Genomic DNA, 56,699 nt, shown 5'->3' on the forward strand with positions numbered 1-56,699 from the left:
TTTACCATGGCTCAGGCCCACCATGCCCGTGATGTCCTTAAGCTGCACCATGAAACGGTGCGGCTTGTTTATCATGGCGATGCCTACTTTGCGGATGCCTATGTTAACGGCAGCAGCTTCGAGGCAAAGGTTCTGGAGGCCGATCCAAGGGAGCGTGAGCTGCCGGTGGATGTTACGCTTGCCATGGCATTGATCCGGCGCGAAAAGTTTGAGCTTGTTCTGCAGAAGGCGGCGGAGCTTGGTGTGAACCGGATCGTTCCCTTTGAAAGCAGCCGCTGCGTCGTTCATGCAAAAAAGGAAAAGACGGACCGCTGGCAAGCAATACTTCAGGAAGCCAGCGAGCAGTGCAAGCGCAACCGGATTCCGGATATCGCAATGCCGGTTTCTTTTTCACAGCTGGATTTCAGTGCCTTCGACTGTGTCATGATTCCCTATGAAAAGGAAGCCGGAGCCGGCAAAGGCATTCTTTCAACAGTTCACGGCAGAAAGATTGTGGTGATCATCGGGCCGGAAGGCGGTTTTTCGGAAACTGAGGTACAACAGGTAATGGACAAAGGCGCCGTACCGGTCAGTCTCGGGCCGCGGATTCTTCGCGCCGAGACGGCAGCGATGTATTGTCTCAGTGCGATCGGAGCCTGGAGTGAAGAGCGTTCATGAAAACATTTCTGATTCATAATCTTGGCTGCAAGGTGAATCACTATGAAGCGCAGGCAGTTGCCGGCATGCTGGAACAAAGAGGCTGGCAGCGGGCAGAAGAGGGGCAGTGCTGCAGCGCTGTCATCATTTTTACCTGCGCCGTCACCAATACGGCGGCCCAGAAAAGCAGGCAGATGATGCACCGGCTGAAGCGTCTGTATCCGGATGCGGCGCTGGTCATGGTCGGCTGCTATGTGCAGGTTGCGCCAGATGCGTTAAGTGACGCGGACATTCTTGTCGGCAGCGCTGCGAAGGATCAGATCCCGGATCTTCTGGAACAGTGGCTGAGCAGTCATGAAAAGGAAACGGCAGTAGCGGATGCCGAACAAATACACACCTTTACGGATCTTCCGCTGGATGTCTTTGAGGATACGACGCGTGCCTTTCTGAAGGTGCAGGATGGATGCAATCAGTTCTGCACCTATTGCATCATTCCCTATGCCCGCGGAAGGCAGCGTTCGCTGGATCCGGATATCGCCGTTGATCGGGCCAGGCAGCTCAGTGTACACCATCATGAACTTGTTCTGGCCGGCATTCATACGGGCCGGTACGGACAGGAGTACGGCGTGAGTCTTGCCGATCTGATTGAACGGCTGTTGAATGAGACGTCGTTTCAGCGCATCCGCATTTCTTCGATTGAGATCTCTGAGATCGACGATCATTTGATTTCACTTTTATCCAGTCCAAGAGTGGCACGCCATCTGCACATCCCGCTGCAGTCCGGCAGCGATGGGGTGCTTGCACGAATGGGGCGTCCTTATACGGCCGAAGATTATCATGCTAAAATTAGTCTGCTGCATCAGGAAGTACCTGATCTTGCGATTTCGACGGATCTGATGGTTGGATTTCCTGAGGAAAGTGAACAGGAGTTTCAGGAGTCACGTGACTTTGTGAAGCGCTGCGGGTTCAGCTTCCTTCATGTCTTCCCTTATTCCCTGCGTCAGGGGACACGGGCTGCTTCGATGAAGCAGGTGGCAGAAGCGGTTAAGAAAGAACGAGCGGAGACGATGCTCGCGCTTTCAGAAGAAATGTATGACGCTTATAAGCGCAGCTGGATCGGAAGAGACGCAGATGTTCTGATGGAAAAGGATCACGGAAGCTATACACCGGGACATGCGTCGCAGTACTTTGAGGTTCGGGTTCCCGGAAGAATTGCGAGGGGATCGATGCACCGTGTGAGGATTCAGCGGTTCGAGGATCATGTTCTGTTTGGAGAAATAGACGATGAAGCTGAGTGAATTGTTTGAAAATGTTCCGGATATTGAGATCAAGAGTCTGATGGCTGATTCCCGCAAGAAGCGGCCGGATTCCATTTTCTTCTGCGAAAAAGGCATGATGTTTGACGGCCATCGCTTTGTGGATCAGGCCATTGCCAACGGTGCAAAGGTCATTGTTCATTCGGAGACAATTGAAAACAAGAATCCGGATGTGATCTATATCAAGGTCAAGGATGTCAATGCGGTATTCAACCAGGTGGCGGATGCGTTCTACGGTCATCCGAGCCACAAGATGAAGATGTTCGGGGTTACCGGCACCAATGGCAAGAGTTCGATTGCCTGCATCATCCGCGACATCATGAACCCCTATGCGCCGACCGGCTATATCGGAACGATTTCGATTGAATACGGGCAGGTGAAGCTGCCGCCGCTGCTGACGACGCCGGATATCGATGATCTGCACGGCATTCTGCATGAAATGGTGGAAGCCGGAATCCAGTGCTGTGCTCTGGAGGCCAGCTCCATCGGCATTGATCAGGGCCGCATTGATTCGATTGACTTTGACTACGGCATCTTTACGAATCTGACTCATGATCATCTGGACTATCACGGGACGATGGAAAACTATTTCCAGGCCAAGAAGAAGTTCTTCGATCATCTGAAGCCTTCGGCGGTAGCCATCACCAATGTGGATGATCCGGTTGGAATGCGGATTGTGCAGGACTGCAAGTGCCGGGTCGTGACGTATGGCATTGATCACGATGCGGACTATCAGGTTGTAAAGTACCAGCTGCTCAAGGATAAGACTCTGTTTGTACTTCAGGTTGGCGGAATGGAGTATGAGATGGAAACCAACCTCGTAGCGCTGTTCAACATCTACAACGTCGTAGCCGCGATCGCAGCTTTGCATGAGAGCGGGCTGGCGATGGAACAGATCATGCCGGGTCTCAAGCATATCCGGCAGATTGAGGGACGAATGGAACGGATTGAGTGCGGTCAGCCGTTCAATGTGCTGGTGGATTTTGCCCATACGCCGGACGGCATTGAGCAGGTGTGCCACTTTGCGACGGCCATTACGCCGAAGGACCGCCGGATCATTGCGATCACCGGCAGCGCCGGCAAGCGTGATACGGCGAAGCGTCCGATCTTCGGTCAGCTGCTGGACCGCTATGCGGACATGATCATTTTGACGGAAGATGATCCCCGCAATGAGAAGGCGGTTGATATTGCGCAGCAGATCGCTTCGGGAATTCATACGAAGCCATATGTGATCATTGAGGATCGTTACGACGCGATCCGTTCGGCGGTGGAAATTGCCTCGGAAGGGGATACAATCATTATTATGGGAAAGGGAGATGAAAAGTTCATCTACCGCGAATACGGCCGTGAGCCGTATGAGGGAGATGACGCCATTGCCCGTGAAGTGATTCAGAAATACTGGATGAATAATGGGGAAGGAGAAGATTCATGAAACTGTCCAAGTATATCGATCATACGCTTTTGAAGCCGGAAACCGGAAAGGATGCCGTTCAGAAAATCGTCGACGAGGCAAAGAAATACGACTTTGCCAGCGTGATGGTAAATCCGTGCTGGATTCCCTTTGTGAAGCCGCAGCTTGCCGGGACAACCGTCAAGGCAGCGTGCGTGATCGGCTTTCCGCTGGGCGCCAATACGACAGCGACGAAGGTTTTCGAAACGAAGGATGCCATTGCCAACGGTGCCGATGAAGTGGATATGGTTTTGAACATTGGCCGTCTGAAGGATGGAGATGATGCTTATGTTACCTCCGAGATCAAGGCGGTCAAGGAAGCGGCTGGCGACCATGTTCTGAAGGTCATTATTGAAACCTGCCTGCTGACGGATGAAGAAAAGGTGCGGGCATGCAGAGATGCGGCAGCGGCCGGAGCTGACTTTGTCAAGACAAGCACCGGTTTCTCGACCGGCGGAGCTACGGTGGCCGATGTGAAGCTGATGAAGGAAGCCGTCGCCGGTACACCTGTCAAGGTGAAGGCATCGGGCGGCGTGCGTACGAAGGAAGAGCTGAAGGAAATGATTGACGCCGGTGCTGAGCGTATTGGAACCAGCCATGGTGTTGATCTGATGTAATCGTGTGGTCCGGCGGCTGCCGGGCCTTTTGCATGTGATCGGGGGAAGGGGATGCGTAGACTCAGAAAGAAAGCCAAATATGTGCTGACGGCCATGGGAGCGGCTGCGGCGCTTGCCATCGTGATGGGCGTTGATCATTCGGCTGTGAAGAATCAGCTGAAAAAGGAAGCGGCAGCGAGCAGTGTACAGGTCGAATACGGGGAAGCGATCGGTGATCTGAAGAGCCTTTTCAGTGACACTGCGGGTCTTGTGTCGGTCAGCGGCAATATTGATACGATGACGGTTGGCAGCTACCCGGTGGAGCTGACGCTGAAGCGCAGGGATCACTTTGGCTTGTCTTCCACAGTTCAGAGTGAGGCTGATGTGAGCGTCGTCGATACGTCGGATCCTTTGATTGAGCTGGCGCAGTCGGAGGTCGTTGTTCTGCCCGATGAGGATGATTCCACCATTGCGGAACACGTTCTTTCGGTAACAGATCCAATCGACGGTGCGCTGGAGAAGTCAGACACCCTGGCTCCCGGCACCTGGACCATCGATACGCAAAACGATTCCTCACAGGCGATCGTTGAGGCAATGGATCGCAACGGGAATGTGAAAACCGAGACGTTTCCTGTGAAGCGCATCGAAGTTCCGGATGTGGCTGTTCCGTATTCGATCCGGATCAATCGGGCCGCCAATACGGTGACGGTATATCTGATGGATGAGAATCAGGAATATTCGATTCCCATTAAAGCCATGGTATGTTCGACGGGGACGGCGACGCCGCTGGGCAGTTATTCGATTACAGAGAAGTACCGGTGGCGGTCGCTGTTCGGTGGTGTGTACGGGCAGTATGCGTGCCGTATTGTCGGGAATATCCTGTTTCATTCGGTTCCTTATTTTTCACCGGATCCCGGAAATCTGGAATATCTGGAGTACAACAAGCTCGGTACCAAGGCATCCATGGGCTGTATCCGGCTGTGCGTGGAAGATGAGAAGTGGATCTATGACAATTGTCCGATCGGTACGCCGGTGGAGCTTTACGATGATGAAGAGAATCCGGGGCCGCTGGGCAAGCCGACGCCGGTTACGATTGATGTCAATGATGAGCGGCGAGGCTGGGATCCGACGGATCCGGATGAAAACAATCCGTGGCATCTTGATTGATGAAAATGATTTTGATAGAATAGCTTGGCTTTGAGGGGAGGTGATCAGGGATGACAAGAATCGTTCTTCATGAAAATGAGAGTCTTGATGATGCGATGCGCCGTTTCAAGCGTTCCGTATCCCGCGCCGGTACCCTTGCTGAGGTGCGGAAGCGGGAGTTCTACGTTAAGCCGGGTGTGAAGCGCCGGCTGAAGTCGGAAGAAGCCCGTAAGAACGCGCGTAAGAACCGCAAGCACTGAAAATCCGGACTGCGCTGATGCGCAGTCTCTTTTTTTCGGCACGATGCGTTAGAATAAACGTATTAGTGGAAAGGGGATCATTCCTTGGAAGAGACAAAATCCATTCGCCTGGAGTCCATGACTTCGTCGCAGGCGATGAGCCTGGTCGGTACCTCCGACAGCAATCTTGAAACTCTGTGCGACTGTTTCGGAAAGGAAATTTCGTTCCGGGATAATACATTTACAATCAGGGACTGCAGCGATGCGGTATACGAGCAGATTCACGATGTTCTTCTGGCGTTGTATGAGATTGCTCGAAAGAATCAGCCGGTGTCCCGGCAGGATGTGATCTATGCCTGCCGTTTGGTGACAAAGAACGAAAAGGTGAGTTTCAATGAGTTCGGCAATGAAATCATTGGCCGCACCCTGACGGGACGTGCCATTGCGCCTAAGACGAAGGGGCAGTATGCCTTTGTGAAGGCGATGGACTCCCACAGCATTACCTTTGCGATCGGACCGGCCGGTACCGGAAAGACGTTCCTGGCGGTGATCAAGGCGGTAACGGCACTGAAAAAAGGCGATGTGAAACGGATTGTTCTGACGCGGCCGGCGGTAGAGGCAGGTGAATCTCTCGGTTTTCTGCCGGGAGACATGAAGGAGAAGGTGGATCCCTATCTGACGCCGCTCTATGATGCGCTGCATGATATGCTCGGCGTGGAGAAGACGGAGAATCTGATTGAGCGCGGTGTGATTGAGATTGCGCCGCTTGCCTATATGCGCGGACGGACGTTGGATGATTCGTTTGTAATTCTCGATGAGGCACAGAATACGACGCCGGCGCAGATGAAGATGTTTCTGACCCGGCTTGGCTTTAATTCGCGGATGGTCATTACGGGCGACATTACGCAGATCGATCTCGATTCCCGTACGCCAAGCGGCCTGATCCAGGCGGCCGGCATTCTCAAGGGCATCGATGATATTGCCATTCTGGAGCTGACAAGTGACGATGTGGTCCGTCATCCTCTGGTGCAGAAGATCATTGAGCGCTACAGTGAAGAGGCGGAAAAGAATACACAGAACCGCAGGGGCTGAGCAATCAGCTCCTTTTTTCTTTTTCTCTATCTTTCATATTAGAAAAGCGCTGCCGGAACAACGGTCCGGCAGCGTGTGTTGCGATTGTATTATTTGGATTACATCAGCTGGCGGAACATGGCAATGACCTGTTCCTTGGTCGCTTCGCGGGGATTGCCCGGATAGCAGGCATCGTTCAGTGCATCTTCGGCGAGCTGATCGAGATCTTCTTCACGGATCTTTTCGTTCTTTTCGGGGATGCCGACATCTTTGGAGAGCTGCTTAACCGCGTTGATGGCGGCGTCGCGATACTCTTCCTGGCTCATTTCATCGACGCCCTTGACGCCCATGGCTCTTGCGATTTCACGATACTTTTCTCCCGTATATTCGCGGTTGAATTCCATTGTGATCGGCAGGAACATGGCGCAGGCGACACCGTGCGGCGTATCGTAATGGGCGCTGAGCGTATGAGCCATGGAATGATCAATGCCTAGGCCGACGTTGGAGAAGCCCATGCCGGCAATGTACTGGCCAAGTGCCATTCCTTCGCGGCCCTTCGGATCGTTGGCAACGGCGGCACGCAGATTTTCCGAAATCAGACGGATGGCTTCGAGGTGGAACATGTCGGTCATCTCCCAGGCGGCTTTTGTCGTATAGCCTTCAATTGCATGCGTCAAGGCGTCCATGCCGGTGGAAGCAGTCAGGCCTTTGGGCATCGAAGACATCATGTCCGGATCGACGACGGCAATGATTGGCATATCATGCGTATCGACGCAGACGAACTTGCGCTGCTTTTCAACATCGGTGATGACGTAGTTGATCGTTACTTCGGCAGCCGTTCCGGCGGTCGTAGGTACGGCGATGATCGGGACGCTCGGATTGTTGGTAGGTGCTACACCCTCCAGGGAACGTACGTCTGCGAATTCGGGGTTGGCAATGATGATGCCGATGGCCTTGGACGTATCCATGGAAGAGCCGCCGCCAATGGCAAGAATGTAGTCGGCGCCGGAGTCCTTGAATGCCTGTACACCATGCTGGACATTTTCGATGGTCGGATTCGGTTTGATATCGGAATAGATTTCATAGGGCAGGCCGGATTCGTCGAGAAGCTTTGTGACCTTTTCCGTGACATGGAACTTGATCAGATCCGGATCGGAGGCGATGAAAGCCTTGTGGAAGCCTCTGCTTTTGACTTCGGGTATGATCTCCTTGATGGCGCCGAAGCCATGATACGAAGTTCCGTTAAGTGAAATGCGATTAGCCATTTGATGATCTCCTTTTCGTGAATTACTTCACATCTGTTTAAAGACTATCAGATGGCAGAAACAAAAAGGTGTTACACAAGAGGACAACTGTAACACTTTCACAAGCAGATCAGTCAATGACGTGGAGACGTTCAAAGAGGGCGTAGAGTTTTGGCGGCATGGCATCGATCATGAGATTGGCAAGGTCATTGGGCGCAGTTTCCATTCCGGAAAGGATCCACTGGCCCGTCTTGTATATGCTTGCCTGACAGTACATTTCCAGCAGGTTCTGAATTTCCGGATCCGGATCGTGATGCGTTTTTTCGCGGATCAGATTGTCATAGAAGGCGGTGATCATCTCAAAGTCGTGCTGTTTCAGATTGTTTTGCGTATCGGTGCGGAAGGCATTGGTGAAGAAGATGCGTTCGCTGCGGATGTATTCGAATTTGCGGACCAGGCTTTCGTGAAGTGTCTTTCCGCTGCCCATTTCGGCAAAGGAAAGATTCAGCAGCTGATCAAAGTACTGATTGGCCAGGTCATACTTGTCGAGGTAGCTGCGATAGAAGGTCTGCCTTGATACGCCGGCGGCTTCGACGATTTCACGTACGGTGATGTCTTCGAGCTGCTTGCGGCGCATGCATTCCTTGAGACCTTCGATAAGGAGCTGTTTGGTTTCAGAGCTTTTCATTTCTTCTATATCGTAACAGAAAAGGCAGCCGCAGAAGGATTCCTACAGCTGCCGGTTCAGGGAGGGTCTCCAAAATCCTTGGGGGAGTGAAGTTTGGGGGACCACTTTGGGGGACCTCCTGAATTCAACTTTGGGGGACCGGGATTCATTTGAATTTTATTGACATATTTCAAGAATAAAAGGAAAGAGTGACCAGCGGGGATATACCTTGCCAGCCACTCTTTTTCGCTCCTATCATGGTGATTGCTGAGTCAACGACGAAGGAGCGATGATTAACAAAGAAAGTATAACAAGGATTTTGAGACTTGGTGATGATTCTGCAGACGTCACCGATGTTCAGATAAGCAGCGACACTATTGAGGTCACTCTGCAGAAGAAAGATCAGGTGATGTTCTGCCCTGAATGCGGATGCCGGATGGAATCTAAAGGTATTCGTGTGCGAAAGGTAAACCACCCTGTCATGCAGGACGGCTATAAGCTGATTCTGCACGTCAAAGAACGCAAGTGGCACTGCCGAAACTGTAATTTCTATACGCACGACCGATTCAATTTTCTGGAGGACTACAAGCAGAACACCTCGCTGGTCCCGATCATGATCGTAAATGAGATGAAAGACCTGCATGTCACGGCCAGGCAGGTTGCTGTACGCTTCAATGTATCAGATACCTATGTTATGACAACATTTATGCAGTACGTGAATATGCCCCGCCTGAAATTCACGGAGGCGATCTGTGTGGATGAGGTTCACATGGTATATGACCGTAGAGATCTGTACAGCCTGGTAATCATGGATTTCAAGAGCGGTCAGGTGATTGATATGCTGCCAAACAGCTATGAGAGCACTTCACAGGAATACTTCCTCAATATCCCGAGGGAAGAGCGTGCAGGCGTCAAGTATCTGATCTGCGATATGTACAAGCCATATATCAATTACGTGCAGAGATACTTCTACAATGCCATTGCGATCGTTGATAGTTTTCATGTGATTCAGCTGATCATCAACCGGATCAGGCAGTATATTCGCATGGTCATGAAGAAATATCAGGAGCTCGACAGAAAGGAACTGAAAGAAAAGAATTACAGAAATAACGCAAGCCATAAGACGATGCGTGAATCACGCGAGGTCACTTATCTGAGACGTTATGACTACTTCCTTCTGAAAAATCATGATGACATCGACTTCACGGCTGGCTGGCGTACTTCAAAACGCGGAAATGAATATTACTTTGATCCCTACGTTTATGAGAAGAATTTCTTGGGACTGGACAAGAACTTTTCGAAGATTCGTGACCTCAAAGAATTGTATGTCCAATTCAATAAGAGACACGTCAACGATCCCGAAGGAGCTTCGGAAGATCTGAATAAGATCATTGATACTTATCAGAACAGTGATCTCTCCATGTTCAGGGAGATTGCTGTCACTCTGAAGACGTATCATGACAACATCGTCAACTCTTTTACCTACATCTCCGGAGCTGACAGAAAGAACTCTAACGAGATGATGACACGACTGTCCAACGGCCCCATGGAGGGATTTAACGTCCTGCCAAAGGATCTCAAAAGACAATCCAGAGGCGTCAGTAATTTCGAATACACCCGCAACAGAATCCTTTGGGCAACACGTGAGCAGAAACCAATGCTTGCGATACCTCGCAGCCGCGAAGACGTTCATACTTCTACCGGAAAGAAGCGCGGCCCATACAGTAAACAAAGCGGCAAGCAGGATACCTCATTAGATAAATAATACGGAGGAAAGTCGTTGACGCAGCACTCCTGCCAGATCGATGACAGAGGATCATCTCTTCTGTCATACTGCCCCACAAGAAAATCCGGAAGCCAAAGGTCACATCACTGTGAACCCGGCAGCTTCCGGACCTTTTTCATTTCAGAGTCATTTCAGGGCCTCTCCCCCAAAGTCTCCCCCAAACTCAACACGCTTTCTCCCCCAAAGTCTCCCCCAAGGTTTTGGGCTTCTCCCCCAACCTTTTTGGAGAGCCTTCAGGGATTGTGTCAGTTCCGTCTGGCATCGTCCTGGGAACTTTGTATTGTTTCCTGATTATGCTTGAGCTTATCGGGATCATTGGCTGCGGAGAGAGCCGAGGTCGCGATATTGACGCAATGGTCACCCATACGTTCCAGCGTCGCCAGAATATCCGTGAAGACGGAACCGGCGACGGCACTGTTGCATTCGCCTTTTTCCATGCGTACAAAATGGGCGTTGCGGGCCGATACTTCCAGGGCATCCATCTTCGCCTCCATCACCATCAGGGCAGGGAAGAGGCTGTCATCACGGCTCTGATGAATCTTCCATGCCTGATCCAGCATTTCGGAAAGATAGTCATACATGGAATTGATGTCCTTCATGGCATTTGCAGAGAAGCTGCCGTTATCTTCATTGACCATGAGGTAGAACTCTTCCAGGTTCATGGCAAGGTCGCCGATTCTTTCCAGGTTCTTCACCGTTTCCAGGTTGATCCGGATATCTTCCTTGTCGGAAGGTGGAATCGACGCTCGCATCGAGACGCTGATCAGAAAGTCGGTGATGCGCTTGTCGCAGTTGTTGATGAGGGATTCTTCCTGATCCAGCATCTGCTTATCGTCGGCGGTTCCTTTGGAATTGAAGAACTGCCGCGTTTCCTTGATGTCTTCATGGACGATCTTAACCATCTGTTCCATCGCTTTTTCAGCTTCGAAGATAGCGGCTGCCGGCAGCTGCAGAGCAAGTGATGCATCGAGACTGTTGATGTCGATCTGCGGACGCTGCGGTTCTTCGCCCGGAATAATCCGGCAGATAAGAGCGACAAACTGCTTCAGGAACGGGAACAGAATCAGGGCTGCCGCCGAATTGAAGGTGATGTTGGTAAACGCGATTTCCATCATCGGCGAAAGGGAGAAGTGATTCGTCATCGCCACAATCAATGCCGTATAGGGCTTTCTGAGCAGCATTCCTCCGATGCAGGCGAAGATATTGAATACCGTATGCATGCACGCGGTCCGTCTTGCGCTGAGCGATCCGCCCATGGCGGCAAGAATGCCGGTGATTGTCGTACCGATGTTTGCACCGAAGATGAAGGGCAGCGCTGCTGACAGGGTAATGGCGCCGGCATCAAACAGCTTCTGAATGACGCCGATCGTCGCTGCAGAAGACTGTACGATCATCGTCATGACGATGCCGGTTCCAAGGCTCAGAGCAGGGCTGTTGCTCATTTTAAGAGCGAAGGCGCTGAACTCCGGCAAATCCTTGAGTGCCGTCAGGCTGTCGCCCATGGCACTCAGGCCATAGAAGATCAGGCCGAAGCCGAGCAGCACATTGCCCATATACTGTATTTTTCGCTTCTTGGAGAAACATATGAGCATACAGCCGGCAAAGACGATGTAGAGACTTGCCTTACCAATGTTGAGAGAGATCAGAAGAGCCGTAAAGGTGGAGCCGATGTTGGCGCCGAGAATAATGCCGGCCGCCTGTGAGAGCGTCATGAGCCCGGCCCGTACAAGACCAATGGTAATTGCCGTGGATGCGGATGATGACTGCATCAGGACGGTAATGACAAATCCTATTAGCATCGCGCTCCATGGTTTGGAAGTGTAGCGGTCAATATACGTGCGCATGCGGTCGCCCGCCACGGATTTGAGACCGCTTCCCATGAACTCAATGCCGAACATGAAAAGGCCGAACCCGCCAAGAATCATGTCCCATTGAATGGATGACAGCTCCATTAATTTCCCCCGAACGTAAAGATCATGTAAAACTGTTTTCATTTTAGCGTATCCGCTGACATGGTCAATAAGGGATTCGAGAGTTCAGGTGCTATACTGAAAGGCAGACAGGAGCACGCAAAGCCCATGGAAATAACGCTGATCAACCGGACCAATCAGCCCGTTGAAATGTACCGGAAGGATTTTGAAAAGATCGCTGCCAATGCTAAAAAAAAGCTTCATCTGGCTCCGACCTGCACCATTTCTGTCACCTTTGTGCGTTCGCGTACGATTCACGTGATCAACCGTGACTATCGGGGAATCGACAGGCCGACGGACGTGATCAGCTTTGCGGCGCGCGATTATTCCTTTGCCAATGAACTGGAAGAAGAGGAGGAGGATCTGGGGGATCTTTTCATCAATATCGACTATGCCAGACGTCAGGCCGCTCTGTACGGTCACAGCGTGGAGCGTGAAATCTGCTTTCTTTTTACCCATGGTCTGCTGCACTGCTGCGGGTATGATCATATGAAGCCGGAAGATGAAAAGGTGATGTTTGCGCTGCAGGACGAGATTCTTGATCCGGTGATGCCGCGGAAATGAAGGGCCTGAAGAAAAAATTTCTGCCGGCGTTTGCTGGTCTTGCAGACGGGTTCAGAGACAGCGGCATCCGTGTGCAGTACATTCTGGCTCTGTGTGCAGTGATGGCAGGATTTGTTCTGAAGCTTTCTGCTGGGGAATGGATTGCGGTCATTGTGTGCATCGGAATGGTGGTCGCATCCGAGATGCTCAATACATGCATCGAAAAGCTGTGCGACCTGTATACGATGGAAGAAGATGCGCGGATCAAAATGATCAAGGATCTGGCGGCAGGAGCGGTGCTGGTGGCGGGAGTTGCGTCACTTGCCTGTGCCATCATCATTCTGATCAGGCATATTTCATAAAAATAAAGAAATTGAAAGGAGCGGAAAAAAGATGAAAAAGGAAGAACTGATTGCCGAGGCCTGGAAGGCACAGAAAAACAGCTATGCGCCGTATTCGAAATACCATGTCGGAGCGGCGATTGAAACAGCGGACGGAAAAGTGTTCTGGGGTGCCAATATTGAAAATGCCTCTTTCGGGGCGACGAGCTGTGCCGAGCGCAATGCAGTGTTTGCGGCGTATTCCAACGGCTATCGCAAGAAGGATCTGGTGGCGCTGGCGATTGTCAGCGATGGTCCGCGGATTGCGGCACCGTGCGGCATCTGCCGGCAGGTGTTTGCGGAGCTGACCGATGAACATATGCCGATCTATCTGACCAACGGCAGGGAAGAAGTGGATACGGATATTGAGGCGCTTCTGCCGATGCAGTTTCTGGAAGAGGATGTGCTTCGATGAGGAGCGGATTTGTTGCGCTGGCGGGACGTCCCAATGCCGGTAAAAGTACGCTGATCAATGCTCTGGTGAAACAGAAGATCGCCATCGTATCCGAAAAGGCACAGACGACGCGCAGTGAGATCCGCGGCATTGTCAACCGTCCGGATGCGCAGATCGTCTTCACCGATACGCCGGGCGTACATAAAAGTACGAACCGTCTTGAGGAGCGGATGTTCCAGGAGACGGGCAATGTCCTTGCCGGAACCGATCTGATCTATCTTGTGGTTGACGGGACGAAATCGTTCGGGCGCGGGGATGAGTTTGTGCTGCGCATGGTTCAGAATGCCGGTGTTCCGGTGTTTCTGATTTTCAATAAGATCGACCGGATGACGAAGGAAGAGGTTCTGGAAAACCTGCTGAGCTGGCAGAAACGGTTCCGGTTTGCGGAATTCTTCCCGATCTCGGCTCTGGAAGGAAATGATTTCAGAGAATTGATTGATACGACGATCAGCTATCTGCCGGAGGGTGAGGCTCTCTATCCGGCGGATGAGATTACGGATTCTTCGGAAGACTTCCAGATTGCGGAAATCGTTCGGGAGAAGATCCTTTACTGTGCGCAGCAGGAAGTGCCGCATGCCAGCGGTGTTCTTGTGGAGCGCAGAGAAACGGAAGAGGACGGCGTCGAGCATATCGATGCGCTGGTGCTGGTGGAAAAGGATGGCCAGAAGGGCATCCTGATCGGCAAGCACGGTGCAATGCTCGGCCGGATTACGCAGGAAGCGCAGCGTGATATTGAGAAGCTTCTCGGGCACAAGGTTCATCTCACGCTTTTTATCCGGGTTGAAAATGAGTGGCGCAACAAGGACCGCGCGATTGAGACCTTCGGATACGGAAATATTGACGATTGATGAATGATCGGGTTACGGGACTGATTCTGAATCAGACGGATTATCGGGAAAACGGGGCGCTTGTGACGGTGCTTACGCGGCAGTACGGACGGATCACGCTGAGTGCGCGCGGCATCCGCAAGCTGACAAGCAAAAATGCGGCGTCTCTTTTTCCGTATACGAAGGGTGAATTTCTGTTTGACTATAAGCCGGGCAGGACGATCTTTGCGCTGCGTACCGCGGAAACAAAACAGTTCTATTCGCATATTCATACCGATCTGAAGGCACAGTGTACGGCGGCTGTGATCGCAGAAATCGCTGATAATCTGAGCAGTGAGCAGGCCGTCGGCGTGAATCCGGAAACAATCTATGATCTTTGTGAACAGGCATTTACCCTGGTAGATCAGGATGAGCGCAGCGATCTGGTGCTTGCTGTCTATATGGCGCGGAGTCTGGATCTTTTCGGCATCGGTCCGCAGGTGGATGGCTGTGCAATTGACGGAGATGTGCATGTGCAGTCAATCTCGGCGGCAGCAGGCGGCTTTCTCTGTCCTGCCTGTACGTTGAAGGAGCATGCGCTGGTCCGTACGCCGCAAGAGCTTCGCCAGTTCCGACTGGTGAACAAGGCGCAGCTGGAGCATCTTGAAATTCTCAAGCCTCTGGTAGCAAAGGCGGACTGGATTAATGACATTCTGGAGTCCTTCTTCGAAATCCATGGCAGCATGTATCTGAAGTCATGGAACCTGTACCGTCAGGTGCGCTGATACCTTTGGGCAGGGTCTTCCTTCTACGGGTCATTTTTTTCACAGATTCCGGCGTGGAAAAAGCTTCTTTTTCTTCGGCATGTGGAGCCTGTTTCATCGCTGAAACCCTTTGTTGTAGAGGCCGCGTGGCGTTGAAGGGGCTTTGGCGTGGTGGTATACTGCATACGGCTTAATATATATTCGGGGGTTATCAGTTTCGATATGGAAAAGACGTTCGATAAAATTGTTTCGCATGCAAAGAATACCGGTTTTGTTTTCCCGGGGTCTGAAATATACGGCGGCCTGAGCAATGCCTGGGACTTTGGTCCTTACGGTGTTCTTTTGAAGGATAACATCAAGCGGGCATGGCAGAAGAAGTTCATTCAGGAAGATCCGAACAATGTGGAGCTGCAGGCGGCGATTCTGATGAATCCGCGTGTCTGGGAGGCTTCGGGTCATCTGAAGGGATTCTCGGATCCGATGATGGACTGCCGCAAATGCCATACGCGTCATCGGGCGGATCAGCTGATTGAGAACTGGTCGCAGGGCAAAGTGTCCTGTGAAGGATGGACCAATGAGCAGATGGAGCAGTTCATCAAGGACAACAACATTCCGTGCCCCGACTGCGGTGGACACGATTTTACGCCGATCCGTCAGTTCAACCTGATGTTCAAGACGTTCCAGGGAACGCTGGAAGATGCCAAGAGCACGGTTTATCTGCGTCCGGAAACGGCCCAGGGCATGTTCGTAGATTTCCGCAGCATTCAGCGTGCGTACCGCAAGAAGCTGCCGTTTGGCGTCGGTCAGATCGGCAAGAGCTTCCGCAATGAGATTACGCCGGGCAACTTCATTTTCCGTACCCGTGAGTTTGAGCAGATGGAAATGGAGTTCTTCTGCAAGCCGGGTGAGGATGATAAGTGGTTCCCGTACTGGCGGCAGTTCTGCATGAACTGGATTCTGTCGCTTGGCGGCAAGAAGGAGAATCTGCGCTTCCGTGATCATTCGAAGGAAGAGCTTTCCTTCTATTCCAAGGCTACGACAGATATTGAATATGCATTCCCGTGGGGCTGGGGTGAGCTCTGGGGTATCGCTGATCGTACCGACTACGATCTGACAAATCATATGAAGGCTTCCGGTGAAGATCTGCGCTATCTCGATCCGCAGACCAATGAGAAGTATCTGCCGTATGTCGTGGAGCCGGCGGTCGGTGTAGAACGCCTGTTCCTGATGTTCTTTACGGATGCCTATGATGAGGAACAGCTTGAGAACGGAGATACGCGTATCGTAATGCATTTCCATCCGGTCATTGCACCGGTGAAGTGTGCTGTTCTGCCGTTGCGCAAGAAGGTACACGGTGATAAGGCAATGGAGATCCGCCAGTCGCTGAGCTTTGACTTTGCGACGGAATATGATGATTCCGGTTCGATCGGCAAGCGCTACCGCCGTCAGGATGAGATCGGTACTCCGTATTGCGTGACAGTTGATGATCAGACGCTGGAAGACGGCACGGTGACGCTGCGTGATCGTGACACGATGGAACAGAAGCGTCTGTCGGTGGAAGATCTGCGCTCCTATATCCTTGCTCAGATCCGGTTCTAATAAAGAAAGGATTTAACTTTGCGAATTCCTGAGGAAGAAGTGGATGCTGTACGGCAGAAAGCGGATATCGTTCAGGTCGTCAGCAAATATCTGAAGGTGCAGCGCTCCGGCAATGATTATCGGGCGCTGTGCCCGTTTCATGATGATCATTCTCCTTCAATGCATATTTCCCCCTCCCGGCAGATATTCAAGTGTTTTGTCTGTGGGGCCGGTGGAAATGTTTTTACATTTGTGCAGCGCTATGAGAACGTTTCGTTTCCGGAAGCGGTACAGGAGGTGGCGTCCATTGTCGGCGTCCCGCTGTCGGTCCACGGTGATGAACGGCAGATTGATCCGCACAAAGAAACGCTCTACAAGATTCTGAAGGAAACGATCCGCTACAGCATGTTTCAGATCAATACCCCTGAGGCAAAGGCGGAAAAGGAATATCTAGACGGCCGCGGTCTGGACAGTGAGGTCCGCAAGACATTTGAGATCGGCTACAATCCGCCGGGCTCTCATCTCTATGAATTTCTCAAGGCCAAAGGCTATAAGGAAGAGGATATGGCCGCATGCAATGTCGTTCGTCCGGGAAGCTTCGGGATGAGCGATGTTTTTGCTGGGCGGATTACATTTCCAATCCATGATGCCTATGGCAACCCGATCGGCTTCTCCGCCCGTACAATCGACAAGAACAATCCGAGCAAATATATCAATACCAATGATACGGAGCTCTTCCATAAGAGTGATCTTGTCTATAACGCACACCGCGCCAAGGCGGCTGCCCGCAAGCAGGGAAAGCTGTATATCTGTGAAGGCGTGACGGATGTCATTGCCATGGCAAGAGCCGGCGTTGAAAATGCGGTTTGCACCCTGGGCACTTCGTGCACCGAGCATCAGATCGGACTGATGAAAAATCTGTGTCCGACCCTTGTGTTCTGTTACGATGGAGATGATGCAGGCCAGGCTGCAACCTGGCGGGCTGCTCATATGGCTTTGGCTGCCGGGGCGGATGTTCACGTGATCCGCAATATAACCAAACTGGATCCGGATGAAATCATCCGCCAGCGGGGCGCCGAAGCGCTTCAGGATCTGTTAAAGCAGGAGATCGTGTGGCCGGAATTCATGCTCGCGTATCTTTCGCGCAGCGTCAATTTTGCAAATTATCTCGAGAAAAAGGAATATGCGGCAAAGGCGCAGAAAGAGATTGCGGCTCTGAGTGATCCCGTGGACCGGGAACATTTTGCCAAGGTCCTTGAAGATCAGACGGGCTTCACGATTCAGGTGAATGCGGACAAGGATGCTTCGAACCGTTCGCTTCCTGCACGGCACGAAGCATATGCCAGTGCCCGTACACCGGATGGGACGGTGCAGGCAGAGGAACAGATTCTTGCGATGATGCTTGCCTCGCGGCAGGCTGCGCAGCACTATACGGAGGCTGGCGGATTTCTGATGGATCCGCTGCACAGCGAGGTAGCGAATCTGATCGTCGACGCCTACCGGTCCTGGAATGAAGTGACGCCGGCCCGTCTGATTGATGCGGCACGTCTGCAGGAACAGAAGGATCTGATCTCGGGCCTTGCGGAAAGCTGGGCGTATCAGGAGCCCTATGATCCTAAGAAAATGGAAGGGGCGCTGCGTCAGATCAAGGCCGCTTCCCAGAAGAAGACGACAGAGCGCCTCCGCCGACAGCTGAATCAGCCGATGGATGCTGAGACGGCGGCGGAAGTGATGAAGAAATATCAGGACAGTCTGAAAGCACTGAGGAGGTACTACGATGAGGAAAACAGCGATGGCTCCCTCTGAAGAGGAAGCCGGGGCAGTTTATGGGACGGCGAAGGATTATCTTCGTGCCCGCCGTTTCTCAATGCAGGTCAAGAAATACGAAAATCAGCTGGAACATGAGGAAAACGCTTCTTTTGCGCGGTTTCTGAAGGCAAAGAAAGAGATGTTTCAGGAAGCCGCTCCTGTTTCAGAAGAAAAGGAAATTGCTGTCGCCGAAACAGCCGTCATTGATCCTTACTGCTATGAGGGAAAGAAAAAGATCCTGAAGACCTTCGATGAGCTGAAAGAAGATTTCAAGACTGTCTATGAACAGAACGGTGTTCTTTATCAGCGTGATATCGTCAATGCCCTGGAACACATTGATATGGATGATGAATCCATGGACCGGCTGTGGGACTGGTTCAACGAACAGGGGATGAACGTGCTTGAAGATGAGGACCTCGGCCTGGATGACGGGGATGAAGAGGCTGCGATTCTCGATGAAGATCTTTCTGACGCGGATGAAGATGCGCAGGAGATGGATGAAGCGGACAGCGACGAAGCGGATGAGGATGATGCCGATGATGAAGAGGATGATTCTTCTTCGGCGGTAGAAGAGACACCTGCCTATATGCGCCGCCTGATTTCTGCGGCTTACAATTCCCGCGGCGGAGCCGTTACTCTTGGTGATCCGGTCAAGATGTACCTGAAGGAAATCGGCCGCATTCCTCTTTTGAAGCCGGAGGATGAGCCGGGCATTGCCAAGCGCATCGAAGAAGGTGATGAGGCGGCGAGGGATCTCTTGATTTCGTCGAACCTGCGTCTTGTCGTATCGATTGCCAAGAAGTATGTCGGACGGGGCATGCTGTTTCTGGATCTGATCCAGGAGGGCAACCTCGGTCTGGTCAAGGCGGTGGAGAAGTTTGACTATCGCAAGGGATTCAAGTTCTCGACCTATGCGACCTGGTGGATCCGTCAGGCCATCACGCGTGCCATTGCCGATCAGGCCCGTACCATCCGCATTCCGGTGCATATGGTGGAAACCATCAATAAGATGTCACGCATTCAGCGCAATCTGTCGCAGGAGCTTGGACGTGATCCTTCGCCGGCGGAGATCGCTGCCAAAATGGACGGCATGACAGCGGAACGGGTGCGGGAAATTCAGAAGATTGCCATGGAGCCGGTGTCACTTGAGACACCGATCGGCGAAGAGGATGATTCGCACCTCGGTGATTTCATTGAGGACAAGGATGCCGTTTCGCCCAACGAATATGCCAGCAACCAGCAGCTGAAGGATGAGATCAACTATGTACTCTCCGGCCTGACGGAACGTGAAGAAAAGGTGCTGCGGCTGCGTTTTGGCCTCTATGACGGCAAGACGCGGACGCTGGAGGAAGTCGGCAGAGAGTTCAATGTGACCCGTGAGCGGATCCGTCAGATCGAAGCGAAGGCGCTGCGGAAGCTGAAGCACCCGACGCGCTCGAAGCGGTTGAAGGAGTATTTCGGAAAGTGATCTATGAATCAGCGTATTCTTGAAATTGCAGAAATGGTTGATCGGGGTGCAGTGCTGGCGGACATCGGCACGGACCATGGTCAGCTGTGCATCGTTCTGGCTGAGAAGCGCTGGATCAAAAAGGCCTATGCGTGTGATGTTGCGCATGGGCCTTTATGTGCAGCCCAGAAGAACATTCAGTCTGCCGGCGTTGAAGACCGTGTGAAGACAATTCTGTCGGATGGCTTTGATCAGGTTCCGATGGATGCGGACTGTGCCGTAATTGCGGGCATGGGCTGCCGCACGATTGCCGGGATTCTTGAACGTGCTCATGAGCGGCTGGATTCCTTTTCGAAGATCATTCTGGAAGCCAATGATGATCCGATCGCCATGCGTCAGTGGCTGAGTGATCAGAAGATGTCAATTATTGATGAAACGTTTCTTTTTGATAAAGGCAAGCCGTATACGGTCATTGCCATGACAACGCAGAAAAGGGAAGCGTACAGCCCTGAGGACATTGTGCTGGGGCCGGTATTGAAGCAGAAGGCGGAGCATGACTGGCTGCTGTACTGTGGGCAGAGACAGGAAAAGCTGAGTGCGCTTCTGGCACTAAAAAAAGAAGGCCCCGAACGCGAGCGGCTCGAGGAAGAACTCCGGTATTATCAGAAACTAAAAGAAAAGGCGTGATCACTCACGCCGCAATCGCAGAACTTATTCAGAAATGCTGTTGACCGCCTTAGCCAGACGAGACTTCTGACGGGCTGCATAATTGCCCTTCTTCAGATGGCTGCTGACCGCCTTGTCAAGAACCGAATTCGCCTGATCAAACGCCTTCTTAGCACCTTCAGCATCCTTGGCTTCTACAGCAGCAAGAACGTTCTTGATGGCGCCCTTGACTTCTGTCTTCTGTCCCTGGTTTGCGGCCTGGCGCTTCGCATTTGTAATTGCACGCTTCTTCTGAGACTTAATGTTTGCCATGCTGCACCTCCTTTTCCTGTCAAACATGAGGATTATAGCAAAGGCACTTTCAAATTGCAACGAAACTGGCATGGAATCCCGCCTTTCGTGTATGATGGATTCTGGTTTCAGGAGGCTTTCAATGAATAAAGATATTCGTGTTGTTTTTATCGGCACAACTGACTTTTCGGTTGTTGTTTTAAATACCCTGGTTACGGAAGGCTGGAATGTCGTCGGCGCCGTATCGCAGCCCGACCGTCCCGTCGGCCGCAAGCAGATCATTCAGCCGACGCCGGTTCATCAGTATTGCATCGATCACGGTATTACATGCATTGAACCGCTGAAGCTGCGCAAAGAGAGTCAGAGCGTTCTTGATCTTCAGCCGGATCTGATCGTTACCTGTGCCTATGGCCAGATCGTGCCGGATGATATTCTTGCCGCCCCGGAATACGGCTGCCTCAATATTCATCCTTCGCTGTTACCGCGCTATCGCGGCGGAGCTCCGATGCATCGGGCCGTTTGGGCCGCTGACAAGGAAACGGGCGTCTGTCTGATGCGGATGGTAAAGGCCATGGATGCCGGTGATGTCTATGCATGCGTCCATGTAACGATCGGTCCCGACGAAACAACGAGCGAGCTGGAAGAAAAGCTCAAGGAAACCTCGGCAGAGATCATCCGTGATTATCTTCCTTCCTATGTTGAAGGAAAGCTGCCCGGTGTTCCCCAGAGTGAAGAGGGAATGGTGCTGGCACCGAACATTTCTCCTGAAGAAGAGCAGGTACACTTTCAGAGTGAAGATGTCCACGCGGCCTACAACCATATACGGGCATTAATTTCCTGGCCGCTTCCCTATGGAATGATCAACGGCCACCGCATCCGCTTCTACAGGGCACGGATGAGTGAAACACCGACCGATGCACTGGCTGGCACCGTGCTGGATTTCAGCGGCGGGTCCATGAACATTGCCGTCACGGGCGGCGTGATCCATATCTATGAGCTGCAGATGGAGGGCAAGAAGCAGATGGATGCCAGGTCCTTTGCCAATGGCGCCGGCCGTGCCCTGGTCGCGCAGCGGTTTGAGTGAGGGATGCAGAATGATTGATCAGAAGCACATTCGCAATTTCTGCATCATTGCCCATATTGATCACGGCAAATCGACACTGGCCGACCGCATTCTGGAAATGACTGATACGGTGCAGGCCCGTGACATGAAGGCACAGCTGCTGGATGATATGGACCTGGAGCGAGAGAGAGGAATCACGATCCGGCTCAACGCGGTTCAGCTGTCCTACCATGCCAAAAACGGGGAGGAGTATCTCTTCAATCTGATCGATACCCCGGGGCATGTGGACTTTTCCTATGAAGTATCACGCTCCCTTGCGGCCTGCGAAGGGGCAATTCTGGTTGTTGATGCGACCCAGGGCGTTCAGGCGCAGACGCTGGCCAATACGTATCTGGCTTTGGATAATGATCTGGAAATTCTTCCGGTCATTAACAAGTGCGATATGAACAACGCACGTCCGGAGCACGTCAAGAAGGAGATTGAAAACATCATCGGCCTCGACTGTTCCGATGCCCCGGAGATTTCCGCCCGCACCGGAAAGAATGTTGATCAGGTGCTGGAACAGATCGTTGCCAAGATTCCGGCGCCGACCGGAGATCCGGATGCGCCGCTGCAGGCGCTGGTCTTTGACAGCTACTATGACGCCTACCGTGGTGTCATTGTTCTGGTGCGGATCCGGCAGGGACATATTTCCGTCGGTGATCAGATCCGCTTCATGGCTACGGGTGCCGAGTTTCAGGTCCTTGAAGCGGGAATCCGCAATCCGAAGGAAGTACCGGTGCAGACACTTGGCTGCGGGGATGTTGGATGGATTGCAGCGTCGATCAAGGATATTCATGATGTCCGCTCGGGCGATACGATTACTTCCGTCGCCAATCCGGCTGCCAAACCTCTTGCCGGATACAAGAAGCTGAATCCGATGGTGTTCTGCGGTTTGTATCCGACGGATGCCGCCAAATATCAGGATCTTCATGATGCTCTCGACAAACTGCAGCTCAACGATGCCAGCCTGCAGTACGAACCCGAAACATCCCAGGCGCTTGGCTTCGGCTTCCGCGTCGGCTGCCTTGGCCTTCTTCATATGGATGTTGTTCAGGAGCGGCTGGAGAGGGATTATGACCTCGATCTGATCGCTACGGCACCTTCCGTTGTCTATCATGTCTATCTGACGGACGGTACCTGCGTCGAAATTGACAACCCGGCAAAAATGCCGGACAGTGCGCGGATCAGCCGTGTCGAGGAACCGTATGTCAAGGCAGACATCATGGTCCCGGATACCTATATCGGACCGGTCATGGATCTTTGCAAGAGTAAGCGCGGCACCTTTGTGACGATGGAAGTCATCGATGAGGGACGCGATCAGATTACCTTCAATATGCCGCTGTCGGAGATCATCTTCGACTTCTTTGACCGTCTCAAGTCCTGCACCCGCGGTTATGCGTCGCTGGAATATGAGATCACCGGCTATCAGGCGGAAGATCTCGTCAAGATGGATATTCTTCTCAACGGCCAGCCGGTCGATGCCCTGTCGGTCATCATTCACCGCGATGAAGCCTACAAGCGCGGCTCCGCAATCACGTCCAAACTCAAGGACATCATTCCCCGTCAGCAGTTTGAAATACCGATTCAGGCTGCGATCGGCGGAAAGATCATTGCCCGTACCAACATCAAGGCGGTGCGGAAGAACGTCCTTGCCAAGTGTTATGGCGGCGATATTTCCCGAAAGAAGAAACTGCTTGAGAAGCAGAAGGCCGGCAAGAAGCGGATGAAAGCCGTCGGACAGGTGGAAATTCCGCAGGAAGCGTTCTTTGCGCTTGCCCGCATCGATGAAGACGAAAAACAATGAAACCGCAGTACCTGTATGTCCATGTACCGTTCTGCCGCTCCATCTGTTTTTACTGTGACTTCTGTCATGTCGGCTATAACAAGACAATGGCTGAGCGCTGGCTGCTTGCCCTGCAGAGGGAGCTGCAGTTTTATCCACCGTCTGATCACCTGAAAACGATCTACATCGGCGGCGGAACGCCAACGGCTCTGAGCAGTGTTCAGCTCACGAAGCTGTTAGAGATGCTTGCCCCTTATGGCAGACACGTTCAGGAATATACGATGGAAGCCAATCCGGAATCACTGGATGATGAAAAGGCAGAGATCCTGTCCCGTTTCGGCATCAACCGCGTTTCGCTCGGCTATCAGACCGATGATCCGGCACAGCTTTCTTTCATGAACAGGCATGCGGATCCGGATACGGTGTGCCGCTCTATGGAATGTCTGCGTTGGCACGGAATCAAAAACATCTCGCTCGATCTTATGTACAGTCTGCCGGGGCAGACCCTGATTCAGCTTCAGCATGAGGTTGAGACGGCTCTGGCCATGAATCCGGAACATCTGTCGCTTTACAGTCTGACGATTGCTGAGGGAACGGTCTTTGCGTCCAGAAATGTTTCTCCCTGTGATCCCGATACGGAGGCCGACATGTATGAATGGATCTGCCGCCGGCTGGAAGAGGCAGGCTATCAGCAGTACGAGCTGTCGAACTTTGCCAGAAAGGGGTGGCAGTCGCTTCATAATCTTGCCTACTGGCATTATGAAGATTTCCAGGGGCTTGGAGCGGGTGCTTCCGGGAAAAACGGATCGTTCCGCTATGATCATTCGAAGAATCTCAGCCAGTACATGGCCTCGCCCGCTTCACGGTTTCTGATACCTCTGACCAGGGAAGATCTGATGTTTGAAAACATCATGATGAATCTGCGGCTGAAGGAGGGGATGAACAGGAAGGAGTTCCTTGATCGCTATGGCATCAGCGTCGATGAAGCCTATCCGTCCTCCCTGCGCTTATTAAAGCAGAGCGGACTGATCGAGGAGGATGATGAAATGATCCGGGCTACGGACCATGGCTATGAGATTCTCAACGATGTCCTGGAAGTATTCCTTGATGAGGCGGAAGAACGGAAAAAACTGCATTGAATCCCGTATTGTTTGGTGATATTCTTAATAGGCTTTCGATCTGGGCAGGGCGCATCTCCGGCGCATGCGCGGAACGGAAGGACTGAAAAATAAAGGAGAAAATTAAAATGCTGGACAAGGAAACAAAAGCGAGAATCATGAAGGAATACGGCCGCAAGGAAGGCGACACGGGTTCCTGCGAAGTACAGGTAGCGATGCTGACGGAGCAGATCAACCGTCTCACGGCTCATCTGAAGGATCATCCGAAGGATTTTGCTTCCAACCGTGGTCTGATGATGATGGTCGGTCATCGTAAGAACCTTCTGACCTATCTTCGCCGTACGGATATCAACCGTTACCGTGATCTGGTCAAGAAGCTTGGCCTGAGAAAGTAATCTCGCTTCCACAAAGCAGGGGAATCAGAGCCTCTGCTTTTTTTTGCGCCTGATTCGATATAATATTCACGAACGGAGCCGGTATGAGCTATCTTGAATTCCGCAATGTAACGAAAAACTATCATGTTGGAGAAGTTGATATTCACGCCCTTGCCGGCATCGATTTTCAGGTTGAAAAGGGGCAGCTGGTGATTATCTGCGGCGCCTCCGGAGCCGGGAAAAGTACGATTCTCAATATCCTCGGTGGAATGGATACGGCTTCCAGCGGCGAAGTCATCGTCGACGGAAAACATATTGAACAGTTCAATGAAAAGCAGCTGACCGACTATCGGCGCTTTGATATCGGTTTTGTCTTTCAGTTTTACAATCTCGTCATGAATCTGACGGCGCTGGAAAATGTGGAGCTGGCATGCGAAATTGCCCGCACGCCGATGGACCCCGCCGAGATTCTGAAGAAGGTCGGACTTCAGGAGAGGATGAATAACTTTCCCAGCCAGCTTTCCGGTGGCGAGCAGCAGCGTGTCTCGATTGCCCGTGCCCTTGCCAAGAATCCGCGCCTTCTGCTGTGCGATGAGCCGACCGGTGCTCTTGACTATAAGACCGGCAAACAGATCCTTCATCTTCTGCAGGACGCATCCCGCAAGGAGGGGATGACCGTGCTGATCATTACGCATAACCTGGCTCTCTGCCCGATGGGAGACAAGGTCATTCATATCAAGAGCGGACTCGTTGAGGCGACGGAGGTTCATGAACATCCCGCCGATATCGATGAAATAGAGTGGTGAACATGCATACCCGCAGAAAACAGACGCTGCGCTTCATTGCACAGACCAGAAGCCGCTTCGCTTCCCTGATGGCAATTGTCACGATCGGCTCCGCCTTCTTCATCGGTGTCTCATTTTCCTCCACCCTGATGGCCGACAGCGTCGATGCCTGGATGGACCGTACAAAGTTCCGTGACCTGACGCTTTATTCCAGCTATGGCTTTGATGATGACGATGTTGCCAATGTCGCTGCCGCCAAGGATGTAGAGACGGCCGTCGGCGGTAAATGGGTCGATGTTTCCGCATCCTCCGGCAGCAATCAGATGATCACCCGCATCCATGCCTATGATCCCGATGCAGTGATGGATCAGCTCGAGCTGGTCGAAGGAAGGATGCCGCAGGCTGACAATGAAGCCGTTGCGGAAGTCAGTTCCGCCGACCATAAGAGTTTCACCATCGGCAGCGAAGTGACACTGACCCGTCCCGAAAATGATCTTGACGATTTTCTGTCGGTCGATACGGTGACGATTGTCGGTACCGTCCGTACGCCTCTGTATCTGAATACGGCAAAAGAGGAAAGTACACTTTCCTCGCAGGATCTGGAAACCTTTCTTTATGTTCCATCCTCTGCCTTTACGATGGACTACGATACGGAGATCGCTGTCTTGAGCAAAGACGGCGCTTCCTATGATGCTTTTTCGGATGCCTATTACGATTACAGCCGTACATTGAAGGATGAAATCACCGCCATCCAGCTGGCAGACGGTACCCATCGCCGCCAGCAGATCGTAGCCGATGCTGAGCAGGACTATAACGAGGGCCTTCAGGAGTACGAAGACGGAAAGAAGACTTTCGACGATGAAATAGCCGAAGCCAAGCAGAAGCTGGCTGATTCCCAACAGGAGATTAATGACGACTGGAAGGAAATCAACGATAATTCCCAGAAGCTTGAGGACGCTCAGGCGACCCTCGATCAATCAGAGACCGATGCCTACCAGCAGATTTATGATGCCCGGGCCAAAATCGCCTCCGGACGCAGACAGCTCGAAGAAGGGCAGAAACAGCTTGACGAACAGAAGGAAACGGCTGAGGCCGGCATTTCCCGGCTCAATACGCTGAAGGATTCTCTGACGCAAGCCTCCTCATTCCTTTCTTCCCTGGAAACAATGATCGCCCGTCTTTCGGTATTACATCAGCAGGAAACGCTGTCGGAAGCGGATCAGCAGGAGCTGCAGATGTATCAGGCAGCTCTGCGGGCGCCGGTCAGTGATCCTGCCGTTCTACTGAATTATGCCCAAGGAGCCTATGCGGCTGCGCAGACGCAGATTTATCAGCAGCTTTCGGTAAATTCGGATTCGCTTTCGCAGGCGGGTATTTCTTTTCCTTCGGACGGGAGCTCACTGACTTCGTTATCCCTGACTTCCATGGCCGCTGCGGCAGAGACAAAAGCAGCCTCGATCCAGCAGCAGCTCGATGATGCTCAGCAGACGATCGACGAAAACAGTGCGGAACTTGACAAGGCATATGAACTTACCGTCAACGGTGCTGTTGAACTGGAGCAGAAGATTGCCGATGGCCAGCAGGAGATCAATGACGGCTGGGCCGAGATCACGGAAGCGAAGCAGAAACTGATCGACGGCCAGAAGGAACTGGACGAGGGGAAGCAGGAGCTTGAGGATCAGAAGGCAGATGGGCAGAAGGAACTGGATGATTCATGGCAGAAGCTGCAGGACGCCTGTCAGAAAATTGACGATCTCAAGGAAGAAAAGTGGACGATCCTTGATCGGACTTCCATGTATGGCCCGGAATCCTATCGGCAGTCAGTCAAGCAGATGGCATCGATCGCATCAATCTTTCCTCTGTTCTTTGTCATGGTCGCGGCCCTGGTATGCATGACCGCGATGACACGCATGGTCGACGAGAACCGGGGACAGCTCGGCATTCTGCGCGCACTCGGCTATACGCCGCTGCAGTGCATGAGCACCTATCTCTGGTATGCGGGCAGTGCCGGCATCCTGGGTACGCTGCTGGGAGCGGTTGTCGGCAGTCTGACCTTTCCGATCATCATCTATACAGCCTGGGGCATGATGTACAATCTTCCTTCGGCTGTTTCCGAAATACCGGTGAACTACATTGCAATCGCCATGATCGTTTTCCCTTTGACTCTGTTAGTGACAACGGCATGGGTAGCACACCAGGATCTCAAGGAAAAGCCAGCCAGCCTGATGCGTCCGAAGTCTCCGAAGATGGGACGGCGCATGCTGCTGGAAAAGTGGAAAGCGCTCTGGAAGCGGCTTTCCTTTTCCAGCAAGATTACGCTGCGCAACCTTGTCCGCTACAAGCAGCGCTTCTTTTTCACGGTGGTCGGCGTTGCCGGCTGTACGGCACTGCTGGTGACCGGCTTTGGCATCCGCAGTTCCATTTCAACAATGTCAACGGTACAGTATGGCGAACTGACGCACTATGATGCGGCTTTGACGATGGACAGTTCCTACTGGCTTGCGGATGAAGAACGAACCGTCACAGACAGCGGTCTGAGTGAATGGATCGTAGAAACAGGCATGGAACACCTGGAAGTAAAGCATACGGATGATTCTGAAACGATGGCGGTTTATGTCTTCTTCTCCCCATCGGATCAGGCAAAGGCAATGACGCTGAGAACACGCAGCAGCCACGAGGATGTTGCCCTTTCTTCGGAAGGGATTGAGATCAGTGAAAAGGAAGCCGAGAATCTGAAGGTATCGATCGGCGACACGGTGGAGATTGTCAAGGACGATGTCTCCTATAACGCCCTGATTGCGGGCATCTATGAAAGCTATCTGCAGCAGGGCATCGTAATGTCATCGGATGCCTATCGGGCAATCTTTGAAACGGATGCCGATGCTAACAGCCTTTTGATCAAGGCACAGGAAGGAAAGACGGATGATCTGCGCACGCTGATCAGTGATGGATCCCATCTTGACTCTGTTTCCTATACGGCTGATAACGTTGCCAAGTATGCGCACATGGTCAATTCGCTTGGCTATATCGTCGGCGTTATCATCCTTTGTTCGATGGCCCTTGCCTTTGTGGTGATCGGCAACCTGACCAGCATCAACATTGCCGAGCGCCAGCGTGAGATCGCCACACTCAAGGTACTTGGCTTCCGGGGGAAGGAAGTGCAGCAGTACATCTTCCAGGAGAACAATATTCTTACCGCCGTCGGTGCTGTGTGCGGCCTGCCGGTCGGTGTCTGGCTGCACCACTGGATCATGCGGCAGGTGGAAATGGACAGTGTCATGTTTGGGCGCACGATCCCGGCGGTGGATCTTGTCGCTTCCCTTTTACTGACGTGCCTGTTTGGAATTGTGGTAGACTTCTTTATGCGCCGCCGTCTGCAGGAAATCCAGATGGTGGAATCATTGAAGAGTATTGAATAAAGCGGAGCCGATCATGTTGCTGCGTAAAAATGATGGTATCGATCCCCAAAAGCGCCTAGGAAAAACAATCAATGGGACAGTCTTTGTTTACCGCTGCTCTTTTTGCGGAACTGTTGCGGTAAATGAAAAAATGGAAGCAGCGTTCTGTCCCGCCTGCGGCAGAAGAATGCGCCGGCTTGTTCCATTGAAGAAGGCAGATGATATGGAACATGTTTTCCCGGTTCGCAAGGTGGTGGACGGGAAAAAGGTATGGACCGTTTCCCATCCGGCTGCCGGGGCATGGCAGATGTCGATTCAGGTTTATGAAGACGGCTCGTACTGTCTGCTTCATTTTGGAGAGAATGATCTCCCCGTTGTCGAAGACAGCGAAGATACTGCCGTTTTCTATGTTGTTACAATGAAGGGGACGCTGCTGCAGGGAGAAGTGAAATGAAATTTGTTGTAGATGTTGAGCCGGAGCGGTTTGATCGCTTTGCGATTTCCTGCCCGTGGAATCATTATTCGAAGACCAGTCCCTTCATTGAGCTGAAGAAACCGGAATATTCCGAGGGCCATCTGCTCGGTGTTGAGGATGATGAGGGAAATCTGATCGCCAGCGCCGTAATGGTTTTCAAGAAGACAATCGTTCCCATTGGACGCTATGCCTATGTTCAGTACGGATTCAATCTGGATATTGCGGATCATGAACTGATCCGCTATTTTGCGCAGCAGCTGAGGGATTATGCAGAAAGCCGGGGGGCTTTTGATCTGCGCATGGACTTCAATATTACGCGGATTGAGCACAACAAGGATGGCAGCCTCAAAGAAGGCGGCTTCAATCATGAATACGTTACCGGGATCCTGCAGGAGTGCGGCTATACGCATCTTGGATACAACTACGGATATTCGGGCAACTGGATGAGCCGCTATACCTATCGTCTGAATCTTGATCGGCCCTTTGCAGATGTTCTGAAGGGGATCAAGCGCTGCCGCATCTATGACACAAAAAACAAGGAACGTGACGTCAAGGTCCGCGCCGGCAGACGTGACGAGCTGCATCATCTGGTGGAAAATGAGGATCTTCTTTCGCAGCAGCGCGGTTTCAAGCCGAAGGATATTCACTACTTTGAAAAGTTTTGGGATCTGTATGAGCCCTATGTGCATTACTTTATTGTGACGACCAATTATCATCGGGCCAAGCTGAATCTGATGAAGCTGATGGAAGACAATACGGCAAAGGCTGCGAAGTTGAAAGATCCACATAAGATCGAAGATCTTAACAAGCAGAATACGGCCCTTGCCAAAGAGATCAGGGAACTGGAAGAGGGCGGCTATGATCAGGACGAAGAGAAGGTCATCGGGGCCAAGTTCATGATCATGCAGGGCGTCAACGTCTGGAACGTCAACATGTTTACGACCAAGACGCTGCTCAACTTCCGGGCCGCCTTTGCGCTGCATCGCTATGCGCTGGAGAAGCTGTACAACGAAGGGGCGAAGACCTATGACTTTGAAGGTATTTCGGGATCGATGGACCCGAAGGATCCCTACTATGGTCTGAATGATTTCAAAAAGTCGTTCGGCGGTGATTTCCTTGAATTCCTTGGCGAATTTGATGCCGTGATCAATCAGAAAAAATACGATACATGGCTGAAGGGCGATCGTCTTTATCGCGGCGTGCGCCGTCGTATGGGGCGGATTGTCTATAAAAGATCGGAATCTGAGAGGAACTGACGGTCGTAACAGCTTTCATGTTGTGTTACAATCAACCCGTTAAATTATAAGGAAAAGGTAAGAGATTAGAAGATGGCTAAGTACGTAAAGAGCTGGGATTTCTACGGCCGCACAATCACTGTTGAAAACGGTGAGATGGCGAAACAGGCAGGCGGATCTGTATTGATCCGCTACAATGACACGGTTGTTCTGTCGACGGCGACAGCTTCCCACGAGGCAAAGGACACAGATTTCTTTCCGCTGACGGTTCTCTACAACGAGAAGATGTATGCGGAGGGTGCGATTCCGGGCAACTTCATTCGTCGTGAAGGACGTCCGACGGAGCATGCGACGCTGACGGCGCGTCTGATTGACCGTCCGATTCGTCCGCTGTTTGCGGAGGGATTCCGCAACGAGGTTCAGATTGTCAATACGGTGCTTTCGCTGGATCCGGACTGTGACAGCGGCATGGCTGCAATGTTCGGTTCGTCGCTGGCACTGTGCATTTCGGATATTCCGTTCAACGGTCCGATTGCGGGCGTGATCGTCGGCAAGGTTGACGGGAAACTTGTTGTCAATCCTACCGTTGAAGAGACAGAGCGTGCAACATTGACTCTGACCGTTGCCGGTACCAAGGAAGCCATCAACATGGTTGAGGCCGGCGCCAAGGAAGTCAGTGAAGAAGAGATGATCGAGGCTCTTGAGTTCGGTCATGAGCGTATCAAGGAGCTGTGCGCGATCGAAGAGGAAGTGATCGCCGCATGTGCGAAGCCGAAGATGGAGGTTGTTCTGTATGAGATCAGCCCGGATATCAAGGCATATATCAACGAGCACGGGAAGAAGGCCATTGAAGAGGCTGTTTCCATCAAGGGCAAGCTGGAGCGCTATGGCAAGATTGAGGAACTGAGTCAGCAGATGGTTGATGAGGTCGCCTCGAATATGACATGGGCGGATGAAGCTGCTCTGGAAAAGGCAAAGAAGCAGGCACGTGAATACTGCACGGAGATTGAGGCCGGCGAAGTTCGCCGTCTGATCTCGGAAGAGAAGATCCGTCCGGATGGACGCAAGCTCGATGAGCTTCGTCCGCTGAATTCGCAGGTTGACATTCTGCCGCGCGTTCATGGTTCGGCCATGTTTACCCGCGGTGAGACGCAGGTTCTTTCGATTACGACGCTGGGTACGCTGGATGATGCGCAGCAGATCGATGATCTGACGCCGCTCAAGGAAAAGCACTTCATGCATCAGTACAACTTCCCGCCGTTCTCAGTTGGTGAAGTCGGACGTATGTCTTCGCCGGGCCGCCGTGAAATCGGTCATGGTGCGCTGGGTGAGCGTGCGCTGCGGGCAGTCATTCCTTCAATCGATGAGTTCCCGTATACGATCCGTACGGTTGCGGAAGTTCTGGAATCCAATGGTTCCTCTTCGCAGGCTTCAATCTGCGCCGGAACAATGTCGCTGATGGCGGCAGGTGTTCCGATCAAGGCGATGGTTGCCGGTGTTGCTATGGGGCTGATTACAGTCGGCAATTCCTACTCGATCCTGACGGATATTCAGGGTATGGAAGATCATTACGGCGATATGGACTTCAAGGTAGCCGGAACGCGTGAAGGCATTACGGCTCTGCAGATGGATATCAAGGTGTCCGGCATTTCGATGGACATCATGCGGGAAGCTCTTGCGCAGGCGCATAAGGGCCGGATGCAGATTCTGGACAATATGGAGACGGCCATCAGCGCTCCGCGTGACCATGTGTCGAAGTGGGCTCCGAAGTTCGCTATTCTGCACATTCCGACGGACAAGATCCGCGATGTCATCGGCAAGGGCGGAGAAACCATCAACAAGATCATTGAGGACTGCAACCAGGTGAAGATCAATGTGGAAGAGGACGGAACGGTTGCCATCTACCACAATGATCAGGAGATGATTGACAAGGCCAAGGGCATCATCGAGGATCTGACCCGTGAGGCTGAGGTCGGTGATGTGTTTGATGCGACGGTTTCCGAGGTTCGTGAGAGCTTTGCCTTCGTGACCCTGTTCCCGGGTACCGATGCGCTGCTCCATGTTTCGGAGCTGGCATGGGAGCGTACGCCGAATATCGGCGATGTACTCCATGAGGGTGATACGATCCGCGTTAAGGTCATCGCCAAGGATGAAAGCGGCAAGCTGAAGGTATCGGCACGTGAACTTCTGCCGAAGCCGGAAGGCTATGTTGAGCCGAAGAAGGGCGGCCTGCGGCCGCAGAAGGGCAGCGGCCACGGGTATCACAATAACCGCAACGATCATCGGGAAGGATCCGGTGTTGAGCGCCGTTCCTTCAAGAAGAGCCAGGATTAACAAAGATCAGGAAAAGCCGCAGTAATCGATCTGCGGCTTTCTTTCTCTAAGGCATTTGATTACAGGAGGGTAATTATGAGTGATCGGGAAACAATTTATGAACTACTGCAGGAGGCACATGCGATCTCCTATCCGAAATACAGCGTCGGCAGGTTTCTGACTGCGATCAATGAGGATATCGGCCCGCTGGACCGTCTGTCGGATGGTGAAGTTGTCAGACGTCTCTCGGGCTATGTGAAGCAGCCGTTCCACAAGAATCCGAAGCAGGATGAGGATGGGACGACGACGCTGACGTCCAACAGTTTTTTCTGAGGAATTGACGGATGCGGATGCGAAAGAAGAAGTGGGCGGAACCCTATCTGGAAGCCCATACGGACTATGTCTTGGGACATCCCGAAGAATACAGGGGAAAGTGGCATGAGCTTCTTGGCTGCACTGTGCTGCATGTTGAGATCGGCTGCGGCAAGGGCGGCTATCTCAATGCCATGGCAAAGATGTATCCGGAAGAGGGATGGATCGGCATCGAGCGTGACAAGAGTGCAGCGGCCATGGCGGCGCGGCATGCGATCGAGGAAGAAAATGCGGATCTTCATAATCGCCGTCTGATTGCAGGTGATGCGCAGAATCTTCTGGACTGGTTTGCGGATGGTGAGATTCAGGTGATTCATCTCAATTTTTCGGATCCCTGGCCTAAGACCTATACGCATAAGCGGAGGTTGAGTTCTGAACGCTTTCTTGAGTTGTACCGCCGGGTTCTCGATCCTGAAACAGGGATGATTCGTATGAAGACGGATAACAAGGATCTGTTTTCAGATTCGGTTCTGTATTTTCTCCAGGGCGGTTTTACCTTTACGGAGTTCTCCGTGGATTTCCGCAGCAAACCTCATCCGGAGGATGCTGTGACGGAATATGAGCAGCGTTTTCTGGACCTTGGTCAGCCGATCTATCAGCTGGCGGCGATGCGTCAGAAACCGGCAGATATGATAAGATGATCAATGTGCATAACGTATGGAAGAAAATTGCGACAGGTCTGCTCTGCCTGGCTCTTTTGAGCGGCTGCAGTGCCGTTTATCTCTCGGATCTTACGTCCGATGTTTCGCGGCGGCTGGCGGATTTGATGGCGGAAGAAACCATGCGGCCGACATACAGTCACCGCTATTACGATTACTATATTGATCCTTCGATCGGCCGGGTTACAGCCTATGCGACGAGCAATGTGTTTCAGATGGACGGCATTCAGTTCATCATGAATCTGAACGTGGCTAGAATTATTGCCGGATCCTATTACAATACGCAGGCGGACTGGGCAAGCGTCGGTCAGCGTCTGCCGGAGACGGATCTTTCCGGAACCTATACGGACTGGAACGGGGAAGAACACAATTACCGGGTCAAGATCTATCTGCTCGGGGAGCAGTACTATACGCTGGTTGATACGGACTATGTATGTTTCGCCTCCATCAGCAACCGTCTGGAAGCGGCACGTCTGGCAGCAGAAATGGTCCGGATTGCGCGGACCATCCGGGTTCATTCTTCGACGGTTCTTTCATCGTTTTCAAACCGTGTCGTCATCAGCGGGACGCGGCAGCGCCTGAATCTTTTCCAGGAGATTGCGCCGGAAAACGGGGCGATTGAAGAGCTGTTTGACAATGAAAACTTTACCAATGAAGACGGCCAGACTCCTGCGCCTACAGTGACTCCTGCACCGGATGGTACAGGGGTGGGTGAGGAAACGCAAGAACCATAACACATATGCTGAAAAATAAGTAAAATATAGGAGAGATCAGAAAGGAACCAAAGACAATGTTTGAAAAACTGCAGAAACTTCTCTTTGAAGAAGATGATGAAGATATTGAAGAGGAAGAAGAGGTTCAGGAGCCGGTAAAGCCGGCCAAGCGTCCTGCGAAAACCGAACCGGAAAAGCAGCCGGAACCGGTGATCAAGCCGATCAACCTGAATTCCCAGCCGGCTGTTAAGCCGCAGCCTGCACAGGCAGCTTCGCCTGTGACTCCTTCTGTTTCGCATGTTGCGCCAAAACCGCTTCCTTCCGAGGATACGAAGAAGGAGACTGCTGATACCGGCAAGAGCGGGTTCGGTCTGACAATCGATACGCCGAAAGCTGCCCCTGCCAAGGCAGAACCGGCAAAGTCTGCCGCCAGGAAGCCGGCATCATCTTCGCATCCGGCTGCCTATGAGTTCCGTCCGGTGATTTCTCCGATGTTCGGCGTCGATGAGACGGATATGGATGCCATTGCCAATACGGCAAAGCGTCTTGAGGAGACGGAAGATAACTCCAATGTGAGTGAGATCATTTCGCCGATCTATGGTACAAATCTCAACGGTGTTCAGGATTCGTATGCGGCGATGGCAGCCAATGCCTCCCCGCGCAATACGAAGCCGGCTGGTGCGCAGAACGATATTGATACGGTTGCCCGCAAACATGTGGAGAAGAGTGCCGAAGATGATCTTCCGGACTTTTCGCTGGATGACATCCTGAATGCGCGCGATGAAGAGTTTGCCCGCGAAACAAAGGCTGCCGGCCGTACGACCGACACCATTGACGAGACCGTTGTCATTGATTCGAAGTCTATTAAGGATTCCGCCAAATAAGCGGAATCTTTCCTTGTTATGAACTATTATCTGATTGGGATCAAGGGAACCGGCATGGCTTCACTTGCCTGCATGTTAAAGGATCTGGGCAACGAGGTCAGCGGCAGCGATCTTGAGAAGCATTTCTTTACGGAAGAACCGCTGATTCAGCGGCATATTCCGGTCTATCCGTTTAATCCGTCGAACATTCACGACGGCATGCATGTGATCATCGGCAATGCCTTCCTGGAAGATTTTCCGGAAGTGATTGCGGCAAGAAACAACCCGACCTGTGTCTGTGCCCGCTACCATGAATTTGTCGGCGGTTTTGTCAAAAACTACGAGACGATTGCGGCAGCCGGGTCGCACGGCAAGACGACGACCACCGGCATGCTTGCAAGCATGTTTCAGAAGGCCGGTGAAACAGGCTGGCTGATCGGCGATGGGGAAGGACACGTAACCAGGGACACCAGGTACTTTGCCCTGGAGGCGGATGAGTTCCGCCGTCATTTTCTTGCCTATCATCCGGCGGTTGCGATCATTACCAATGTGGATCTCGATCATGTGGATTATTTTCATGATGATGCGGACTACCGGCTTGCCTATGAACAGTTCAGTGCCAATGTGACCAGGGGCATTCTGATCTATGGCGAAGACAGTGAAGCCCGGAAGCTGAATCTGAGTACAAATGTTCCGCATTACTGGTACGGTCTGCAGGATAATGATGATCTGCAGGCGGTGAATGTTGATGAGCGTTCCGACGGCATGTCGTTTGATGTTCTGTTTCTAAAGAATCCTGTCGGTCATTTTGAACTTCCGTTTGTCGGTCATCATCTTCTGCTCAATGCGCTTGGATGTATCGGAGCGGGAATTCTGGAAGGAATGGATGCGGCCGCCATGGAAGCGGGTCTCAGCCGGTTCAAGGGCGTGAAGCGCCGCTTTGCCGTCACGGAAATCGGTGAAAACGTCTACATCGATGACTATGCGCATCATCCGACGGAAGTCTCCGTGACAATTGATACGGCAAGGAAGCGGTTTCCGGGCCGCAAGCTGGTTGTCATCTTCAAGCCGCACCGGGCCAGCCGCGTCAAGTACTTTGCGAATGACTTCGTAAAGGCTCTTGAAAAGGCCGATAAGGTTTATCTCTGCGAATTTACGAGCATCGACGATAAGCAGGATGGTACGGACATCAATATTCAGTATCTTGCGGACCGCTTGCCGGGATCGACGGTAATTCCGGAGAATGAAGAAGGCGCAAAGATTCTGATCCGGGAGCGTCCCGCTGTCTTCCTGTTCATGTCCAGCAAGGACATTTACGGGCTTGAATCGATTGTTGAGGCCGAATAGTAATGAACTCCTGCAGGAAACACGGTTCCTGCAGGAATTTTTCGTCATTGTCAGCAGTCATTGTTACTGTTCCTTCTGTTTCCGGTATTGCGTAGAGGTGAGGCTGAACTGGTTTTTGAACTGCTGCGCAAAGCAGCCCATTTCCCGGAAGCCGCAGCGTCTGCCGATTTCACCGACCGGTCAGTCCGTGGTCTTCAGATAGGTGGAAGCCATGAGCAGCCGGTAATTCTTCAGATATTGAACCGGCGGCATACCGATGCCTTCACGAAAGCACTGCATGCATTCGGCAGCACTCACCGAAGCACTGGCGGCAATGAGAAAGCTGCTTCGGTCCATGAAGGGAGAGGAATGGTCCGCATCTTCTGATGGACTCTGCACAGAAGAGACGGTTTTCGGACAGTTTTCGCTGATATTATTCCTGTTTTTATGAAAAGGGAAGCCTGAAATCGCTCTCATTTTCTTGTAAAATTTTTCAGAGCCCGTATAATAAAAACAGAAATTCAATGTGAGGGGTGTGTCCATGCTCGATGCTTTTCTGGTTGCGTTAAAGGATCTGTGTGTTACGCTGCTGCCGATTCTGGGGGCGGCGGCTTTGATTTATCTCTGTATTCTGCTGAAGCATCTGTGGCAGCTGATCGATACGGCAAAGGAAACGGTAAAGAACCTGGATCCGACCATTGCAGGTGTCAATCAGTCTCTCGATAAAATTCAGAAACCGCTGGATACGGTTGTGCGTCTGAGCCGTTCTGTTGACAAGGTTCAGGATAAGACCGATGAGCTGCTTGGCAAGGCGGCAGACTTTGTTGCTTCAAGGACGGCAGGCGAAGAAAAATCTCCCGCTGAATCGGAAGCAGATAACGCAGGCAGTACAGTAATCCAGCAGCCGGGCGAAGATAAGGAGGCTCAGGCACATGAGTGACGAAGAAAAGGATTTATCCGCCAATCAGAAGGTGGAGGAAACGGTTGCGGATCTGAAGCGAAAGATCCAGCAGCTGAGTGAAGAAAAGGAAGCTGAAACCAGGCAGGAGCCTGCTTCTCCGCTGAAGACAATTACTGATTTCAAGATTGATGATCAGAAGATTGAGGAGATGAAGCAGGATACGGCCGAGACACTGAACCGCACCTTCACTTCGGCCAGGGAAAAAGCAAACGACGTTTTCAGCAATGCCGACCTTCAGAAGACACTGAACTATCTGAAGAACAACGCCTCCAAGGCGGTGGATTCGGCATGTTCATCGATCGACGAATTCTCTTCCCGTCCCGAAACCAAAGGCGTTTTTGACAGCGCGGCCGGTGCCGTGGATTCTCTGAAGCAGAAGGCAGGCGGCCTTTTGAATGACGAAACAAAGGAGAATCTGAAAAACGCAACGGAGGCATTGAAGCAGGGTGCCGCGGATGCAGGTCAGAAGGTACAGGAATACATGTCACGCCCGGATGTTCAGGACAAGATCGCCGATGTAAAGGAAAAGGCAAGCGAACTGGTTCAGAAGGGATCGGAAGCACTGAAGGATGTATTCAAGGATTCTCATTGACAGGGGGAAAACGATATGAAGCGTGTAACTATTTATGATGTCGCCAAGGAGGCGCAGGTATCGCTGGCAACCGTTTCACGTGTCATCAACGGATCCAACGTTGTCAAGGAACCAACCCGTCAGAGAGTCGAAGCGGCGATCGAGAAGCTTGGCTACAAGCCCAATGCGATTGCCCAGGGGCTGGCGCTGCAGAAGACGACAACCATCGGCCTCGTCGTTCCGGAAGCGAGCTTTACCTATACGGGGCAGATTATCAACGGCCTTCTCGATGTGGCCAAGATCTACAACTACAGCATCCAGCTTCATACGGCAACTTCCGGCATCACGGATCTTAATGAGATCATTGATGATCTGATCAAGAGCCGCGTTGACGGTGCTGTCATCTATAATGACAAGCTGTCGGGGCAGGAGATGCAGGAGCTGAACAACTACAGCATTCCAATTGTCCTCATCGGCAACAAGGTGAAGATGGAAAATGTGTGCTGCGTCTTTGTCGACATTGAAAAGGCTATCTTCGAGCTGACGATGAAGTATCTCGAAGAAGACAAGAAATCGATTGCGATTGTTGAGGATCGCAAGAACATTTCGGCGACCAATCAGATGATTGCCGGCGCTGAGGCTGCCTTTGCCAAGAAGGGGCTGAAGTTTGACGGCTTCCTGCGCATTCCGCCGGAGACCCGCACGTCCTATGCTTATCTGAGTACGCTGTTCAAGGATCATAAATTTGATCTTGTGATCGGCAACCGTGACTCCCAGGCCATGGCCATCGTCAACGCTGCCCATGAAAACGGCATTTCGATTCCGGATGAAATGGAAGTCGTCTGCGTCATTGATACGAAGTACAACTCCATGTTCCGTCCGACAATTTCCTCCTTCTCGATTCCTAGCTATGATCTTGGTGCCGTCAGCATGCGTATGATGACCAAGATGCTGCAGAATCAGGAAGATGTGGAGCGCAACATCGAACTGAGCTACCTCTTTACGCCGCGTCAGACAACCAGGGATTGAGTTTGACAATCGGCATTACTGGCATTAGGATACTGCTATCGGCATTGATCGGAACAAGTACCGACTCCTGATTTTAAGAGAGAGATTCCGGCGGGTGAAAGGAATCATTGAAGGGGATCCGGGAATTACCTCCGTGAGCCTTCCGCAGGAAATGGTGGAACGCATACCGGCGTTAACGGATTGAGGGCACGGAAACGTGAACTAAGGTGGTACCGCGCATAACAGGCGTCCTTAGAGTATGAGGGCGTCTTTTTTGATGCCCGGGGAGAGAAAGATGAATTTTATCGAAGAATTGAAGTGGCGTGGACTTGTCAAGGATGTGACGGATTACGATGGTCTTGTCGAGCAGCTGAAGACTCCGACGACCGTATACTGCGGCTTTGATCCGACGGCGGATTCTCTGCATGTCGGCCATCTGCAGCAGATCATTCTGCTTCGCCGCTATCAGCAGGCATGTCACCGTCCCATTGCGCTGTGCGGCGGATTTACAGGCATGATCGGCGATCCCCGTCCAACGACGGAACGCAAGCTTCTCAGCCATGAAGAGGTGCTGCACAATGCGGAATGCATCAAGGGCCAGCTTTCCAGGTTCCTTTCCTTTGAAGGCGAAAATGCGGCCATCATGGAAAACAACAACAACTGGCTCGGTTCGATGAGTCTGCTGGATTTCCTGCGCGAGTACGGAAAACTGTTCAACGTTTCCTACATGCTGCAGAAAGATACGATCAAGAAGCGTCTCGACACTGGCCTGAGCTACACGGAATTCAGCTACACGATTCTGCAGGCAATGGACTTCCTGAAGCTGTTTGAGAAGTACAACTGCCGCATTCAGATCGGCGGCTCCGATCAGTGGGGCAACCTGACCAGCGGCATGGAGCTGATCCGCAAGGTCAAGGGCGAAGATGCCAGAGTCTGGGGCATTACGTCGCCGTTAATTACCAAGAGCGATGGCAGTAAGTTCGGAAAGTCGGAAGGCAGGAACATCTGGCTCGATCCGAAGCGTACATCGGCCTATGAGTTCTATCAGTTCTGGCTGAACACGCCGGATGCGGACATTGTCGGCTATCTGAAGCGTCTTTCCATGCGGACGCCGGAAGAAATTGAGGCGCTTGCGGAAAGCGTCAAGAATGCGCCGGAGAAGCGTGAGGCCCAGAAGGCTCTTGCCGAAGAGCTGACCGCGACGGTTCATGGCAGCGAAGGTCTTGCCAGTGCGCAGCGCATTACGGATACCTTCTTCCATGGCGATATCATGACCCTGTCTCCCGGCGAGATCAAGGATGCGCTGGCCGATGCGCCAAAGGCTGAAATTACCGATGGTACAACGGTGATCGATGCGTTGATTGCCGGCGGCATTGCCCGCTCCAAAGGTGATGCGCGCAAGCTGATCCAGCAGGGTGCGGTAACACTCAACGGCCAGAAGGTTACAGATCTCGCGGCTGTATGCCGGAAGTCCGAAGGCGTGGAGGGCGAGTTCTCGATTCTTCGCAAAGGTCGGCGGAACTATGTTCTGCTGCAGTTCGCCGCATAAGTTCACGGCATGGTATACTTTTGTCGAGGTTTACCATGCCTGAAAAACAACTGATTGCTGCGATGCTTGCGGTTTCGCTTCTGTGCGGCTGCGGTACGGCTTCCTCCAGGAAAACCGACACAGATGCTGCAAATTATGAAACTTATTACCGGACTGTCAGTTCCAACGAAGACTGGATGGACGGCTCGTACTATTTCACTCTGAGCGGTGAAATGGCGCAGGTGGAAGACGGAAGCTACCGCTACTATGTGTTTCTGGATGATGCCCGCATTGCGATGTATGATATTGCAATGATTGCGGTTGAGAATGATACGGCCTACGATGCCAATGCAAAAATGATGCCGAACATCGGCATCATGGGCAGCGGCGCGTATACGATGATTCCCAATCAGTACAATCCGGACCGCGGCTTCGTGAAGGGACTGGTTATTTCCGGGGAGACGCAGGACGATTCCATTACCTTAAAGGTTCTGGTCGAATGGCGTGACAAGGATCTTGAAAATGTGCAGCGTGCCTTCGTCGGCTTCACATTGACAACGGATGGCTGGGTTTCCAGCTCGACGCCGCAGGAAGTGCAGATACAGAGTAATGAGTGAGAACAGAAATTCAAGCATCAAAAAATCATTTATCGCCGGCTCTTTGACGTCATCGGCCGGCGTTTTCGTATCGAAGCTGATCGGTCTGTTTTATGTTATTCCCTATACCGGCATTGCGACAGAAGAGAACATGGTGTTCTATTCCAATGCCTATTCGCTCTATAATTCGCTGCTGCAGGTATGTTCCGCCGGTCTTCCGTTTGCGATTGCGGCTCTTGTTTCAAAGTACATTGACAAGGACGATTACAGGACAGCACTGCTGGTGCGTAAGCTGGGAACCGGAATGCTGTCGGTGTTCGGCTTCTTCATGATGATGGTGTTCGCTCTGCTTTCCGGGCCGCTGGCAAAATCGGCGCTTGGACCGCAGGCGACGGAAATTGATATTCACCGCATGCAGACAACCTACCGGATTCTCTCCATGGCTCTGTTTCTGGTGCCGCTGCTGTACAGCTACCGCGGCTTCTATCAGGGCTTCAAGGAAATGAAGGCCTATGCCGATTCGCAGGTCATTGAGCAGATTGTGCGTGTTTTGTTTCTGCTGGCAGCGAGCTGGGTATTTGTCTATGTGTTTCATCTGGATCGGATCTGGGCTGTGTACATGGGCGTGCTTGCGACTTCAATTGCGGCAATCGCCGGCATTCTATACTTTGTGAGGTTTGATCGGGCTCATATCGGAGCTGTCAACCGTGCGGCAAGAAACCAGGTGCAGCAGCCGGTGGAGCGCAACAGTCTGATCAAGGAACTGCTTGCCTTCGGCATCCCGTATGTCATTACGGGTGTGCTCGGCAATTCGCAGGCTCTTGTCAATGCCCAGTTTTTCATTCCGACGGCAACGAAGTTCGGCATGAAGTATGAGGACGCGCGTCTGATGCTCAGCATCATTCAGCTGCAGTGCGACAAGATTTCATCGATTCCGCAGGTGCTGTCGGTCGGCTTCTGTGCGGGCATTGTGCCGTATCTGACGATTTCCTATGAGCGCAGGGACTGGGTTCAGCTGCAGAAGAATGTGCGGGAAGCGCTTGATACGGTGCTCTACATTGCGCTTCCCGTGTGCTACTGCATCTTTGCGCTTGCCAGGCCGATTTACTACATCATGTATGGCGGAGCCAATCTGGATGCGGGCGAAGGGGCATTGCGCTGGGAGGCTTTGCTGGCTTTGATCACGACGATCTCTCCCATCTGCAACACGATGCTGATGACGCTTCATCAGCGTCGCCAGTCGTTCTACTATCTTGCGATCGGCTTTGCGATCAAGTGCCTCTCGTTCTATCCATTAATCAAATATACGGGCTATATCGGTGCAATCACGAGTTCGTGCCTTTGCGACGGTGCGTTCATTTTCCTTGCGCTGTCACGGATCAATTCAACTTTCAAAGTGACGTATGGCCGTACGTTGAAGCGGATGATGAAGATTCTGCTTTGCTGCCTGTGCATGCAGGGCGGCTTCTCGCTGCTGCGTCTGGCGGGCTTTGTTGTTACGGAAAGCTCCCGTGGAATGGCGGTGCTGCAGTTTGCAGTGTATGGCATTGTCGGGATTGCGATCTATGTATGGACGACGTCGCGGATGAAGCTGCCGCAGTCGATCTTCCATATGCCGTTGCGGACGATGATCCGCCGTCTGCTTTCGCAGCTTTCGAGGCATCATCATGCGGCTCGATAAACTGTTGAGCGATATGGGTGCGGGTACCCGGAACGCTCTGAAAAAGGATATCCGCAACGGTCTGGTCAAGGTCAATGGCGAAACCGTTTATCAGGCAGGGATGATCGTCGATGAAAAGACGGCTGTCATTACTTACGGGGACCAGCCGATTCACTATCGCCAGCATTTTTATTTCATGATGAACAAGCCGGCGGGGACGCTGTGCATTTCGGGATCGCCGCTGTCGGTGCTGAATCTGATTGCAGAGCCCTATAAGGATCTTTTCTGCGTCGGCAGGCTGGATAAGGATACGGAAGGTCTTCTGTTGATTACCAATGACGGGCAGCTGGCACACGCACTTCTTGCCCCGAGAAGACATGTGGACAAGGTGTATGAAGTGACGCTGCGGGATCCGGTGACGGAGGAAGCGATCAAAAAACTGGAGGCAGGCATCCGTCTCAATGACGAAGAGGTATGCGCTCCAGCGAAAGTGGATGTTCTGGCGCCGAACAGGGTTCATCTGACGATCCATGAAGGCAAGTATCATCAGGTGAAGCGCATGTTTGCGATGTGTGACAATGAAGTAGTCTATCTGAAGCGGATTCAGATTAAAAATCTGGTTCTGGATCCAAATCTGGAAGCAGGGGGCTATCGGGCCCTGAGTGAAGAAGAGGAAACGGATCTTAAAACAGTACTGGAAGGGAAGAAGGAAGGCTGAAAATGCCTTCTTTTGCGTAGCGGTTCAGTACGTCGAGTACCTGGGCCGTCAGTTCCGTCGGCGTGGAGGAGCCGCTGGTAACAGCGATGCGGTTCATGCCGGCAAGTTCTTCTTCCTTCAGCTGCATCGCATTTTCGATAAGAATGCAGTTTGCAATGCCCGTAGCGCGGCCGATTTCCTCCAACTGGTTGGAATTGTTGGAGCGCGGATCGCCGACGACGATCAGGCAGTCAACATCCTTCAGCTTCATGACGGCCTGCTGGCGGATCGTCGTAGCGTTGCAGATTTCCGGTACCTGAACGGCATCGGGATAGGCGGCCTTGCATGCCTGCATCAGGGCGCTGGTATCCAGTAAGGACAGGGTCGTCTGATTGGTGATCAGCGGGTACTCCAAAGGTCCCAAGCCGTTGAGATCTTCCGCTTTTGCAATCAGATGGACGCGGGGACTGATGCCGAGAACCCCTTCTGCTTCGGGATGAAAGGGTTTGCCGATATAGAGGACATCTCCCTTTTTGCAGTGTTCACGGACCAGATCATGAGTGCGCCTTACATCGGGACAGGTCGCATCGACAATCTGGAGCCCCTTTGCCTTTGCCTTTTCATACACAGCGTCGGAAACGCCATGGGCGGTGAAGATGACGATGCCCGAATCCACTTCGTCGAGCAGCTCGAGCCGGGTCTTGCGGGGATCGTCGAGGATGCGGATGCCGTGGTCGGCGCATGCCTGAACAACGTACTGGTTATGGACAATCATGCCAAGCATTGTTACGGGTTCCGATGGCTGCTGGTGTATGATGTCCTTGACTGTATTGATGGCGCGTACGACGCCCTGACAGTAGCCTCTTGGTACGACACTGATAATCTCCATGCGTCCTCCTTGATAGAATCATTGAAAAATCATGTATAATGCCTTTGTTTTCAGTATAGCAGGTGACTTATGAACAAAACATTCAATCAGTTTTCACTTAGTGAAGATACGCTGAAATTCATTCAGCTCAACCATTTTACACAGCCGACGCCGATTCAGCAGGAAGCGGTTCCGGCCATTCTCAAGGGACAGGATGTTGTCGGCCTTTCCCGGACGGGTTCGGGAAAGACGCATGCCTATCTGATTCCGATCTTTGAAAAGGTCGATGCGTCGCTGGATCAGGTGCAGGCGGTCATCACGGCGCCAACCCGTGAGCTGGCCGCACAGATCTATGAAAAGGCGAAAGTAATGAACAAGGTGAAACCGGATCTTCGGATCCGTCTGTATGTCGGCGGAAGCGATCGGCAGCGGGAAATCGAAGCTCTTGAAAACAAGCAGCCGCAGATCGTGATCGGGACTCCCGGACGCATCAAGGATCTGTTTCTGACGGAAGGTGCACTGCGGATTGACAAGGCGGATATGCTGGTCGTGGATGAAGCTGACATGACGCTGGAATACGGTTTCCTGGATGATATCGACGCGTTTGCGGGACGGATGGGCGAGAATCTGCAGATGCTCGCGTTTTCGGCGACGATTCCGGATCAGTTGAAGCCGTTCCTCAAGCATTACATGCATCATCCGGTTCTGATTCGCATTGAGGATCAGGAGGCCAGGAAAAAAGCGGTGCAGCACATTCTGGTGCCGTGCTACCACCATACGTATGCAGAGACGATTCTTTCAATTCTGCCGGGCTTTCAGCCGTATGTATGTCTGATCTTCACCAATACGCGGCAGGAGGCGGCAGATCTTGCCGGCGAGCTGCGGGCCCATCATCTCAGTGTTACGGAGCTGCACGGGGATCTCGAACCGCGCAAGCGCAAACAGGCGATGAAATCTCTGCAGGCTGCGACAAATACGTTTGTCGTGGCAACCGACCTTGCCTCAAGAGGCATCGATGTTGAGGAAGTGACGCATGTCATCAGCTGCGGCTTCCCGAAGGATCTGAGCTTCTACATTCATCGTGCGGGTCGTACGGGGCGGATGGATCAGACCGGTATCTGCTATGCGCTGTATAAGGACAGCGATGACAGTGCGATCCGTTCGCTGATGAAGCAGGGCATTCATTTTGACCATATGCGTTTCCATAACGGGGCATGGCAGAAGCTGCGTCCGTATGGCGAGAAACATCCGCAGAAGGATGATGCGATGGAAATTGAAATCGCTAAGATGATGACGAAGAAGAATACACGGGTCAAGCCCGGGTACAAGAAGAAGCGTCAGCAGGCGATTGCGGATTTAAAGCAGAAGAAGCGCCGCGAATTCATCCGCGGAAAGATCCGGGAAGAACGCACAGCCATGTACAAGCAGCGGGCAAGGGAACTGCGGGAAGCCAATGGAAAGAAAGACTGATCTTCTGATCGGCAGCCATGTCCGGATGACGGCGCCGGGATACTTTGAAGGCGCGGTGCAGGAGCTGCTGTCCTATGATGCCAATGCGGGGATGCTGTATACGGGTGCGCCGCAGAATTCGGTACGCGTTCCGATGGAACGGATGCGGATCGAGGAAGGTAAGGAACTTCTACGGGCTCATCAGATTCCTTTGAAGAACATTGTCGTCCATGCGCCGTATATCATCAATCCTGGCAGCCTTGACCCTGAGAAGCGCGATTTTGCGGTTTCCTTTTTGAGTGAAGAGATGAAACGGGCGGCTGCGCTCGGGGTTCGCGATGTTGTGCTGCATCCGGGTTCGTATACGACGGGGGATCCTGAAACCGGCATTCGCAATGTGATCGGGACGCTGAACCGTTTGGAAATTCCGGAGGGCATTGTGATTGCGCTGGAAACGATGGCCGGCTCCGGTTCGCAGATCGGTCGGACGCTCGAGGAACTTGCCGGCATTCTTGATGGAGTGAAGGCGCCGGAACATTTTGCGGTATGTCTTGATACCTGCCACATGTTTGCGGCGGGCTATGATGTGTCGGATGCGGATCGTCTATTGGCCGGGTTTGATCATGTGCTTGGTTTGAAGCTTCTGCATGTCATTCATCTGAATGACAGTAAGGAGCCGTTCAATTCGCACAAGGACCGCCACGCCAACCTTGGCAGGGGAATGATCGGCTTTGCGGTTTTGAACGCGATTGCGCATCATCCGCTAACGTCGTCGGTGGTCAAGATTCTTGAGACGCCATACATTGACGGTAAGCCTCCCTACAGGGAAGAGATTGCGGAGATCCGCAGGGGATGTCTTGATCCGAACTAAGATAACAAGAGAAAAGAAAAGCCCGCGGGCGTGATCAGATACTTTGACCAGGCCGGCGGGCATTCTGTTTTTTATCTCTGCTCTTCGAGAATGTTCTGAATTTCTTTCTTCAGTTCATTGACGAGCTGGTCCTGCGGAACTTCGCGGAGGAATTTTCCTTTGCGGAAGAGGATGCCTTTCTGATAGGAGCCGGCGATGCCGATGTCGGCACGACCCGCTTCCTGCATGCCGTTGACCGGGCAGCCCATGACGGCAACCGTGATGTTGGCATGGATGCTGGCAAGATACTGCTCGATTTCCTTTACCACCGGCAGCATGTCGTACTGAATGCGGCCGCAGGTCGGACATGCGATCAGATCCGGAACGCCGTCGATCAGATTGAAGCAGCGCAGCAGCTGTTTGGCAACGGGCAGCTCGTCACTCGGAGGTCCCGAGACGGAGACACGGATCGTATCGCCGAGCCCTTCATGAAGCAGCGTCCCCAGGGCTGCCGAACTCTTGACGGATGATTCCAGCAGTCCGCCCGCTTCGGTTACACCGAGATGCAGCGGATAGGGGAACGTTTCACTGGCAGCTTCATAGGCATCAATCGTCAGTGGAACATTGGAGCTCTTGAAGGAGAGCACGATGTCATGGAAGTTAAGGTTTTCAAGAATCTCAACATGGCGGCGGGCACTTTCGACCATGGCTTTTGCACTGTAGCCATAGGCGTCCAGAAACTGCTTTTCCAGGGATCCGCTGTTGATTCCGATCCGGATCGGAAGATGCTTTTCGCGGCATTTTTCGACGACGGCACGGGTATGCGCTTCATCTCCGATATTGCCGGGATTGATGCGGATTGCATCGGCGCCGGCATCGGCTGCCTTGAGAGCGAAAAGATAGTTGAAATGAATATCCGCAACGATCGGAATATGGATCTGCGGCTTGATCTTGGCAATGGCTTCGGCATCCTCTTCATCGAGAACCGCAAAGCGGATGATCTGACAGCCGTCGCGTTCCAGGTCCAGCACTTGTTGAATCGTTTCGTCGACGCGCTTGGACGGGATATTGGTCATGGACTGCAGAATGACCTTGTTCTGGTGGCCGATCTGTACGTTTCCGACCATGACGGGCCGGGTTTCTGTTCGTTTCATAGATACCTCGATTCTTTTCCTTATTATCGCATAAAGTCTTCTGGCTTATAATACACCTATGAAAAGACATAAGCAGTTCTCATACCTGCAGAAGGCGATCATTGTTGTATTCATCCTGATTCTGATCCTGAATATCCTGGCACCGTATACGGCGGATGATTTTTCGTTCATGGAACATTCGGGCTATCTGGATCTTTGGAAGAGGGAGTTCAATTACTGGTTTACGTGGAGCGGCCGCTCGGTGGCGGGCATTCTGGTCAGGCACATGGTGGTGCTGCCGAAGCCTGTCTATGATGTGATCGCCAGCGGTATTTATGTTCTGTATCTGTATCTGATCTGCCGTCTGGCGGCACCGGAAGTCAGGGCATCCGATTTTCTCATTGCGGCCGGTCTTCATTTTCTTTTTATGCCGGTATTCGGGCAGACGGTGCTCTGGGTCAGCGGCGCATGCAACTATCTGTTTACGGCGGTATTGATTCTGCTGTTTCTGCTTCAGATGCAGAAACCTTCCGTGCCGGGCTGGTGCAGGTGTGCCGGCCTGTTTGTGCTGGGCGTGCTTGCGGGATGGACCAATGAGAATACGGGCGGAGCGATGATCTTTCTGGAGCTTGTTCTCATTGGAAAGAATCTGCTTAAGAACCGGGACAAGGCAGCCGGCTTTGTCGGATCGTTGATTGGTTTCGGTATGCTGGTGCTGGCACCGGGCAATGCGGTGCGGGCGGCGCAGGATGTAACCGTAGATCTCAGCCAGGGCGGTTTTTACAGCCTTGTGCATGATCTCAATGATGCGTTCCATGTCATTGGGCAGCCGAAGAATCAGGCGGTTCTCTGGGTGATTGCAGTCATTCTTCTGGTGCTGTGCTTTTCGGACCGTGAGCGCAGAAAAAGAATGGCTGCCTATATGACGGCCGCGTTCCTGTGTGTGTTTGTCATTGTTGCGCTGGATGTTCAGGTGCTTTATGACCGTACGATGTTTGGATCTTCGACGCTGCTGCTGGTGGCGATCGTGATCGGACTGCACGGTGTCAGGGAAGCCGGCTTTGAGACTGTGAAGAAGTGCTCTCTGGCGGTGCTTGCCTTCTGCTGTTTCTGCAGCTATGGGGAAGCGGGGCTGGATCTCTTCTATACGCATCATTTGAACTCTCTGCGTGAAAGTGCCATCGCTGCTCAGAAGGAGCGGGGACTGGTGAATATGGTCGCTTTCCCGATTACGAGCGAATTCCTCAGTATCTACAATCCTCTGGATGGTCTGGTGGATGTGACGCGGTATCAGAATCTCTGGGTCAACAAGGCAATGGCGCAGTACTATGGCGTCAATACGATTGTCGGCGTATCGATGGAAAAGTATCAGCGCATTTACCAGAATGGCGATGTGGATCTGATGAACATCATCGATCTTTCCGATCTGGAGGAATATCTTTCCCTGTGCAAGCAGAAGGGATATACGATCATTGCCGCAAGCACGAAGATGACCGACGAACTGCAGCCGTATGCTCAGATGCTGGAAAGCTACGGCTTTGAAGTCAGTGATGGGTATCTCACAGGCTATTGTCTGGCGGATGGAACCGTGATCAGCGGCGAAGTCTATGAGGAGGGCGGACTGGCGGGGCATTACAGCTATGCAAGTTCTTCCCAAGATCCTTCCTACGCCGACATTATGATTGACGGGCAGGAATATACGAACAATCAGGCGGGTATTTCGCTGGTTGTCTTTGATCCTGCAGGTGATCACGCCGTGGATTCGATTACGATTGAGCCGGATCAGGATTATGGCATCGTGCGGTCCGACGATACGATTTAACAGGGGATATAAATTCCTTCCCAAATCAAATGAAAGGTATGCTATACTTCTTCTGCGTAATTTGAAGCAGGAGGAATGTTTGCATGGCAAGAGAGAATATCATCTTCAAGTGCAGCGTCTGCGGCGAAGAAAACTATATCGGTACCCGCAATAAGCGCAAGCATACGGAGAAGATGGAAATCCAGAAGTACTGCCCGGTGTGCCGGAAGAAGACATTACATAAGGAGAAGAAATAAGCCGTTCGGCTTATTTTTTTCGATATGCGCATAGATACGCTGCCAATCGGGCTGTACGAAGAAAACAGCTATGTGGTTCATGATCATGGCCATGTTCTTTTCATTGATCCCGGTCGTTACTGGAAACAGATCGCTTCGCGTGTCGAAGATGATGAAACGGTAGATGCGATCCTTCTGACACATGGACACGCGGATCATACGGGTGCTGTGGATGATCTGGCGGACCGCTATCAGTGCCCGGTCTATCTGAACAGTGGAGACTGGGAACTGGTTGATCCCCATCATACATCCCAGGGTTATGAGTCGCCTGTCTATCACGAACTGAAGCCGCTGGAAGAAGGATCCTGTACGATCGGCACGTTTCCCCTGACTGTTTATGCCACACCGGGGCATACGAAGGGAAGCGTACTGATCCGGTATCGGAATGTGATTTTTACCGGCGATACTCTGTTCGCTTCGGATGTTGGCCGTACGGATCTGTTCGGCGGCTCGGAAGAGGAACTGCAGGCGTCGCTGCTCAAGATTCTTCTTCTGCCTTCGGATCTTTTGGTTTATCCGGGGCACGGTCCCTCTTCTTCCATGGCTGTGGAGAAACAGACGAATCCCTACCTGGTCTTTTCTTCGGGCCGCTGATAACTGTATTCATAGATCTCTTTGTTATGAATTTCGACTTCCAGGGTTTCCGGAAGCGGGGATTCGATCATGATCAGGACCGGCGTTCCCGGAATGATTTCCAGGCGGACGCCGGATTTTTCTAAGGCTTCACTGTGGAGCTGATTGTTTCTCAGCGCGCATTTGAGATGGGAAAGGGCGACAGCCTCCTGCTGAAGGTAGAGATTTGCCCGGCGGACATTTTCCATCATCTTTGCGCGCGCAATCAGCTTTTCAAAAAGAACTGCAGAAAGAATTGAAACAGCCAGCAGAAACAGCAGGCCGTACAGAGAAGTAAAGCCCTTATTCCAGTACGCCGAGGGCGGCGCAGCTTTCTTCTTCGTTTCGTTTCCAGCAGAGGATGACCGTGTTTTCTTCACTGGCAAAGGATACCTCCTCAATGTTTGTCAGAACGTATTGTGTTCCGGGTGTAAGGATCAGATTTTCACCGCTGATGCGCAGAATCTTCTCTTCCCCACGGAATTGAAAGGACAGGGTGCTGCCGGAAGGTGTGATGTTCTGAGCAATGTTGAAAATATGGCGCAGCTGCGTGATGGCGATGGCATCCTGCAGATCCGCCGGACGGACATACAGGTTCGCAATCGTCTGCAGCTGGCTGAGAAAGACCGGCAGAACGGCACACAGAATCAGCAGCGCGATCAGAAACTGCTCGAGGATGAATCCGCCGTTGGTCCGGGTGTGCATAGCTGGCATGGTTCGATCTGATTGATCTGTGTGCGGTAGTCGGCTTCCGTCTGTTCATAGACCTGCATCCGGAGCCGTTTGTCATTGAAGGCGGCCGTTGAAAGCCCGAGGATGATGATCGCAGACGCCGTACAGGCAGCGACCATGGTTAAAGCGTCCGCCAATAGAAAGCCGCGGCTATTCATCGGGGAACACGAGGCGTCCGAAGCCGAGCTCTACGATGATGCGCTGGGTATCAAACCACAGTGTCTTTGCCTGGTTGATGTTTCCGCGGCTGTTGAAGTACTGGCCGTTTTCGAGCTGCTGTACTTCCCCAGTGCGCATTGCTTCGCTCTGCAGATACAGAAAGTGCTCGGGGAAGCGGTGGAATTCTTCCTTTGTCATCTGAATCAGTGGGAGGCTGAGAGATATCAGAAGGGAACAGACGGCAATGGCAATGATCATCTCCAGAAGCGTAAATCCCTCTTCAGTACGCATACGCCTGTCCGTTCTGAATGCCGATCGAGCGTCCGTCGTCACACTGCGTCTGTTCTTCACGCAGAAGACCTGCCGCAACCAGAGCGCTCAGGTCGGAAGGTGACTGATTCGTGTCGAGGCGATACTGAATGATTGCGGCGTCAACGGTCTTGAGCAGGGCGTCACATCCCTTTTTGTCTACGATCCCCAGCGTCTTCTGGATGTTTGGGACCGTAAGCAGAAAGAGGATGGCGAGGATCGTGACTACAATGAGCATTTCCAGCAGCGTAAATCCGCGTTCGTTCTTGGTGCTTCTGCCTGCTTTTTCCATAATGATTTCTCCTTTTCTTTTTCTGTTTCCGTTTCAGTTTGTTTTGCTAGAGGGAACCCAGAATACTGATCGGCATCAGCAGGATCCTATAGATGATCACAATGAGGATGCCGATGCCTGCATAGGCAATGGCCTGAATGATCCGGGTCAGCCGATGGATGCGCGCTTCATAGCGTGCCAGCGCCATGGTCTGATACTGTTCCAGCATGACGATCGGGGAACTGGCATAGATGGCAAGCTTCAGAAACCTTGGCAGCAGCGGATCGAGGCCCTTCTGGGCGATGGCGTCGTTGAACCGGCAGCCCTGATTCAGCGCCTGATGCACGGTATTGGCCAGGGCGGCAACCAGCGGGCTGGTCGAAAGATGTTCGAGCATTGTCAAAGAGCGCGCCGTAGGCATGCCGGTACGGATGGTCTCCAGCAGAAAGCGGCCGAAGTCGATGCTTGTATAGGCGGTCCAAAGGTTGCCAGGGAGGATCTTTTCCAGCAGCTGATAGGTGGATACGATCCTGGAAGGAGCCAGGGCGTAGAGGAGCAGGAGACTGCCGGCCAGGATCAGGGCGATCAGGCCGATGGAAAATACCTGAAGTAAGTTCTGCAGAATCTTCAATCCTGCGGTATCGGTGTCAAAGCCTTCTGCCATCCGGATCATTGCCGGGAAGACGAAGCGGCTGAACAGAATGGTCCCAAGCAATGAAAGAACAAGCAGAAGGCAGGGATAGAACAGCTGCTGGTGGCACTTTTTCTGCAGTTCGTCGCGGGTTTCCTGCAGGTGCCGCGTCAGAAAGAAGGCCTGGGCAAAGTCGGTACTGGCAAGAAAGCCTTCCAGATAGCTGCGCCAGGAAACCGGACAGAAGGCGGGGAAGCAGTCGGCCGCCTTTTCGCCGGCGTCAAAACAGGACAGAAGCTGCTGGATGAGAGCTTTGTTCTTCTTTGACTCAATCATCGGCAGCGTTTCCTCGATGGTAAACCCTGCCTCCAGAAGGATGGCGATGCTCGTAAGATCAAAGTCCGAGAAGGTCTTCCTCTGCCTGCTTTCGGGTAAGAAGTCCGGCTTCCATGGCAGATGTGATGGCCGATTCAAGAGAGATAAATGCAGAAGATGGTTTCCCGTATTCGAAATAGTGCTTCACCTCCTTTCGGTTCATGTGTTCATAGATGCTGAAGCGCCGGTGTGAGGCGGGATTGGTATACAGGCGCTGGCAGCTGATGCCGAAGAGTACATCTTCCATCTGTTCATTGGAAACACCAAGATCCTTTAACCGCTGAATGGCTCCGGTACAGCTGAAGGAGTGCAGCGTCGTGATGACAAGATGTCCGGTCAATGCGCAGCGAACTGCCATGGCGGCCGCTTCTTCGTCACGGATTTCGCCAATCATGATGATGTCCGGATCATGCCGCAGCAGTTGCCTTATGCCGCTAGCGAAGGTGAAGCCGGCCTTTTCGTTGACGGCCATCTGTACGTAGCGGTCGCTGTAGACTTCGACCGGATCTTCGAGGGTATAGATTTTCTTTCCCCTGACCTGATTGAGCAGGGTATAGACCGTGGTCGTTTTTCCGGATCCGGTCGGTCCGCTGAAGACAAAGAGGCCGCTGCGGGCATGAGTAATGGAAGAGAGCCAGTCGATCGTTTCTGTCTGGCAGCTGAGATCACTGATCCTGAGCTTTCCGGTCTGATTCAGGATCCGCAGGACGCCGCATGTCATGTGCCAGCCGGTAACGATCGCAAAGCGCAGGGCCAGTGATTCGCCGTTGATCTCTGTTTCAAAGGAGCCGGTCTGCGGCTTTCGGGCCAGGGAAAGATCGAGATTGGAGCGGAACATGAGGTAGCGGAAAAAGGAGGCGTCGTAGTCCTGGCTCCGCAGTTTTCTCAGCTTTCCGTCGACCCGCATTTCGACAAGCAGCCGCTCATCATTCTCAAGGCTCAGATGGATGTCGGTTGCCTTGTTGCGCAGGGCAATCGTGAGCAGCCGGTGCAGCAGTTCTTCCATTCGTTCTCCTTTCACTGTTTCCTAGTCAGCAAAGGCAAAGGTTCCCGAAATTTTTTTTGAAAGAAGTGATGATAGAATAGAAACGGTTGTTCAGGAGAAATGAATATGAAGGGAATTATTCTTGCCGGCGGCAGCGGTACGCGGCTGTATCCGCTGACCCGTGTTACCAGCAAACAGCTTCTTCCGGTTTACGATAAGCCGATGATCTATTATCCGCTGAGCACGCTGATGCTGGCGGGAATCCGGGAAATACTGATTATTTCGACACCGCATGATCTTCCTAATTTTGAGCGTCTGCTGGGCGATGGCAGTCAGTTCGGGGTTCACTTCTCCTATCAGGTGCAGGAGAGACCCAACGGTCTGGCCCAGGCGTTTGTGCTGGGTGAGAAGTTTATCGGCAAGGATCCGGTATGTCTGATTCTCGGGGACAATATCTTCTACGGCAATAAATTTTCTACGATGCTCAGGGATGCGGTACGTCATACGGAAGAAACGGGACGGGCGCAGATCTTCGGTCAGTATGTCAATGATCCGGAGCGCTTCGGGGTTGCGGAGTTTGATGATCATGGACATGTCATCTCCCTGGAGGAGAAGCCCGCGCATCCAAAATCGAACTATGCGGTTGTCGGTCTTTACTTCTATGACAACCGGGTTGTGGAGTATGCGAAACAGTTGAAGCCTTCGGCCCGCGGTGAATATGAGATCACGGATCTCAACAAGATTTACCTTGCGGAAAATCAACTGGACATTACATTGTTCGGCCGCGGGTTTGCGTGGCTGGATACAGGAACGATCGAGTCCCTGGCGCAGGCGAGTGATTATGTGCGCATGGTTGAGCAGGTGCAGTCAATCCGCATTTCGGTTCCGGAGGAGATTGCCTACTACAACGGGTGGATTGATGAGGATCAGCTGCTCAAGGCGGCTGAGAGCTATGGCAAGTCTCCGTACGGTACGCATCTGCGTACGATCGCTTCGGGCCGGGTAAGAACAACGTTCAAGGGATCCGGGGGCAATGACTGATGCGGGCTGTATTTCTTGGCTGCGGGTATCTTGGCTCCAATCTGTATCAGCTGCTGAAGGATTCGTTTGATACGGAGATGTGGGGGATCGATTCGCCCTATGTTTCGCGGATTGATTCGTTCCGTCTGATCAATGTCTTTGATCCGGATGCGATGAAAGACATGGATGTTCGTGATGCTCTGGTCATTGATACAGTTGCCCTGGTGGCAAACAGCGACCGTTCGGAAAACGAGGCAGAGGCCCTCGATGTTCTGGCGGAAAAATACCGTGCATTGTTTTCGGTATTGAAGCAGGGGGGCTGCAGGCGCTTTGTCTTCTTTTCCTCGGGTGGAACTGTGTATGGCAGCCATGCACGTCCCCGTCGGGAGAGTGATCCTCTGGAGCCGCAGACGCTTTACGCCCGCAGTAAGGTAAGAATCGAAGAGGAACTAAAGGCGAGCGGGCTGGACTATCTGATTCTGCGTCTTTCCAATCCGTACGGGGGCTATCAGCTGCCCAACAAGCGGCAGGGCGTGATTCCGATTGTTCTTCGCAAGGCATATCTGGATGAGTCGTTTCAGCTGATGGTGAATCCGGACAGTATTCGGGATTATATCTACATTTCGGATTTTGCGGCACAGCTGAAAAAGCTGCTGGAGATGGATGTGTCCAATACGACCCTCAACGTTGGTTCGGGAAAAGGCACAAGTCTGCAGACGGTCATTGATCTTTGCGAGAAGATCACGGAGAAGACGCTGCGGATTGAGCATATGCTGTCGCAGGTACCGATGGTGCAGGACATTGTGCTG

59 protein-coding genes and 1 other annotated feature (2 of these 60 running past the window's edge) are annotated in these 56,699 nt (G+C 52.4%); of the genes, 45 read left to right on the forward strand and 14 right to left on the reverse strand.

The window, feature by feature from the left end; genetic code table 11:
• The 7 genes from C1714_RS09345 to C1714_RS09375 all read left to right on the forward strand — a co-directional run.
• Positions 1-657, forward strand: the 3' portion of a protein-coding gene (locus C1714_RS09345; RefSeq protein ID WP_102342913.1) for an RsmE family RNA methyltransferase. It extends 51 nt beyond the left edge of the window; the window shows 657 of its 708 coding nt (coding positions 52-708); its start codon lies off the left edge, out of view; its stop codon occupies positions 655-657.
• Positions 654-1,934: a tRNA (N(6)-L-threonylcarbamoyladenosine(37)-C(2))-methylthiotransferase MtaB gene (gene mtaB / locus C1714_RS09350; RefSeq protein ID WP_102342914.1), complete on the forward strand. Its 1,281-nt coding sequence runs from the start codon at positions 654-656 to the stop codon at positions 1,932-1,934. Before C1714_RS09345 ends, mtaB begins: the two co-directional genes overlap by 4 nt.
• Positions 1,921-3,384, forward strand: a complete 1,464-nt coding sequence (locus C1714_RS09355) for a UDP-N-acetylmuramoyl-L-alanyl-D-glutamate--2,6-diaminopimelate ligase (protein ID WP_102342915.1) — start codon at positions 1,921-1,923, stop codon at positions 3,382-3,384. The genes mtaB and C1714_RS09355 overlap by 14 nt, the downstream gene beginning before the upstream one ends.
• A complete protein-coding gene (gene deoC, locus C1714_RS09360) occupies positions 3,381-4,019 on the forward strand; it encodes a deoxyribose-phosphate aldolase (RefSeq protein WP_102342916.1) in 639 nt (212 codons plus the stop codon). Before C1714_RS09355 ends, deoC begins: the two co-directional genes overlap by 4 nt.
• 51 nt (positions 4,020-4,070) lie before the next feature.
• The gene (locus C1714_RS14275) at positions 4,071-5,165 is read left to right on the forward strand and encodes a L,D-transpeptidase (RefSeq protein ID WP_210115289.1); all 1,095 of its coding nucleotides are present in this window, start codon (positions 4,071-4,073) and stop codon (positions 5,163-5,165) included.
• Between the two features lie 50 nt (positions 5,166-5,215).
• On the forward strand, positions 5,216-5,404 hold the full coding sequence (rpsU, locus tag C1714_RS09370) for a 30S ribosomal protein S21 (protein WP_102342917.1): 189 nt from the start codon (positions 5,216-5,218) through the stop codon (positions 5,402-5,404).
• Positions 5,405-5,521: 117 nt separating this feature from the next.
• Entirely contained in the window at positions 5,522-6,475 is a 954-nt protein-coding gene (locus tag C1714_RS09375; protein WP_102343203.1) for a PhoH family protein, read from the forward strand.
• Positions 6,476-6,573: 98 nt separating this feature from the next.
• Here C1714_RS09375 and fucO read toward each other — a convergent pair whose 3' ends face one another.
• Together fucO and C1714_RS09385 are read right to left on the reverse strand one after the other, a co-directional pair.
• Positions 6,574-7,719: a lactaldehyde reductase gene (gene fucO, locus C1714_RS09380; RefSeq protein ID WP_102342918.1), complete on the reverse strand. Its 1,146-nt coding sequence runs from the start codon at positions 7,717-7,719 to the stop codon at positions 6,574-6,576.
• Between the two features lie 109 nt (positions 7,720-7,828).
• Positions 7,829-8,386 (reverse strand): TetR/AcrR family transcriptional regulator C-terminal domain-containing protein, encoded by a 558-nt coding sequence (locus tag C1714_RS09385; protein WP_102342919.1) that lies wholly within the window; start codon positions 8,384-8,386, stop codon positions 7,829-7,831.
• A gap of 268 nt (positions 8,387-8,654) precedes the next feature.
• Here C1714_RS09385 and C1714_RS09390 point away from each other — a divergent pair, with 268 nt between their 5' ends.
• Entirely contained in the window at positions 8,655-10,130 is a 1,476-nt protein-coding gene (locus C1714_RS09390; RefSeq protein WP_102341451.1) for an ISL3 family transposase, read from the forward strand.
• A 266-nt stretch (positions 10,131-10,396) separates the two neighbouring features.
• Here the strand turns inward: C1714_RS09390 and C1714_RS09395 are convergent, their stop codons facing one another.
• Positions 10,397-12,103, reverse strand: coding sequence for a Na/Pi cotransporter family protein (locus C1714_RS09395; RefSeq protein WP_102342920.1), 1,707 nt, complete (start codon positions 12,101-12,103; stop codon positions 10,397-10,399).
• A 126-nt stretch (positions 12,104-12,229) separates the two neighbouring features.
• On the opposite strand from C1714_RS09395, the gene ybeY reads away from it, so the two are divergent.
• The 9 genes from ybeY (at position 12,230) to C1714_RS09440 (ending at position 20,589) form a co-directional block, all read left to right on the forward strand.
• Positions 12,230-12,685 carry an rRNA maturation RNase YbeY gene (gene ybeY, locus C1714_RS09400; protein WP_102342921.1) on the forward strand — a complete coding sequence of 152 codons (456 nt, stop codon included), beginning with the start codon at positions 12,230-12,232 and terminating at the stop codon, positions 12,683-12,685.
• Positions 12,682-13,026: a diacylglycerol kinase family protein gene (locus C1714_RS09405; protein WP_102342922.1), complete on the forward strand. Its 345-nt coding sequence runs from the start codon at positions 12,682-12,684 to the stop codon at positions 13,024-13,026. The genes ybeY and C1714_RS09405 overlap by 4 nt, the downstream gene beginning before the upstream one ends.
• Before the next feature lie 31 nt (positions 13,027-13,057).
• Positions 13,058-13,459 carry a cytidine deaminase gene (gene cdd, locus C1714_RS09410; RefSeq protein WP_102342923.1) on the forward strand — a complete coding sequence of 134 codons (402 nt, stop codon included), beginning with the start codon at positions 13,058-13,060 and terminating at the stop codon, positions 13,457-13,459.
• A complete protein-coding gene (era, locus tag C1714_RS09415; RefSeq protein ID WP_102342924.1) occupies positions 13,456-14,346 on the forward strand; it encodes a GTPase Era in 891 nt (296 codons plus the stop codon). Before cdd ends, era begins: the two co-directional genes overlap by 4 nt.
• On the forward strand, positions 14,346-15,089 hold the full coding sequence (gene recO, locus C1714_RS09420; protein ID WP_102342925.1) for a DNA repair protein RecO: 744 nt from the start codon (positions 14,346-14,348) through the stop codon (positions 15,087-15,089). Before era ends, recO begins: the two co-directional genes overlap by 1 nt.
• A gap of 201 nt (positions 15,090-15,290) precedes the next feature.
• Positions 15,291-16,667, forward strand: a complete 1,377-nt coding sequence (locus tag C1714_RS09425) for a glycine--tRNA ligase (protein WP_102342926.1) — start codon at positions 15,291-15,293, stop codon at positions 16,665-16,667.
• Between the two features lie 18 nt (positions 16,668-16,685).
• Positions 16,686-18,452: a DNA primase gene (gene dnaG, locus C1714_RS09430; protein WP_102342927.1), complete on the forward strand. Its 1,767-nt coding sequence runs from the start codon at positions 16,686-16,688 to the stop codon at positions 18,450-18,452.
• A complete protein-coding gene (gene rpoD, locus C1714_RS09435) occupies positions 18,424-19,923 on the forward strand; it encodes an RNA polymerase sigma factor RpoD (RefSeq protein ID WP_245305092.1) in 1,500 nt (499 codons plus the stop codon). Before dnaG ends, rpoD begins: the two co-directional genes overlap by 29 nt.
• A gap of 3 nt (positions 19,924-19,926) precedes the next feature.
• Positions 19,927-20,589 (forward strand): class I SAM-dependent methyltransferase, encoded by a 663-nt coding sequence (locus C1714_RS09440; protein WP_102342928.1) that lies wholly within the window; start codon positions 19,927-19,929, stop codon positions 20,587-20,589.
• A 24-nt stretch (positions 20,590-20,613) separates the two neighbouring features.
• On the opposite strand, the gene rpsT is transcribed toward C1714_RS09440, so the two are convergent.
• Positions 20,614-20,880: a 30S ribosomal protein S20 gene (gene rpsT / locus C1714_RS09445; RefSeq protein WP_102342929.1), complete on the reverse strand. Its 267-nt coding sequence runs from the start codon at positions 20,878-20,880 to the stop codon at positions 20,614-20,616.
• A gap of 121 nt (positions 20,881-21,001) precedes the next feature.
• On the opposite strand from rpsT, the gene fmt reads away from it, so the two are divergent.
• From fmt to C1714_RS09515, 14 genes are all read left to right on the forward strand, one after another.
• Positions 21,002-21,943, forward strand: a complete 942-nt coding sequence (fmt, locus tag C1714_RS09450; RefSeq protein ID WP_102342930.1) for a methionyl-tRNA formyltransferase — start codon at positions 21,002-21,004, stop codon at positions 21,941-21,943.
• 13 nt (positions 21,944-21,956) lie between these two features.
• Positions 21,957-23,768 (forward strand): translation elongation factor 4, encoded by a 1,812-nt coding sequence (gene lepA / locus C1714_RS09455; protein WP_102343205.1) that lies wholly within the window; start codon positions 21,957-21,959, stop codon positions 23,766-23,768.
• The gene (gene hemW, locus C1714_RS09460) at positions 23,765-24,886 is read left to right on the forward strand and encodes a radical SAM family heme chaperone HemW (protein WP_102342931.1); all 1,122 of its coding nucleotides are present in this window, start codon (positions 23,765-23,767) and stop codon (positions 24,884-24,886) included. Before lepA ends, hemW begins: the two co-directional genes overlap by 4 nt.
• 107 nt (positions 24,887-24,993) lie before the next feature.
• Positions 24,994-25,260, forward strand: a complete 267-nt coding sequence (gene rpsO, locus C1714_RS09465) for a 30S ribosomal protein S15 (RefSeq protein WP_102342932.1) — start codon at positions 24,994-24,996, stop codon at positions 25,258-25,260.
• A gap of 83 nt (positions 25,261-25,343) precedes the next feature.
• Positions 25,344-26,045, forward strand: a complete 702-nt coding sequence (locus tag C1714_RS09470) for an ABC transporter ATP-binding protein (protein WP_102342933.1) — start codon at positions 25,344-25,346, stop codon at positions 26,043-26,045.
• Positions 26,046-26,047: 2 nt separating this feature from the next.
• Positions 26,048-29,443 (forward strand): FtsX-like permease family protein, encoded by a 3,396-nt coding sequence (locus tag C1714_RS09475; protein ID WP_135567925.1) that lies wholly within the window; start codon positions 26,048-26,050, stop codon positions 29,441-29,443.
• Between the two features lie 13 nt (positions 29,444-29,456).
• Entirely contained in the window at positions 29,457-29,876 is a 420-nt protein-coding gene (locus C1714_RS09480) for a hypothetical protein (RefSeq protein ID WP_135567926.1), read from the forward strand.
• Entirely contained in the window at positions 29,873-31,153 is a 1,281-nt protein-coding gene (locus tag C1714_RS09485; protein WP_102342936.1) for a lipid II:glycine glycyltransferase FemX, read from the forward strand. The genes C1714_RS09480 and C1714_RS09485 overlap by 4 nt, the downstream gene beginning before the upstream one ends.
• 72 nt (positions 31,154-31,225) lie before the next feature.
• Entirely contained in the window at positions 31,226-33,466 is a 2,241-nt protein-coding gene (locus tag C1714_RS09490; protein WP_102342937.1) for a polyribonucleotide nucleotidyltransferase, read from the forward strand.
• A gap of 75 nt (positions 33,467-33,541) precedes the next feature.
• Positions 33,542-33,778 carry a hypothetical protein gene (locus C1714_RS09495; protein WP_102342938.1) on the forward strand — a complete coding sequence of 79 codons (237 nt, stop codon included), beginning with the start codon at positions 33,542-33,544 and terminating at the stop codon, positions 33,776-33,778.
• 17 nt (positions 33,779-33,795) lie between these two features.
• Positions 33,796-34,458, forward strand: a complete 663-nt coding sequence (gene trmB / locus C1714_RS09500; protein WP_342587470.1) for a tRNA (guanosine(46)-N7)-methyltransferase TrmB — start codon at positions 33,796-33,798, stop codon at positions 34,456-34,458.
• Positions 34,455-35,210 (forward strand): hypothetical protein, encoded by a 756-nt coding sequence (locus C1714_RS09505; protein WP_102342940.1) that lies wholly within the window; start codon positions 34,455-34,457, stop codon positions 35,208-35,210. Before trmB ends, C1714_RS09505 begins: the two co-directional genes overlap by 4 nt.
• A gap of 56 nt (positions 35,211-35,266) precedes the next feature.
• Positions 35,267-36,073: a hypothetical protein gene (locus tag C1714_RS09510; RefSeq protein WP_102342941.1), complete on the forward strand. Its 807-nt coding sequence runs from the start codon at positions 35,267-35,269 to the stop codon at positions 36,071-36,073.
• Between the two features lie 18 nt (positions 36,074-36,091).
• A complete protein-coding gene (locus C1714_RS09515) occupies positions 36,092-37,399 on the forward strand; it encodes a UDP-N-acetylmuramate--L-alanine ligase (RefSeq protein ID WP_102342942.1) in 1,308 nt (435 codons plus the stop codon).
• A gap of 180 nt (positions 37,400-37,579) precedes the next feature.
• Here the strand turns inward: C1714_RS09515 and C1714_RS13865 are convergent, their stop codons facing one another.
• Positions 37,580-37,777, reverse strand: coding sequence for a hypothetical protein (locus C1714_RS13865; protein ID WP_135567927.1), 198 nt, complete (start codon positions 37,775-37,777; stop codon positions 37,580-37,582).
• Between the two features lie 142 nt (positions 37,778-37,919).
• Here C1714_RS13865 and C1714_RS09525 point away from each other — a divergent pair, with 142 nt between their 5' ends.
• From C1714_RS09525 to C1714_RS09555, 7 genes are all read left to right on the forward strand, one after another.
• Positions 37,920-38,318, forward strand: coding sequence for a hypothetical protein (locus C1714_RS09525; protein ID WP_102342944.1), 399 nt, complete (start codon positions 37,920-37,922; stop codon positions 38,316-38,318).
• Entirely contained in the window at positions 38,311-38,931 is a 621-nt protein-coding gene (locus tag C1714_RS09530) for a hypothetical protein (RefSeq protein WP_102342945.1), read from the forward strand. The genes C1714_RS09525 and C1714_RS09530 overlap by 8 nt, the downstream gene beginning before the upstream one ends.
• A gap of 15 nt (positions 38,932-38,946) precedes the next feature.
• Positions 38,947-39,939, forward strand: a complete 993-nt coding sequence (locus C1714_RS09535) for a LacI family DNA-binding transcriptional regulator (protein WP_102342946.1) — start codon at positions 38,947-38,949, stop codon at positions 39,937-39,939.
• Positions 39,940-39,974: 35 nt separating this feature from the next.
• Positions 39,975-40,175 (forward strand) — a binding site (T-box leader).
• A gap of 38 nt (positions 40,176-40,213) precedes the next feature.
• Positions 40,214-41,467, forward strand: a complete 1,254-nt coding sequence (tyrS, locus tag C1714_RS09540; protein ID WP_102342947.1) for a tyrosine--tRNA ligase — start codon at positions 40,214-40,216, stop codon at positions 41,465-41,467.
• A gap of 35 nt (positions 41,468-41,502) precedes the next feature.
• Entirely contained in the window at positions 41,503-42,063 is a 561-nt protein-coding gene (locus tag C1714_RS09545; RefSeq protein WP_102342948.1) for a hypothetical protein, read from the forward strand.
• On the forward strand, positions 42,056-43,723 hold the full coding sequence (locus tag C1714_RS09550; RefSeq protein ID WP_167850003.1) for an oligosaccharide flippase family protein: 1,668 nt from the start codon (positions 42,056-42,058) through the stop codon (positions 43,721-43,723). Before C1714_RS09545 ends, C1714_RS09550 begins: the two co-directional genes overlap by 8 nt.
• Complete coding sequence (locus tag C1714_RS09555) at positions 43,710-44,420, forward strand: pseudouridine synthase (protein ID WP_102342950.1); 711 nt, start codon at positions 43,710-43,712, stop codon at positions 44,418-44,420. The genes C1714_RS09550 and C1714_RS09555 overlap by 14 nt, the downstream gene beginning before the upstream one ends.
• Here the strand turns inward: C1714_RS09555 and ispH are convergent.
• Positions 44,386-45,288, reverse strand: a complete 903-nt coding sequence (gene ispH / locus C1714_RS09560) for a 4-hydroxy-3-methylbut-2-enyl diphosphate reductase (RefSeq protein WP_102342951.1) — start codon at positions 45,286-45,288, stop codon at positions 44,386-44,388. The genes C1714_RS09555 and ispH overlap by 35 nt on opposite strands.
• 69 nt (positions 45,289-45,357) lie before the next feature.
• On the opposite strand from ispH, the gene C1714_RS09565 reads away from it, so the two are divergent.
• Positions 45,358-46,737, forward strand: a complete 1,380-nt coding sequence (locus tag C1714_RS09565; RefSeq protein ID WP_102342952.1) for a DEAD/DEAH box helicase — start codon at positions 45,358-45,360, stop codon at positions 46,735-46,737.
• Positions 46,721-47,587: a deoxyribonuclease IV gene (locus C1714_RS09570; RefSeq protein ID WP_102342953.1), complete on the forward strand. Its 867-nt coding sequence runs from the start codon at positions 46,721-46,723 to the stop codon at positions 47,585-47,587. The genes C1714_RS09565 and C1714_RS09570 overlap by 17 nt, the downstream gene beginning before the upstream one ends.
• Before the next feature lie 71 nt (positions 47,588-47,658).
• Here the strand turns inward: C1714_RS09570 and ispG are convergent, their stop codons facing one another.
• A complete protein-coding gene (ispG, locus tag C1714_RS09575; RefSeq protein ID WP_276842941.1) occupies positions 47,659-48,732 on the reverse strand; it encodes a flavodoxin-dependent (E)-4-hydroxy-3-methylbut-2-enyl-diphosphate synthase in 1,074 nt (357 codons plus the stop codon).
• Positions 48,733-48,778: 46 nt separating this feature from the next.
• Here ispG and C1714_RS09580 point away from each other — a divergent pair, with 46 nt between their 5' ends.
• The 3 genes from C1714_RS09580 to C1714_RS09590 all read left to right on the forward strand — a co-directional run bounded on the left by C1714_RS09580 (position 48,779) and on the right by C1714_RS09590 (position 51,390).
• A complete protein-coding gene (locus tag C1714_RS09580; protein ID WP_102342955.1) occupies positions 48,779-50,521 on the forward strand; it encodes a DUF3329 domain-containing protein in 1,743 nt (580 codons plus the stop codon).
• Between the two features lie 83 nt (positions 50,522-50,604).
• Positions 50,605-50,757 (forward strand): 50S ribosomal protein L33, encoded by a 153-nt coding sequence (gene rpmG / locus C1714_RS09585; RefSeq protein ID WP_102342956.1) that lies wholly within the window; start codon positions 50,605-50,607, stop codon positions 50,755-50,757.
• A 24-nt stretch (positions 50,758-50,781) separates the two neighbouring features.
• Positions 50,782-51,390: an MBL fold metallo-hydrolase gene (locus C1714_RS09590; protein WP_102342957.1), complete on the forward strand. Its 609-nt coding sequence runs from the start codon at positions 50,782-50,784 to the stop codon at positions 51,388-51,390.
• Here the strand turns inward: C1714_RS09590 and C1714_RS09595 are convergent.
• The 7 genes from C1714_RS09595 to C1714_RS09620 are packed head-to-tail and all read right to left on the reverse strand — an operon-like array spanning position 51,363 to position 54,891.
• Entirely contained in the window at positions 51,363-51,788 is a 426-nt protein-coding gene (locus C1714_RS09595) for a hypothetical protein (protein ID WP_102342958.1), read from the reverse strand. The genes C1714_RS09590 and C1714_RS09595 overlap by 28 nt on opposite strands.
• On the reverse strand, positions 51,712-52,113 hold the full coding sequence (locus C1714_RS09600) for a hypothetical protein (protein WP_135567928.1): 402 nt from the start codon (positions 52,111-52,113) through the stop codon (positions 51,712-51,714). Before C1714_RS09600 ends, C1714_RS09595 begins: the two co-directional genes overlap by 77 nt.
• Positions 52,068-52,298, reverse strand: a complete 231-nt coding sequence (locus C1714_RS14080; protein WP_167850004.1) for a hypothetical protein — start codon at positions 52,296-52,298, stop codon at positions 52,068-52,070. The genes C1714_RS09600 and C1714_RS14080 overlap by 46 nt, the downstream gene beginning before the upstream one ends.
• Positions 52,291-52,590: a prepilin-type N-terminal cleavage/methylation domain-containing protein gene (locus C1714_RS09605; protein ID WP_102342960.1), complete on the reverse strand. Its 300-nt coding sequence runs from the start codon at positions 52,588-52,590 to the stop codon at positions 52,291-52,293. The genes C1714_RS14080 and C1714_RS09605 overlap by 8 nt, the downstream gene beginning before the upstream one ends.
• Positions 52,580-52,900, reverse strand: coding sequence for a competence type IV pilus major pilin ComGC (gene comGC / locus C1714_RS09610; protein WP_102342961.1), 321 nt, complete (start codon positions 52,898-52,900; stop codon positions 52,580-52,582). The genes C1714_RS09605 and comGC overlap by 11 nt, the downstream gene beginning before the upstream one ends.
• Positions 52,901-52,946: 46 nt before the next feature.
• Positions 52,947-53,984 (reverse strand): type II secretion system F family protein, encoded by a 1,038-nt coding sequence (locus C1714_RS09615; RefSeq protein WP_167850005.1) that lies wholly within the window; start codon positions 53,982-53,984, stop codon positions 52,947-52,949.
• On the reverse strand, positions 53,905-54,891 hold the full coding sequence (locus C1714_RS09620; RefSeq protein ID WP_102342963.1) for an ATPase, T2SS/T4P/T4SS family: 987 nt from the start codon (positions 54,889-54,891) through the stop codon (positions 53,905-53,907). Before C1714_RS09620 ends, C1714_RS09615 begins: the two co-directional genes overlap by 80 nt.
• A 105-nt stretch (positions 54,892-54,996) precedes the next feature.
• Here C1714_RS09620 and rfbA point away from each other — a divergent pair, with 105 nt between their 5' ends.
• Both rfbA and C1714_RS09630 read left to right on the forward strand, forming a co-directional pair.
• The gene (rfbA, locus tag C1714_RS09625; protein ID WP_102342964.1) at positions 54,997-55,911 is read left to right on the forward strand and encodes a glucose-1-phosphate thymidylyltransferase RfbA; all 915 of its coding nucleotides are present in this window, start codon (positions 54,997-54,999) and stop codon (positions 55,909-55,911) included.
• A protein-coding gene (locus C1714_RS09630; RefSeq protein WP_102342965.1) for an NAD-dependent epimerase/dehydratase family protein crosses the window boundary here: on the forward strand, positions 55,911-56,699 show its 5' portion. The gene runs 108 nt beyond the window's last position; the window shows 789 of its 897 coding nt (coding positions 1-789); the start codon lies at positions 55,911-55,913; the stop codon falls past the right edge of the window. The genes rfbA and C1714_RS09630 overlap by 1 nt, the downstream gene beginning before the upstream one ends.

Origin of the sequence: Galactobacillus timonensis (assembly GCF_900240265.1) — a bacterium.
Classification (GTDB): domain Bacteria; phylum Bacillota_I; class Bacilli_A; order Erysipelotrichales; family Erysipelotrichaceae; genus Bulleidia; species Bulleidia timonensis.

Excerpts from the sequence above, each read along its gene's own strand:
- mtaB (WP_102342914.1), top strand. The coding sequence starts at position 654 with ATGAAAACATTTCTGATTCATAATCTTGGCTGCAAGGTGAATCACTAT.
- C1714_RS09355 (WP_102342915.1), top strand. The coding sequence starts at position 1,921 with ATGAAGCTGAGTGAATTGTTTGAAAATGTTCCGGATATTGAGATCAAG.
- deoC (WP_102342916.1), top strand. The coding sequence starts at position 3,381 with ATGAAACTGTCCAAGTATATCGATCATACGCTTTTGAAGCCGGAAACC.
- C1714_RS14275 (WP_210115289.1), top strand. The coding sequence starts at position 4,071 with ATGCGTAGACTCAGAAAGAAAGCCAAATATGTGCTGACGGCCATGGGA.
- rpsU (WP_102342917.1), top strand. The coding sequence starts at position 5,216 with ATGACAAGAATCGTTCTTCATGAAAATGAGAGTCTTGATGATGCGATG.
- C1714_RS09375 (WP_102343203.1), top strand. The coding sequence starts at position 5,522 with ATGACTTCGTCGCAGGCGATGAGCCTGGTCGGTACCTCCGACAGCAAT.
- fucO (WP_102342918.1), bottom strand. The coding sequence starts at position 7,719 with ATGGCTAATCGCATTTCACTTAACGGAACTTCGTATCATGGCTTCGGC.
- C1714_RS09385 (WP_102342919.1), bottom strand. The coding sequence starts at position 8,386 with ATGAAAAGCTCTGAAACCAAACAGCTCCTTATCGAAGGTCTCAAGGAA.
- C1714_RS09390 (WP_102341451.1), top strand. The coding sequence starts at position 8,655 with ATGATTAACAAAGAAAGTATAACAAGGATTTTGAGACTTGGTGATGAT.
- C1714_RS09395 (WP_102342920.1), bottom strand. The coding sequence starts at position 12,103 with ATGGAGCTGTCATCCATTCAATGGGACATGATTCTTGGCGGGTTCGGC.
- ybeY (WP_102342921.1), top strand. The coding sequence starts at position 12,230 with ATGGAAATAACGCTGATCAACCGGACCAATCAGCCCGTTGAAATGTAC.
- C1714_RS09405 (WP_102342922.1), top strand. The coding sequence starts at position 12,682 with ATGAAGGGCCTGAAGAAAAAATTTCTGCCGGCGTTTGCTGGTCTTGCA.
- cdd (WP_102342923.1), top strand. The coding sequence starts at position 13,058 with ATGAAAAAGGAAGAACTGATTGCCGAGGCCTGGAAGGCACAGAAAAAC.
- era (WP_102342924.1), top strand. The coding sequence starts at position 13,456 with ATGAGGAGCGGATTTGTTGCGCTGGCGGGACGTCCCAATGCCGGTAAA.
- recO (WP_102342925.1), top strand. The coding sequence starts at position 14,346 with ATGAATGATCGGGTTACGGGACTGATTCTGAATCAGACGGATTATCGG.
- C1714_RS09425 (WP_102342926.1), top strand. The coding sequence starts at position 15,291 with ATGGAAAAGACGTTCGATAAAATTGTTTCGCATGCAAAGAATACCGGT.
- rpoD (WP_245305092.1), top strand. The coding sequence starts at position 18,424 with ATGAGGAAAACAGCGATGGCTCCCTCTGAAGAGGAAGCCGGGGCAGTT.
- C1714_RS09440 (WP_102342928.1), top strand. The coding sequence starts at position 19,927 with ATGAATCAGCGTATTCTTGAAATTGCAGAAATGGTTGATCGGGGTGCA.
- rpsT (WP_102342929.1), bottom strand. The coding sequence starts at position 20,880 with ATGGCAAACATTAAGTCTCAGAAGAAGCGTGCAATTACAAATGCGAAG.
- fmt (WP_102342930.1), top strand. The coding sequence starts at position 21,002 with ATGAATAAAGATATTCGTGTTGTTTTTATCGGCACAACTGACTTTTCG.
- hemW (WP_102342931.1), top strand. The coding sequence starts at position 23,765 with ATGAAACCGCAGTACCTGTATGTCCATGTACCGTTCTGCCGCTCCATC.
- rpsO (WP_102342932.1), top strand. The coding sequence starts at position 24,994 with ATGCTGGACAAGGAAACAAAAGCGAGAATCATGAAGGAATACGGCCGC.
- C1714_RS09470 (WP_102342933.1), top strand. The coding sequence starts at position 25,344 with ATGAGCTATCTTGAATTCCGCAATGTAACGAAAAACTATCATGTTGGA.
- C1714_RS09475 (WP_135567925.1), top strand. The coding sequence starts at position 26,048 with ATGCATACCCGCAGAAAACAGACGCTGCGCTTCATTGCACAGACCAGA.
- C1714_RS09480 (WP_135567926.1), top strand. The coding sequence starts at position 29,457 with ATGTTGCTGCGTAAAAATGATGGTATCGATCCCCAAAAGCGCCTAGGA.
- C1714_RS09485 (WP_102342936.1), top strand. The coding sequence starts at position 29,873 with ATGAAATTTGTTGTAGATGTTGAGCCGGAGCGGTTTGATCGCTTTGCG.
- C1714_RS09490 (WP_102342937.1), top strand. The coding sequence starts at position 31,226 with ATGGCTAAGTACGTAAAGAGCTGGGATTTCTACGGCCGCACAATCACT.
- C1714_RS09495 (WP_102342938.1), top strand. The coding sequence starts at position 33,542 with ATGAGTGATCGGGAAACAATTTATGAACTACTGCAGGAGGCACATGCG.
- trmB (WP_342587470.1), top strand. The coding sequence starts at position 33,796 with ATGCGAAAGAAGAAGTGGGCGGAACCCTATCTGGAAGCCCATACGGAC.
- C1714_RS09505 (WP_102342940.1), top strand. The coding sequence starts at position 34,455 with ATGATCAATGTGCATAACGTATGGAAGAAAATTGCGACAGGTCTGCTC.
- C1714_RS09510 (WP_102342941.1), top strand. The coding sequence starts at position 35,267 with ATGTTTGAAAAACTGCAGAAACTTCTCTTTGAAGAAGATGATGAAGAT.
- C1714_RS09515 (WP_102342942.1), top strand. The coding sequence starts at position 36,092 with ATGAACTATTATCTGATTGGGATCAAGGGAACCGGCATGGCTTCACTT.
- C1714_RS09525 (WP_102342944.1), top strand. The coding sequence starts at position 37,920 with ATGCTCGATGCTTTTCTGGTTGCGTTAAAGGATCTGTGTGTTACGCTG.
- C1714_RS09530 (WP_102342945.1), top strand. The coding sequence starts at position 38,311 with ATGAGTGACGAAGAAAAGGATTTATCCGCCAATCAGAAGGTGGAGGAA.
- C1714_RS09535 (WP_102342946.1), top strand. The coding sequence starts at position 38,947 with ATGAAGCGTGTAACTATTTATGATGTCGCCAAGGAGGCGCAGGTATCG.
- tyrS (WP_102342947.1), top strand. The coding sequence starts at position 40,214 with ATGAATTTTATCGAAGAATTGAAGTGGCGTGGACTTGTCAAGGATGTG.
- C1714_RS09545 (WP_102342948.1), top strand. The coding sequence starts at position 41,503 with ATGCCTGAAAAACAACTGATTGCTGCGATGCTTGCGGTTTCGCTTCTG.
- C1714_RS09550 (WP_167850003.1), top strand. The coding sequence starts at position 42,056 with ATGAGTGAGAACAGAAATTCAAGCATCAAAAAATCATTTATCGCCGGC.
- C1714_RS09555 (WP_102342950.1), top strand. The coding sequence starts at position 43,710 with ATGCGGCTCGATAAACTGTTGAGCGATATGGGTGCGGGTACCCGGAAC.
- ispH (WP_102342951.1), bottom strand. The coding sequence starts at position 45,288 with ATGGAGATTATCAGTGTCGTACCAAGAGGCTACTGTCAGGGCGTCGTA.
- C1714_RS09565 (WP_102342952.1), top strand. The coding sequence starts at position 45,358 with ATGAACAAAACATTCAATCAGTTTTCACTTAGTGAAGATACGCTGAAA.
- C1714_RS09570 (WP_102342953.1), top strand. The coding sequence starts at position 46,721 with ATGGAAAGAAAGACTGATCTTCTGATCGGCAGCCATGTCCGGATGACG.
- C1714_RS09580 (WP_102342955.1), top strand. The coding sequence starts at position 48,779 with ATGAAAAGACATAAGCAGTTCTCATACCTGCAGAAGGCGATCATTGTT.
- rpmG (WP_102342956.1), top strand. The coding sequence starts at position 50,605 with ATGGCAAGAGAGAATATCATCTTCAAGTGCAGCGTCTGCGGCGAAGAA.
- C1714_RS09590 (WP_102342957.1), top strand. The coding sequence starts at position 50,782 with ATGCGCATAGATACGCTGCCAATCGGGCTGTACGAAGAAAACAGCTAT.
- C1714_RS09600 (WP_135567928.1), bottom strand. The coding sequence starts at position 52,113 with ATGCACACCCGGACCAACGGCGGATTCATCCTCGAGCAGTTTCTGATC.
- C1714_RS14080 (WP_167850004.1), bottom strand. The coding sequence starts at position 52,298 with ATGAATAGCCGCGGCTTTCTATTGGCGGACGCTTTAACCATGGTCGCT.
- C1714_RS09605 (WP_102342960.1), bottom strand. The coding sequence starts at position 52,590 with ATGCGTACTGAAGAGGGATTTACGCTTCTGGAGATGATCATTGCCATT.
- comGC (WP_102342961.1), bottom strand. The coding sequence starts at position 52,900 with ATGGAAAAAGCAGGCAGAAGCACCAAGAACGAACGCGGATTTACGCTG.
- C1714_RS09620 (WP_102342963.1), bottom strand. The coding sequence starts at position 54,891 with ATGGAAGAACTGCTGCACCGGCTGCTCACGATTGCCCTGCGCAACAAG.
- rfbA (WP_102342964.1), top strand. The coding sequence starts at position 54,997 with ATGAAGGGAATTATTCTTGCCGGCGGCAGCGGTACGCGGCTGTATCCG.